This window comes from Arenibacter troitsensis (genome assembly GCF_900177645.1).
Taxonomy (GTDB): Bacteria; Bacteroidota; Bacteroidia; order Flavobacteriales; family Flavobacteriaceae; genus Arenibacter; species Arenibacter troitsensis.
The window spans coordinates 1-57,671 of record NZ_FXAO01000007.1; the positions used below are offsets into that span (position 1 = coordinate 1).

Below are 57,671 nucleotides of genomic sequence, written 5' to 3' on the forward strand. Positions count from 1 at the left end.
AACAGGTCACCGGGGTAACGGCGGTGGCCACTACTTCTATCAGGTCGTAAGGGGCTACGTTATATGGTGCCGTGGTGAAATAACATCCAGTGACGTTGTCGGTCACCCTAAAGGTATAGGCCCCTGGGGCGGTCAATGTAAAGTCGGCCGTTTGGCTCACCAAGCTCTGGGTCGGGGCACTTCCCGTTGGCAACAGCTCAAAGGTAAAGTCGCCCGAACCTCCCGTTACGGTCACCCTGGCCACCTCGTCATTGTTACAGGTAATGGTGGTCTGTTGACCAACAGTTACAGCTGTGATGGTGGGTAAAGGATTTATGGTTACGGTATCGGTATCGGTACAACCGTTGGCATCACGTACAGTTACGGTGAAATTCTGAACCGCACCAGTATCGTTAATGTTAAATGTATTGGTAGTAAAGAAGTTGGTGCCATCTATACTGTACACATATGGTGCCGTTCCCGTTGTTGGTATATCCGCTGTTATAATGGCTTGGGCTACGGAATTATCTGCGGCACAGGCAAAATCGGTGGCAGTTGCACTGGCCACTAAAGCAGTAGGCTCATTGATAGTAAATGGAATATCCGTTTTACATAATCTAGCAGATGTGATCCTTACAATATAATCGCCCTGATCCAATCCAGTAAAGACATTGGAGGATTGTGGTAACAAGGTTATTGGAATAGTTCCTGTACTATCGAATAATTGATAGGTATAAGGTGGATTATCCATGCCTGGATCCAGTGTTACTACTATAGAACCATCACTGGCACCGTTACAACTAATATCTTTTTTCTCTCTTATGGCAGCAACTACAGCCGTTGGTACTTCTAGGGTGATATCTATAAATGAGTCACAACCAGTGGCAACATTATCGTATAGGTAGATTCTATAAGCTCCTGGTGTTAGGCCGCTGAAGGTATCAGATATTTGTTTTGGTCTAATGATATTGTCTGAGGTATCCCTAAGTTCATACCTGTAGTTGAACAGGGTTCCTCCGTATGCATTTACCTTAATTGCTCCGTCATCTTGAAGTAGGGCATTACATGATGGGGTTGCCGTTACTTCAGCCGATAAAGATGTGGGGGTATAAATGTCAATGTTTTCGGTGTTTCCACAGCCATTGGCATCCCTTATTTCCACGGTATGGTTTCCTGAACTTAGTCCTGTGAAATCATAAGTTACCGGGCCACCATTAAAGGTCACTGCCTGAAATGCACCTCCGTCCAAACTTAGGAAATAGGGTTGCATACCTGGGGTGTCCAAAGTAACTTGGATGGTAAAATTACCTTCGGTTGTAGCACATTGATTCGGTACAGTAAGACTGATTGCCGGTGTTGGATCTTCTGCAACAGTAACTGCAACAGATCGTATACAATCGTTGGCGTCCTTTACATAAACAATGTAATCTTCGGCATTGGCATTGAAGAATCCAGAGGTATTGGTTCCCGTCCAGGTTCCTACTGTAGGAGCTGTTGCGGAGGCCAATTCCAACTGGAATAAATAAGGGGCCTTACCATAACGTGCATTGGCGGTTATGGTACCTGCATTGGGCACACAATTGTCATTGGTTGAAGTAGCCGTTATCTCCAACAAGGCTGGCGACTGTTCTATAACAAAAGGATCCGATGCGTTGACACATCCAGGATTGCTTCCGTCTACTTCAGTAAAGAGTATGTAATATTCACCAGGTACCAAACCGGCCAAGGAATCAGAATGTGGTGCTCCTGAAAGTCCAGTGGCGCTTCCGGTTATACCGGTGGTATTGTTGGTAATAAAGGTATATATCTCGTAATCTACCTGGGTTCCGGTGTAACTATCAAATGTAAAGTCCACAGAACCATCTACAGAGCCAAAGCAACTAACATTTGTAGTAGCGTCTACTGTTGATGATAATGTTGAACTTGTTAATACAGGAACTGTGGCTTCCTGTGTAAACTCACATCCAGTATCGGTATCATACACTACAAAAGTATAGGTAACCCCTGGGGTCAAGCCTATAAAATTATGGCTGTTAGGAGGGGCTGGAAGAGCATCTTCAGAAGACCAAAGTGGATCGGCAGCATTAAATGCTGGTGCTGGATAAATAGCAAAATAGAAATTCCCTACCCCAAGGTATCCATTGGAAGCGTCAGCTGTAACGAGCATTTCCCCGCTACCTAGTGTACAACCGGCTATACCTTGGGTTGTAATTAGGATATCTGGTCCCGTAGTTATGGTTACAGTATTTTGAATTTCACAGCCATTACTATCAATAATTCTTACGGTATAATCACCAAAAGTCAGTCCCGTAAAGGTATGATCATTTGTGCCGGTAGAAGTGTCATATGTTCCCGAATAGGAATAATTGCTATTAAAAATTTCATAGGTGTATGTGGCTAAGCCTCCTGACGCATCAACAGTAATGGTTCCCAAATCGTTACCTACTCCACTAGTACAGGAATAATCCGTTTTGGTAATATTGCCATTTATAGCAGTGGGTTCTGTTATAGTTACAGTAGTGGTAACAAAACATCCTTTGTCATCGGTCAATGTTATTTGATAATTCCCGGCCGGTAATCCTGAGGTCTGACTACCATAATTGGTGCCCGAACCAGTTTCTACTATTGTAATGGTATATGGAGCAACCCCTACACTGGTATCCACAACGATATCCAAGGATCCGGAGTTATCCCCATTACAAAGAACATGTGTTGGGGTTACACTCGTAATAGCTGGTGTGTCCGCGGCTGTAACGGTTACCGTATTGCTTTGAGCGATACAACCTTGGGAATCCGTAATCCTAAATCTATACGTACCGGCATTGGACGTAGTATAAGGGAAGGCTCCGGCATAGGCTGCATAGGCTCCACCGTTAAAGGCTACTTCGTAGGTATAGGCAGGATATCCTCCGCTAACGTTCAGGTTGATTTCCGCATCTGGACTAACTGTGCAATCCAAGTCTTTGGTTAAAACTGCATTAGCCGTAAGCTCTGGTTCTATGGTAAATTGAACGGTATCCGTACATCCGTTACTATCAGTTACATGAAAGTCATAGGTTGCAGGCGTTAAGTCCACAAACGTATTGGAAGTTTGGGTAGGACCCGCATTCAAACTGTAATAATAAGGGGCTTGTCCACCTATAGCATCTACTACAATAGTGGCCAGTCCTGTTGAGGTATAGCACAAAGTAGAGGCTGCCATGTCTATACTCGCCGTAGGATTGGTTGGAGTAACAATATCAAAGGTATCTGTTACGGTACATCCACTGGCATCGGTAACGCTAATGGTGTATGTTCCTAGTTTATTGAGGCCATTAAAAACGTTGTTAGCCAGTGGGCCCAAAATGTTTGAATCGGGCTCGGTGAGTTGAAAAACATATCCACCCCATCCGTCTGTTGCGGTAATGGTTACCGATCCATCAGCGGCACAGGTCAATGGGCTTAAATTAAAAGTAAATGCCAAAGGAGCTGTAGGTTCGTTTACGGTAACGGTTGCCGTATCGGTACAATTGGTTGTATCGTCCGTAACGGTAATGGTATAATCCCCAGCCAAAAGACCGCTAAAGTTTAATGGGTTGGTGTTTATTCCAGATTGTGGGGCAATGGCCGTTGGTCCGGATATGCTAAAGCTATAATTTCCACTAAATCCGGTTATATTGTATTGTATGGCCCCATCCGCACTTCCCTGACAGGATACGTTCTGTGTCAATGTACCCAGCACATTTATCTTGGTAACAGGGTTCAGGGTATAGTTTTCGTCATAGGAGCATCCTTTGGCGTCAGTAATTCTAAATGTATAGGTGTCGGGATCAAGTCCAGTAAAAATTCCGGTTGCATTGGAAGCCACTGCGGCCGCCGGTGCTAAAATTTCAAAAGTGATTGCACCGCTTCCTCCAGTTGGAGTCAAAGTGATATCAGAAGTCTCTGCAGGACAGTTGGCTGCGGTAGCACTAAATGCGATGTCTGTTGGAGGTGTTAACGGATCAATGGTGATGGGCCTAGTGGCAGTACATCCATTGGCATCCCTAACGGTAAGTGTATAATTACCGTCCTTTAGTCCGGTAAAACCATTGGTTCCAAAATTAATGCCGTCTATACTATACGTATATGGAGAAGTACCTCCAATTACGTTCTGGGCCTCTACACTGGCATCCTGTAGACAGGTATATTCTTGTATTATAGCGGCATCAAATGTGATAGCGGTAGGCTCTCCCACCGTAACCAAATTGGTTACGGTACATTCTTTGGCGTCCTGAACAGTATAGGAATAGGTTCCTGCGGGCAATCCAGAATAAGTAGTATTGTTGCTAAGTCCTCCTCCGTCAAAATTTACCTGATAAGGTGCTGTTCCAAAATTGGTGTCGAACACTATTTCTACAACTCCATCACTACCACCATTACAGCTTACATTGGTAACCAATTCTGAAGCCTGTGGATTGCTGATAGGATCAACAGTAATAATTGTTGTTTGTGTTGTACAACCCTCACTGTCCGTAATCTCAAACCTATAGGTTCCTGCACTGGTAGCTGTATAACTAAAGGTGGTTATTCCTGCACCCAAGGTGGTTGAGGCCCCGTATGCCGCTCCATCAACACTTACCTTATAGCTATAGTCAGCATAGCCTCCGTTTATGTTTATGTCCAAAATAGCATCTGGAGAGGCGGTACAATCCAATTCCTTTGTCAATACACTGGCAGCGGTAAGCTGTGGTTCAATGATTATGGTATTCGAAGTAATATTACAGCCATAGGCATCCCATACCTGTACGGAATAAGATCCTGGCGCTAGGTTGTTGAATACGTTGCCGTTTTGTGCCGGAGCTCCGTTCAGGCTATACGTGTAGGGAGCTATTCCCCCTGCCGCCGTGGCGGTAAGGCTAACTCCAGTAGCCGGAACGTAACAAAGGTCCGTTGTTGCGGCTAGAGTTGCGGTAGGATTTGCGGGCGCAACTATATCAAACGTATCGGTCACGGTACATCCACCAGCATCGGTAACGCTGATAATATAAGTACCATTCTGATTTAGACCAGTAAATGCATTACTTCCCTGTGGTCCCAAAATGTTGGTATCCGGTTGCTCAATTTGATAGGTGTATCCGCCCCATCCGTCTGTTGCGGTTATGGTTACCGATCCATCGTTAGCACATGTCAATGGGCTTACCACAAAGGTAAAAGCCAATGGACCTGCAGGCTCATTGACGGTCACAGTGGCCGTATCGGTACAATTGGTAGTATCGTCGGTAACGGTGATGGTATAATCCCCGGCCAATAGACCGCTAAAGTTTAATGGGTTAGTAGTTATTCCTGATTGTGGGGCAATTGCCGTTGGTCCAGTTACGGTAAAGCTATAATTGCCACTAAATCCGGATATATTGTATTGTATAGCTCCATCGGCACTACCTTGGCAGGACACATTTTGGGTTAAAGTGCCCAATGCATCTATTTTGCTTACTGGGTTTACCGTATAATTTTCATCATACACACAGCCTTTGGCATCTGTAATTCTAAAGGTATAGGTGTCCGGAACTAGATTGTTGAATACGCCTGTTGCGCTGGTTGCGACTGAGGCAACAGGTGCAATTATTTCATAGGTTATGGCTCCACTCCCTCCTATGGCCGTTAAGGTTACGTTTGATGTCTCGGACGGACAGTTGGCCGCGGTACTACTAAAAGAAATATCGGTTGGTGGATCTAATGCCGGAACATTTACTGGAACCGTCGCAAAAGTACATCCACTTGCGTCACGAACGGTGATTGTATAATCTCCATCGGTAAGACCTGTGAAGGTATCCCCTGCTACAAAATTTATTCCGTCAATACTATAGGTATATCCAGGCGTACCCCCAGTTATATTTTGAACTTGTATACTGGCAGTTTGTAAACAGGTATAAGGTTGTGTCAATACCGCATCTGCAGCAATGGCATTGGGCGCTGTCAAAGTTGCGCTACCATTGAAAATACAACCTTTACTGTCACGAACTATATAATTATATGTTCCCGCAGCAAGTCCGGAATATGTAGTCTGATTGCTAAGGCCTGCACCATTGAAGTTTACTTGGTAAGGTGCAGTTCCAAAATTTGGATCTATGATAATTTCAACACTGCCGTTAGCGGCACCATCACAATTTGGATCCGTAATATTATTGGTGGCTAAAGGATTGGTAATGGGATCCACAGCAACAGTGGTTTGTGCCGTACATCCTTCACTATCCGTAATTAAGAAGGTGAAGCTACCGTCTACGGCCGTGGTGTAAGTTATGGTATTACCTACTACAGCGGTACTTGTTCCGCCGTTTACTTGATAGCTATATGAGGCATACCCACCATTTATGGTAATATCGATTATGGCTTCTGGAGCAGCGGAACAATCCAATTCCTTGGTAATTACATTGGACACTGTCAGCTGAGGCTCAATGGTTATTGTATTGGTAGTAACACTACATCCAAAAGCATCCCTTACAACAACGGAATAGGCACCAGGGGCTAAATTGTTGAATACATTGCCATTCTGTGCAGGGGCTCCATTTAGGCTATACGTATATGGGCCAACACCACCTGCTGCTGTAGCAGTAAGGCTAACTCCAGTACCGGGAACATAACATAGGTCCGTTGTGGCATCTAAAGTTGCAGTAGGATTTGTAGGGGCTAAAAGATTGAAGGTGTCGGAAACCGTACATCCTCCAGCATCGGTAACCCTAATGGTATAGGTGCCAGTTTGACTAAGACCTGAAAACACATTGCTTCCCTGAGGGCCTAAAATGTTATTATCGGGCTGTTCAAGTTCATAGGAGTATCCTCCCCACCCATTGGTTGCAGTAATGGTAACGGATCCATTGGCGCTACAAGTTAATGGGGATGTGCTAAAGGTAATTCCTAAGGCAGTTGCCGGTTCACTTACAGTAATGGTATTGGTATCGGTGCAGTTGGTGGTTTCGTCGGTGACGACTATGGTATAGTCGCCAGCTACCAGACCGGTTAAATTAATGGTGTTGGCAGACTGTCCTGTAATGGCAGCAGCGCCGTTAACAGAATAGCTATAGGTAGTGCTAAAATCGTTTATTTCAAAGTCTATGGCTCCATCGGCACTTCCTATACAACTTACGTTATTGACCAGCGTACCAATAGCTGTAATAGGATCAACTGGAGTAATAGTGTAGGTTTCATCATAGGAACAACCCTTACTATCTGTAACCCTAAAGGTGTAGGTGTCGGGATTAAGGTTATTAAAGGTTGCCGTTTTACCAGCAATGGAATTCGCCGCAATGGCAGAAGGGGCAATGATTTCAATACTCAAAGGGTCAATACCGTTTACTGCAGTTACCGTTACATTGGAGGTTTGTATAGGGCAGTTTGGTGCTGTTGAGGTAAAGGTGAGGTCTGTTGGCTCATCAAGCGGATCAATTACTATGGTATTGGTAACAAAGGTACAAAGTGTTGCATCCCTAATCGTAATACTATAACTTCCACTCGTAAGATTGGAAAATGTTTCGGCACCTGGGCCCGAAACAAAGTTCACCCCATCTATACTATATGAATATGGAGCCGTTCCTCCAGCAACATTCTGTACTTCTATGATACCGTCTTGTAGACAGGTATAATCTTGTATTAGGAAAGCATCCCCAGAAATCCCGTTGGTAGGTCCGCTTATGGTGAAATTCTCTATATAGTCACAACTAACCGATCCTTTGGTTTGGGTCAGCGTTAAAATATAATCACCTTGTTCTAGATCGGTAAAAGTCCCGGAAGGATTTGTATCAAATGAACTATCTGGATAGGTCAACGTATAGGAAACGCTATAACCGTTACTATTGGTGACATTCACCGAAACGGATCCATCATTGGCCCCAAAACAGCTTTCATCCGTAACTGATGTTGTATATTCTACGGACGGTGCTATGGTTATGGTAGCTATGTTGGAAAAGGCGATACAGTTATTGCCATCCACAACTACGAATCCATAATCACCTTCTTCCCCTACACTAAAGGTAAAATTGGCGTCGTTTTGATAAGCAGATGGGGGAATTGCTGCAACACTTGCATATAGTGGAACACCGTTCTTGCTCCAAATGGCATAATTGTAGGCGGGATTTGGAAATCCTCCCGTAGTAGTCAGGGTAATAATTCCATCTTCACAACCAATATTGGCTGTGGTAGCCGCGGTTAATACAGGGTCTGGAATTCTTGCTACTGTTACGTTTTGGGAGTCCAAACAACCATCATCGGTTCTGGTAATTATGATATAATCTCCAGGATTTAAGTTTTCAAAAGAATAATTATTGTCCGGCTGGGCAGTTTCATTGTCCAGTAGAGTACCTTGACCCCCATTGGAACCGTCATCAATACGAATTTCGTACTCATAATTAGCTTCTGCGTTCAATGCCTGTATATTGATACTTCCCAAGTCATTGCAGTTGGCAGGGTTGGAAGTGATATCCACCTGAAAATCCCTATCCCTAATACCTATGTCCGGGGTGCTAAATTCGCAGGAACCATCTATTGGTTCCCCAGTAATATTATCCAATTGCATAATTCCAACTCTATAAGCACCATTGGTGTTAATGGTAAAGCTTGGGCCGTTATTAGCGCTATAAGGGACTACTATGGCATTATTGGCAACATCATACAGTTGATAGCCATATCCCAACCCTAGATTGGTAATGGTAATATTACCTGGAGTAGTACAAATAATATCGTTGGCATTGTATTGTACATCCAAATTGTTCTGGAAGACGTTAAAATAGAAGCGGCTAAAACAACCATTTTGATAATTGATTACCAATCTAAATTTTCCGGCGGAATTAGCTGTGAAGCTATTACCAGTGGACACTTGGTTCCAGGTACAGGTGGCATTTTTGTTACCACAGTCGTCTCCGGCATCCGTACAACTACCCTCAACCAATTGTTCCCATACCATACTCTGGGCATCTGTAATATTGACCTGTATTAGTTGTGTGTCATTTACACCACATAGGAAAATCTTTGGCAATGGACTACCGTCTACGGAACAACTTACAATTTCACCCTGTACATTATTGGTAGGGTCGGCATCATTGTTACTGTTATTGAAAAAATCAACAATAGGGTTGGTTTGCGTGGTACCAAAACGTTCCACGGTGAGTATCTCCTTAAAGCCCTTACAGGGGTCGGCTACAATTTTGTCTACAATATAGGTTCCCACGGCATTGACCATTATAGTACTAGGGTCATTATCCGAATCCCCATCGGTTATTACAGAATCGGAGGCATCCAATTCTTGGTTTCCGTTTTCATCCTTATACCATATATAATCGTCAAAGCCATTGCCGGCATCCAAAAGTACTTGATCGCCACAAAGTTGAACGGTTCTGGCAAAGTTACAATCCTCCAAATCATCCAATAAAAAATTGGTGGCACCGGGAGTAACAAATCCACAATTGTCAAAATCCGTTACACTGGGGTCATCACTAATTTGGTTGCTGTTTAAAACTCCGCGATAAGTAGAATAGGCCAGGTTTTGAATAAGATCTGAACAGGCGTCTATAAAGTCGTAACAGTTTTCTGCAACTCTAACACGCATACGAATAGCATACTGTGGATCGTTTTTCTCCACCAAGTTGTTCGGAATGGAAAATAATACGGTACGTGTAGATTCGTCATAGGTATAGGTAACACCAGCAGGTAAGGTAAAACCGGATTCGATCAATGTTACATTTACTGGTAAAATATCCTTTATAGTATAACTATCTCCATTATCATTTCCAACGTTTTGGAATTCCAATACGTAATCCAAGGTCTGTCCTAGGTTTACCCCTTGTCCGGTTATATCGTTTCCTGCAATATCTTCAACCCTCTTTACCAAATTCATTATGGGTTCAATAATTTCAACGTCAAAAGAGGTAAAGAAAATATCGTATTTATCCTGTGAGGAGCTTGCCCTTAAGGTAGCCCCCGTTTCATTGTTGGGTATAACTCCGTTAAAGGGATTATTGATGCTAAAAAAGTCAACATCCCAACCCAAGGTATTTATGGAGTTGGGGTTTCTGTCCATGACTATGGCATTGGCCCTGGTAATATTACTGTTGAAGAAATTATTGGTAGGGTTTACTGTATTCCCTAATGCGGTATAGGTTAGGTTGCTATTGGCCTTAATGGAAAGTCCGTCACCACCAATTCTATTATCTCCCTCAAGGGTACCTACCCCAAGTTGGGCGATAACTGGAAATGGAGCGGGTAAAGTGGTAAACCCGTTCACTGGTATATCAACGGTTTCTCCAGATTTAATGCCGGCATATCCGTCAAAAGTCGTAATATATTTACCAGGTAAATTAGGATCCTCAAAGACTACGACCATTTTCCATCCACCGGATACGCCCCCAGAAATACTACTTCCAGAACTTGCCCTTATGTTAGCTGCAAAATATTCCCCATTGGGGTTGGCCATACCGGCAACAATGGAAGTAACATCCTTATAACAGGCGTATGGGCTGTAATAGCCAAAATCGGCGTCTCCTGCGCCGTCAAACAATACTTCATCTGCCGTCAAGTCTTGATAAGTGCCCCCGGGAATCTTGAACTTAAGTTGGTTAAAGCCCGATCTGTTACTGGCATTGAATACTGCAGACCAGTATAGTCCAGCGTATCGTACTTTGGCGCAATCTGGATTGGGAACCGTTAAGATAGCACTACTGGAACTGAAGGTTGAGGCATCGCCATCGATATCGATATACTGCATATCGAGATCGTCGTTGTATTCTGAGGAATTACCTGTATCGTTGTAGGGTTCATTTGGTGTAATAGCAGGAATCCAAGTCTCTTGCCAGTAACCACTCCTGCGCCCTGTTCGAATCCATTCCCTTCTGGTATAGCCTTCAACATATCGGTTTACAATATTGTTCGCTATAAAGGTTATATCTCCACGTAGTTCATTTTCATAACGAACATCAAAGTTGTTTTTTACTTGAGAATAGGCAGAGAAGATGCCCAATAGTAAAAAACTGGTCAGCAATAATTTTTTAGTAATTTTTGATCCCATTCGGTAAATTAGTTTGGTATGGCATACATTATTAAGGGATTTGGGTCGCTTATAATGTCTACTTGGAAGGTTGGACTTTGGGATTATTACCGAAAATTGTTAAAAACATTCTTGATAAGTTTCCAAAAACACAACATTCATAACAAATATTAATCTTAATACTGAGGTGTGGAATTTAATGTTGTAGGGGTGTTGTATTATGTTGTGAAATGCTTTTATATGATGGTAATCCATCTTTTAAATGTCCCTTGTAAGAATTTAATTTTGAAGCAACTATCAATTATTGCTAGTTAAACCCTTGCTTAACTGATATGAAATAGAACTTATAGGATACTGGAATATAGAACATTCGGCATGGCCTTGCCCTAGGGAGTATATTTGTGATTATCGGTTTGTTGTCTAAGGCAGCATAACTAATATCAATGTTAGGACCTTAATGGGATCTGGCAAGGTTATAGTTGGGGGTAAATGTTGAGTCTCGGAATTCAATTACCTTTTTGGCTTTAGGATTGATATTGCTGTTCGCTGGGTTGCCTAAGGATTTAATTTGTTAGTGAAACTCAATTTTGAGAAGTCAGTAAAACGCACTTAAAATTGCAAATTGAACAAATCCAGCCTTTTTCGGCGGGATCTATGTTCAGTACTTCGACCCTTGGGTCGATTCCTATTATTGGATTCAGGGCTTACCCTGAAGCTGAATACCTTTTAATAATTTTCCCAATCTTAAGCCAAGTGGTTTCATATTGAGCACAACGGCTTTCCGAACATCAAATTTGAAATTTTAAGTTTGGGATGATAAGCACTTGAATAGATTGGGTATTCCAATTTATCTATATGAGGAACCCACGCGATTACGTCATTTGATTTGGCGTTACCCGCATGATCCACATTTTATCCTTGTAAGTATCGTTGATTTTGGAGTAATAGGAAACCAATGCGTTGTTCCAAGATTCATGCCTTTTAAGGTATACATAACGATAGTTGTTTTCTGGGTTAATAAAATAGCTGGCGCTAAGCCCTTGGGCATTTAACATTTTTACAAACTTGTTGGCATTGTTGGCATTGGCAAATACATTGGCAATGATGTAGTAACCTGTTCCCAAACCGTTTATCTTGTACACCTTGGCCGTTGGGTCATTGGAGGTTACATTGTCTTTTACCACAACATTTTTCTGAAGTTTGTCCAGGGCATATTGCGATGATTTTTCCTTGATTTTATTTACGTTGTCCACATAGGCCTTGTCGGCGTCCGTATAACGGGTATTATCCACATTCATGATCCACATATCTTGGGCGTAGGTACCATTAATATTGGATTTATGGGCTGCCAATGCCTCCTGCCAGGTATCGTACCTTTCCAGATATACATATTTAAGGCCATTGTTGGAATTTTCGAAATAGTCTGCCTTAACTCCCTTATTGGCAAGTTCTGTTACAAATTTATTGAGGTACTTTTCACCTTTATATACATTGGCTACAACATAGTAGCCATCCGCTACACCATCCAAATTCCTGAATTTTCTACTTTTAATATTGTTTTGTTGTGCTACCCTTGTAAACTCGTCCTCAGCTTCTTCTTCTGTCTTTACTTTAGGGGCTATTTTGGTTTCAACATTCCTAGTGGCTATAGCATCCTTTGGTTTGGTAACAGGGTTTATAACGTTCGGTTTATTTTCTTGTGGACTTGGCTTGGAATTGTTGGTCAGCCCTCCGTTTTCATTGTTAACGAGGTACATTTTCTTGGCTTTTTCCTCAATGTCCGGACGCTTGCCCTGAGTTTCTTCGCGGACCATTTTCATTACCATTTCGAACCTGCGTTCCAAATCTTTTTGACGGTTGGTTTCCGATGAATCTTGTCGGAACATTAGCTCGGCCAATATGGCATCATTTTCCGCCAAGGCTTTCTTTAGGTTTTCTATTTCCAGTTGTTGTGCAGTAAGGGTATCTTCCTCTTCTTCCTCATTTTCCGCCAATTCCTCGTAACCTTCTTCCAGCATTACGCGATCTTCTGTAAGATTCGGTGTTATGGAGTAAGCAAAGGAAATCTCATGGGTTAGTCCAAAGTTGTCAAAATTATTGGACAAACCTTTTTCCATGGTATAGCCTAAAGAAAGTCTACGGTTTATGTTAAAACCAATACCTGCGGACGCACCGTAGAAACTATCATAACCACCTTGTAGCCAACCTAATTTAGGGAGGTCCAAGATTAGACTTCCACCTAGGACTACCTCTTCGTTCCCAATTTTTCGAACCCTTGCCAACGGCATTAAACGGCCTGCTTCAAAGATACCGGCTCCATTTTCAAACTGATGGGTATATTGTAGATGTCCCGAGAAGGTTTTATCGCCAAAATCGGTAATGGTCTCACTACTCTTCAAGTTGTAATCAAATAGGTTTTCTGCGAAAACGCCAAAATCGAACTTGCCATAGGAAATATTAAAGCCAGGTTGAAAAGACAGAAGATTGGAATCCTGTAGTCCGTTTAAAGCGGGGTCATTTGGATCCAAGGCATTGGCTCGGTTCCTGTCAAATCCACTGTTGTAATAGGCCAGGTTGGCCCCAAAGGTAAAATTGCTCTTGTCACTTAACTTAATGCCATAGGCATAGTTGGCCATCACTCCGTAATTGGATATTAATCCCTCCCTTTGCGTGTATAGGCTTAGTCCCAACCCGCTACGGTCATTAACACGACCACTGTAACTTAGGAAATAATCCTGGTTGTTATCATTAAAAGATACTGATTGGTTTCTGTGTAATAGGTTTATATAGGATTTATCTTCCCTTACCGTAGAAAAGGTAGGGTTTATTAAAAATCTGTTGAACTTAAGAAGGTTCTGCGAGGGAACGTCGTAAGATACAAACGGACTCTCTTCTTGTCCAGTAACCTTGGAAAGACATAGTAAAATAAAGATGATATATAAATAACTTTTCTTAAGCATGGTGCATTAACGTATTACTGTAATAGTACCTTTCTTCAATGTTTCCTTAGCGTTTTTAATAGTATAATAAAAAACCATGTTTTGCTTCGGAAATTTCATGGTAGCTTCTGGCCAATTATTCTTATATTGGTTTTGGCTCAGCACTTCCTCCCCTTTGTCATTATAGATAATAACTGAGATATTGGGGTCTTTAGTATATGTATTGGGAATAATCCATTGATCGTTATAGCCGTCCCCGTTGGCAGTGATGACATTTGGGATACCAAAAGTGTCTTGATAGGAGGCGGTAAATGATTTGGAAACCTCGCAATTGTTTATAGTTGCTGTTACCATATAACTCCCCTCCTGAGTAATGGAAACGGTGTCCGTATCACTTAGCAAAACATTGTTTTGGTCGTACCATTTATAGCTTGTGGCCCCACTTGCTGAAATAATTTTACTTCCTCCTTCAGGAAATACCACTTCGTTGTTGGGGGTACTAAGGGCTATCAAGGAATCGTCCAAGGGAGAAATAACGATCTCATTGGATCTAAGATCACAACCGTTTTTCTGAACTACTAGCTGATAGGTTCCTGCTGCGCTAACCGACAGTGATTCGCTCAGGGTATTTAAATTCACCCCATCTTTAAACCAATCAAAGCTTTCACCAGTTAGTACAGTCGTGGTTGAAATGTCTATAGTCTCGCTGGAATTACAGATTACGGTACCAGTGGATGATATGGTTAAGGTTTCATTGGTCAATAAGCGCACGGTTAAGGTATTGGAAGTTGAAGTAAAACTGTCCAGCGTACCTTGAACCCTATATTCTCCGTTTTCACTGGTATTGGTTAAACTGATACTACTTCCATTGGCAGTTGGTATATTGGCACCGTCCTTGGTCCATTGGTAGGAGAAATTGCCTTTTAAATCTGCAGTGACATCAGTTTTGGTCCCATCCGATAATACGGCATTGATTCTACTGACCTCTATGGCCACACTTGTATTAATACAATCGGTATATTCTGTAGTATAATTGGTAATTAGTTCAAAGGAATCAGGATTTACCACCGTAGTTGTTTCCGTATTTTTGGTGGCTGAAGTACAGGCACCGCCGCTTAGGGTAACTTCCGCATAATAATTACCAATTGCATTTGCCGTATAGGTACTACTTGTTGCACCAGGAATTAAAGTGTTATCCTTATACCATTGGTAAGTTACAGAACTTGCATCTGAAGATGCCATTAAATTAGCCGTTGCTCCAGGTAAGATAACCATATTGGCCGGGTTGTCCCTAGAGACAGTAAAAAGTCCGGCATTGGTAATGCTTATGGCGTTGGAAGTTTCTGTACATATACCATCTCCCTGTATTTTTACAGAATAGTCGCCAGGAAAATTGGCATCATTGGTATCTATGTAATAGGTATAGGCGCCTAAGGTACTTGGTTGAATTATGGTGGACCCTTTGTACCAGGTGTAGGCAAGGTCCGGATAGTTCATGTTGGCCTCAAGCGGCGCATAAGTTTCTCCTGAACATAAGGCGGTTTCCGCAGGGGGATTTAAGGCCAGACCTACGCTAGTTCCAATTTCGACCTCAATGGAGAGCGATTGGGTGTTGGCCGACCCTGAACAGGTGGAGCCGTAATCCAGTTCTACAACATAATAGCCACTTTCGGAAACTTCAATGGAAGATCCGCTTCCGCTACTGGTAAATGGAGATGTGTTTTTATACCAATTAAATCGATAGGTTTCAGGGTTGGGTACATTGTAGACTTCCAAGGTGGTTGTACCTCCATTACAGAGTTGTATTTTCTGCGCAGGTGGTGCTCCAGTGTCGCCCATTTCCCTGATAGCCAGTGTAGAGTTGAAGTCGATATAATACATTTCAAAGGCATCGGAAACAGGACTTGTTTTTGCCGGACTTGTACTCCTCACCCTAAATCTGTAGCCATCTCCCCTAGTATCTGTAGGCAGTGCAAAAGAAAATTCAAAGTCAAAATCGGAATTCTTATCCGCTACCCTGGCCAATTCCTTGGGAGTGCCAAAGGAACCAGTGGCATCGGATAATTCCAACACAAATTCGTTATCACTGTTTACATTAGGTAGCCATGTGAAGTTTATGTAGTATTCGTTAAAGGTTGCAGAGGCACAGGCAGCTGTCCAAACCGAATTGCCCGCTAGATTGGGGTTGTCGGCAGGAATAGGTTTGTTCAGGGTCTGGGATAAAACTGAGTTTGTACCCAACAGCATCAAGGTAAGAACGAAAATTAGTAGGTTATTTTTTTTGTTCGGGTTCATGAGATGTTGTAGTTAGGGGTTACTACCGGCTTTTATTGTTGATAATTATCAGATAACTTTTTTCAAGTTTTGGCAATACATTGAGTTACAAAGTATTCAAATACAAATATGTTATATAATTATAATACTGGAAATTTAAAGTTGTAAGGGTATTTAAATCTGTTGTGAAACCCACTTTATTGTATGCTATGCGCATTTTATCATCGGCTTTACCCGCATTTTGCCTACATTTGCGCATCAAAAAGGAGAATATGAGTGAAGCACTAAAATCACTGAATTTCATTGAGCATATCGTTGAGGAGGATTTAAGGAACGGCTTTCCAAAGGAGAAGCTAAGATTTAGATTTCCACCTGAGCCAAATGGCTATTTACACATTGGTCATGCGAGCTCAATTTGCCTTAATTTCGGTTTGGGTTTAAGGTATGGGGCTCCTGTTAATTTACGTTTTGATGATACCAATCCGGCCAAGGAGGAACAGGAATATGTAGACGCCATTAAGGAGGATGTTGAGTGGCTTGGTTATAAATGGGATACGGAGTGTTTTGCTTCGGATTACTTTCAACAGCTTTATGACTGGGCTGTTGAGTTAATAAAAATGGGCAAGGCCTATGTGGATAGCCAAACCTCAGAGGAAATTGCCGTCCAAAAGGGAACTCCCACAGAGGCGGGAACCCCAAGTCCGTTTCGGAACCGCTCCATAGAGGATAACCAACAGTTGTTTCAGGGGATGAAGGAGGGTAAGTTTAAGGAAGGGGAGCATGTTTTAAGAGCTAAAGTGGATATGGCTTCTTCCAATATGTTGATGCGCGATCCCATAATGTACCGTATTTTGTATAGGGCTCACCACAGAACAAATACCGATTGGTGTATTTATCCTATGTATGATTGGACACATGGGGAGAGCGACTATATTGAGCAGGTTTCCCATTCCTTGTGTACACTGGAATTTGCTATGCACCGGGAGCTTTATGATTGGTTTTTGGACCAAGTGGTAGATAAGGATTTGGTACGGCCAAAACAAAGGGAGTTCGCTAGGAGAAATTTTAGCCATACCGTTGTGAGTAAGCGCAAGTTGCTTCAGTTGGTGGAACAGGGATTTGTAAAAGGTTGGGACGATCCCAGAATGCCTACGATTTCTGGATTGCGAAGAAGAGGCTATACCCCCGAGTCCATCAGGAATTTTGCGGATACTATTGGTATCGCCAAAAGGGACAACGTTGTGGATGTTTCTTTGTTGGAATTTCATGTTCGGGAACATTTAAATAAAATTGCACCTAGGGTTATGGGTGTTTTAAATCCGTTAAAGGTGGTATTAACGAATTATCCAGAAGGGGAAGAAGAATGGCTGGAAGCGGAAAACAACCCTGAGGATGAGGCGGCTGGCTATAGACAACTACCATTTTCCAGGGAATTGTATATTGAACAAGAAGATTTTAAGGAGGAGGCCAATAGAAAATTCTTTAGACTAAAACTCGGTGGTGAGGTGCGATTAAAGAATGGATATATCATAAAGGCGGATTCCTGCACTAAAGATACCGATGGGAATATTATTGAGGTGCAATGTACCTATGACCCCAAGAGCAAAAGTGGAAGCGGTTCGGAAGAAAGTCTAAGAAAGGTTAAGGGAACTTTGCACTGGGTTTCTGCTAAGCATGCCCTTAGCGCAGAAGTGAGGTTGTATGATCGCCTTTTTACGGATGAAACGCCGGATGCACATAAAGACAAGAATTTCTTGGATTTTATTAATCCCGATTCGTTACAGATTATCTCGGCCTTTGTTGAACCAAGTTTGGCAGATGCAAAAATTGGGGATCGCTTTCAATTTCAACGAATGGGTTATTTTAATTTGGACCCGGATAGCAAATCGGAAAAATTGGTTTTTAACAGAACCGTTGGTTTAAGGGATACTTGGGCCAAAATTCAGGAAAAAAATTAATATCAAATTAGCTTATACCTTTTGTTATAACAATTGGTATTTTCTATTAAAATCGAAGGCCACAGCTCGCATATGCTGTGGTTTTTTTTTGGCTGAAGGTAATTCCATAACAATTGGTATTTTGAAGTGCTATAGGGCCTTTAATTAGTTTTTGGTTTAAATTTTAGCCATTTGGGCAGTTTGAATCAAAACTTTGATGGATAGCGTCAATTAGTGGTCCCTCTTTCCCTTAATTTTGGGTTTTACGCTCTTTGAATAATTTCAGCACACAGAATTTCAATTGAGGATGATTCGGTCCATTTGAATGGAGAGGTAGTGTAAATTTATTTGGGGTACCGTAATTTATTATTAACAACAAAAAAAGATATTATTATGACAAACGATAGTGGAAATACTTTATTGGCTTTATTAACTGGTGCTGCCATAGGTGCAGGAATTGGAATTTTGTATGCACCGGATAAAGGGACCAAAACTAGAAAAAAGATCAAGAAAAGGGCTATGGAGACAACAGATGACTTAACTAGTAGAATATCCCATGCAAAAGAGGAGCTTACCAAAACGGCGGAAGCCAAGAAAGTGGACTTTGAGCAAAAGTTGGAAGATACTATTTCCAATATGAGTTACAAGGCAGACGACATTATAAGTGCCCTGGAGAAGAAATTGGCCGACCTTAAGAATAAGAATGCACAACTGCAAAAATAAGGAAGCACTATATGGCCTTAGAGGAAATTAGGGAAAATCTTTCTGAAGTTGATGGGGATATCCGATCCTATTTAGAAAATACCGGGGAGTATTACAAACTTCAGGGGTTTAAAATAGGGATGCGGAGTATGACCTCTTTTGCCAAGATGTTAATGTTGGGCAGTATTAGCTTACTTGCGTTATTCATGTTGTCCTGTGCGGCGGCATATGGTATTGGAGTTTGGATGGAAAATACTTTTTTAGGTTTTTTGTTCGTGGGACTGTTTTATAGTTTGGTTGGAATTATATTTTATTTATACAGGGATCTATTGGACAAGCCTATGCTAAAGAAATTTTCGGAATATTATTTTGATTGATAGATTATGGCAAAGCAGGTTTTTACTTCTTTTGATGAAATAGATCAAAGGTTGGCTATTTTAAAATTACAGAGGGAAATTGACAAGGAGCAGTTGAGACTGCACGTCAATAGGACAAAGGCTAATTTTTATCCCACCAATTTGTTGGGGGGGGTTAGTGGAATAGCCCAGAAATTAATCATCTCCTTTGTGGCAAATAAAATATTGAAGAGATTTAGCTAGTTCCCTTTATTAGGCTAATTAAAAAACCTTTTACGACTTGTTTTATACAAATTGTAAAAGGTTTTTTTATTGATGTGTTAATCTATTTACTCTATTTGGGGTCTTTCTTTTTGTTTTGCGTTTTCATAGATTCCCCAATCATGTTACTGGCCGTAAAGGAGGCTACCATATTGTTTAGCATGTCGCTTCCCGCCTGTGGCGAATTGGGTAACAGTATTAAATTGGTGTTGGTAGCTTCCCCAATAGATTGCAGCGTATCATAATGCTGTGTAACTACTATTAGGGCAGAGGCTTCTTGGGAGTTTATACCCACTTTGTTGAGTACTTCTACAGATTCCTCCAATCCACGTGCAATTTCCCTACGTTGATCCGCAATTCCTTGTCCTTGCAATCTTTTGCTTTCCGCTTCGGCTTTTGCCTTTTCAACGATTAGGATACGTGCCGCATCACCTTCAAACTGTGCCGCAATTTTTTCCCTTTCGGAGGCATTAATACGGTTCATGGCTTCTTTTACCTGAGCATCCGGGTCAATATCCGTTACCAAGGTCTTTATAATATCATAACCGTAATCCAACATAGCATCTTGAAGCTCTGTTTTTACAGCTATGGCAATATCGTCCTTTTTTACGAAAACATCATCCAGTTTCATTTTGGGAACTTCCGCACGCACAACATCGAAAACGTAGGAGGTTATTTGATCATGTGGATACTCCAATTGATAAAAGGCTTCATATACTTTGTTCTTAAGAACAACATATTGGACGGATATTTTAAGTTTTACAAATACATCGTCCAAAGTTTTGGTCTCAACAATCACATCCAATTGTTGAATTTTAAGCCCAACACGGGCTACAATGCGATCTACCAATGGAATCTTCATCTGTAGACCAGAAGTTCGCACGCTATTGAATTTACCAAAGCGCTCGATGATAACAGCTGTTTGTTGCTTAACTATAAAAAAGGAAGAAAATAGAATAACAAAACCGATAAGTAATAACGGTATCAGTAAAAATGAACCCATGATAAAGTGTTTAAAATTAGCTACTGAATTTACGAAAGACTTTGTAGATATGTTGTATTTTCTACAAATATGTTACATACCTGAGGTTATACTGTATATTTTGAGGTACATAAAGGTCTGTTTTTGTAAATTAATCGATAATGTCGGTGTCTATAGGAGGCTCAGGGCCGTTTTAATTCTATTGATACTATCGGTTTTACCTATTAGGGCCATAATGTCGAAAATATGGGGCCCTTTCATTTCGCCAACAATGACCAGTCTGAGTGGGGGCATTACTTTTCCAAAGGATAGTTCATTTTCTGTTATCCATTGTTTTACCTGGGTTTCAAGGTTTTGTGATCCGAAGTCGTCCAACCCTTCCAAATGGGAAACCAACTGGCCCATAATGCTTGCAGTATCTTCTTTCCACTGCTTTTTAACTGCTTTTTCATCATATTCACTTGGAGCTAAAAAGAAGTAATTTCCCAATTCCCAAAAATCTTTTACAAAAGTGGCACGCTCTTTAATTAGGTCAACCACCAGTTTTACAAATTCGGCATTATTTTTATCGTTTGGGAGGGTTATCCCTTTAGTATTCATGTGCAGCATAAAGGCATTGGCAAGTACTGTATTGTCCTGAATTTGCATGTAGTGCTGATTATACCATTTGGTTTTGTCTGGATCAAAGCGTGCTCCTGATTTGTTGACCCTCTCCAAGCTAAATGTGGAAATAAGTTCTTCTAGTGAAAATATCTCTTGTTCAGTACCTGGATTCCAGCCTAATAGGGCCAAGAAGTTCGTGACAGCTTCAGGAAAATACCCTGCTTCCCTATATCCTATGGAATCGTTCCATGTAAGGGGAAATACCGGAAATCCCATTTTCTCCCCATCCCTTTTGCTAAGTTTTCCTTTGCCCACTGGTTTCATGATTAGGGGCAAATGGGCAAATTTTGGGGCTTCCCAACCAAAGGCATCGTATAGTTGCTGGTGTAGCGCCAAAGAAGGTAACCATTCTTCTCCGCGTATAACATGTGTAATGTCCATTAAATGGTCATCCACTATATTGGCCAAATGGTAGGTGGGCATGCCGTCGCTTTTAAACAAAACCTTATCGTCCAAAGTATTGGTATCTATTTTAATATCGCCCCTTATAAGATCGGTTAAATGTAATTCCGAGTCCTGAGGTGTTTTAAATCTTATGACATATTCTTCCCCGGCTTGTAGTTTGGCTTTAGTTTCCTCTGGACTTAAAGACAATGAATTGGAAAGCTTTAACCTATTGTGATAATTGTATATGAAGGTTTTTCCCTTTTCTTCATGGTCTTTTCTATGAAAATCGAGATTCTCATTGGTATCAAAGGCGTAATAGGCATGGCCCTTTTCGATAAGGCTATCCGCATATTTTTGATATAATTCTTTTCTCTCGCTTTGCCTGTAGGGACCATATCCACCATCTTTTCCTGGGCCTTCATCGTAAGGTATATTACACCAATTTAAGGCTTCTATTATATATTGTTCTGCCCCTTCTACATACCTATTTTGATCGGTATCCTCAATTCTTAGAATGAAGTCGCCCTTATGCTTTTTGGCGTACAAATAATTGAATAAGGCGGTTCTAACACCGCCAATATGTAGAGGTCCTGTTGGACTGGGAGCAAAGCGAACTCTTACTTTCTTGGTCATGAAGTATTATTTTTGCGCAAAGATACATAAAGCGTTCTATTTTGGGATTCGGTTTTGGTTGCTTTGGGACTAGGGGGCTTTTTTGTACCTTGGTTATAAAATGATCTAATTTGGATAATTATAATAAAATATTAGATAAGCTTAATGCCTTTATTGCAAAGTTCTATACCAAGATGTTGCTTAAGGGGTTACTTCTTTTTTTGGCATTTGGATTGCTTTTCTTTTTGGTGGTAGTTGGAATAGAATATTTTTTGTGGTTGAGTTCTACTGGGAGATTGTTGCTTTTAGTGCTATTTGTTGGTGTTGAATTGTATTTGTTGTGGAAATTTATTGTTACTCCTTTATCTTTCTTATTAAGATGGAAGCGGGGCTTAAGTAATAAGGAAGCCTCCCTTCTTATAGGTAAACATTTTCCTGAGGTAGAGGATAAGCTTTTTAATCTATTGGATTTAGCCGAAAGTAATACTAAGTCGGAATTGCTGTTGGCCAGTATTCAACAAAGATCTATGGAATTGAGTGTTGTTCCTTTCGTAAAGGCTGTGAATCTTAAGGAAAATATAGGATACGCCAAATATTTATTATTACCTCTTATTATTTTCGTTTTAATTTGGGTATCTGGGGATGTAGTTTCCTATTTCAGTTCGTATAAGAGGGTCGTTAATTACGATTTGGCCTATGAGCCGCCCGCTCCTTTTACCTTTAAATTATTGACTTCTAGTTTGGATGTGCTGGAGGGCAAATCCTTAACGGTTTCGTTAACCACGGAAGGGAGGGTTAAACCGGAAAGTGTTTCCATTGTGGTAGATGGTAAGGAGTTCCTTTTGCAGTTCAAAGAGGGGCTTTACCAATACGAATTTACCCGTCCTTTGAAGAGTACTTCCTTCTATTTTATATCTAATGGGTTTAGGTCAAAAGAGTTTTTTTTAAATGTTCTTACGGCTCCTAGTATTGTAGATTTTGAAATGTTTTTGGACTATCCGGATTACACTGAAAGGGAGGATGAGGTAATTAAAAGTACTGGTAATGCTGTTTTTCCTGAAGGAACAAGTGTTTCATGGAAGATGAAGACCCGTACTACGGATGAGGTTCTTTTTAATGTAGGGGATAGTATTCAGAGGTTTCATAGGGTTGGGGACATATTTAATTTCAATAGGCGGATTTATTCTAATTTGGACTATGAATTGTCCATTTCTAATGGAAATGTTGCTAACTATGAAAAGTTGGGTTATCGCTTTACCGTTGTTAGGGATGCTTTTCCGAGTTTACGGGTAGATCAGGTTCTTGATTCCTTAAATCCTAATCTATCATATTATGTAGGGGAGGCTACAGATGATTATAGGTTGAACACGGTTAGATTGATCTATTTTAAGAATGGTCGGGAGAATAAGAATGTTTTGGTGTTGTCCAATCCAAATGTGAATTATAATAAGTTTTATTACACCTTTCCGTCTGGTTTGGATTTGGAGGAAGGTGAGGTTTATGATTTCTATTTTGAAGTTGTGGATAATGATGCCTTTCATAATGGAAAGGTGACTAAGAGTCAAGTCTTTAGTTCGGTTTTGCTCAACGATAATCAATTGAAAGACAAAGAATTAGTGTTTCAAAAGTCTATTCTCAAGAATCTGGACAAATCTTTGGAAATGTCAAAGGAACAGCAGAAAAATTTAAAGGAGATTAATAGGCAGGATAGGGAAAATAGTGGGCTTAGTTTTTCAGATCAAAATAGGATCAAGGATTTTTTAAAGCAGCAGGAGGTGCAGGAGGATTTAATGAAAAAGTTTAGTGGGCAATTGAAGGATAATCTTAAGAAGTCGGAAGAAGATAGTAAGTTAAAGAAACTTCTAGAAGAACGTTTGGAAAGGCAGGAGTTGGAGGCTAAGAAGAATGAAAGGTTGTTGGAGGAGCTGAATAGGTTGGCAGAAAAGATGGACAAGGATGAACTGGCTAAGCGGTTGGAGGAACTTGGTAAGAAGCAAAGATATGCAGATCGTAATTTGGAACAATTGTTGGAGCTGACCAAACGTTATTATATTCAACAAAAGGCGGATCAGCTTAGTATGGAATTAGAAAAGTTGGCAGGTAAACAGCTATCATTAATTTCCGAGGAATTTGAAAGGAAAAGGAAGGAATTAAAGGAGGAACAGAGTAAACTGGGTTCTGAATTTGATCGGGTTTCTAAGGAATTGGAAGAATTGAGGAAGGATGATACTAGTCTGAAGAAGCCAATGGGTTTGAAGATTGATGAGGAGAAAATTGATGCAATTAGGCGTGAACTTGATGATGCTTTGGAAGAGATTGGTAAACAAATTAATTCAGAAAATGGGTCTCAAGATGGGAATAATCTCTCCGAGAAGACTAAATCCAAACAAAGGTCGGCTGCAAAAAAAATGAGAGATTTGGCGGACGATTTGTCGGCTGCTAGTTCTGGTGGAGGAGGGGGTTCTTCTACTGCGGAAGATGCTGAGATGCTGAGGCAATTATTGGATAATTTAATCACTTTTTCTTTTAAACAGGAAGGATTGTATAAGAGTTTGGCCCAGACTGAATTGTCAGGTACGGTTAACAGTACAGGTATTAAAAGACAACAAGAATTGAGGGAATTGTTCAAACATGTAGATGATAGTTTGTTTGCCTTATCCTTGAGACAGGCTGAACTCTCAGAATTCGTAAATGAACAAATTACTGAAGTGTATTATAATTTGGATAAGGCTTTGGAGAGTATGGCGGAGAGTGAAATGTATCAAGGAGCTTCTTATCAAAAATATGTTCTTAACGCAGCTAATAATCTAAGTGATTTTTTGGCCAATGTTTTGGAGAACTTACAGCAGAGTATGAGTCCAAGTATGGGTAAGGGGGAGGGAGAAGGTTTTCAATTGCCGGATATTATTTTGGGCCAGGAAAAGTTGGGTGAGAAATTGGCAGAGATGGGAAAAAAGGGCTCTGAAGGCGGTAGTTCTGGCGAGGGAAAGAAAGGCAAAGGAGAAGAAGGTAATTCTGGGAAGAATGGAAATGATGGTAAAGATGGTGATGGAGAGGCAGGAGATAATGGTAAAGAAGGCGGTAATGGCAAGGGGAAGGGTTCTAAGGAAGGGCAAGGATCTGGAACCGGCCAGGGTGGCGGAGGTGGAAGCGAGGGTGGTTCTGGTGGAAGTCAGTGGGGGCCTAGTGAAGAGGAACTAAATGAATTATTTGAGATTTACAAAGAACAGCAACTATTGCGAGAACAACTTGAGGATCAATTAAAGAACCTTATTAATAACGATGATCGTAAGTTGGGTGAAAAATTGTTGAAGCAGATGGAGGATTTTCAAAATGATTTATTGAGAAGTGGAGTTACCCAGCAAACTATTAATAAGATGAACAACATTAATAGGGAAATGTTGAAGTTGGATAATGCCGCTATTAAACAGGGCAAGTCTAAAGAGAGGGAGAGCAAGAGTAATGTTAATTTCTTTGAGAACCCCATTCTTACTAGGCCCTCAATATTAGATAATTATCGTAATGATGTGGAGATTTTAAATAGACAAGCATTACCTTTGCAGCAAAATTTTCAAATAAGGGTGAAAGAATATTTTAGGATTGATGATTGATTTCCACTACGAAACAGATTTTAGTATTGATGATGAAGCCAAGTTTGCCGATTGGATTAGTAGGATAATTCTTTCGGAGGATAAGGTTTTTAGCCAATTGGATTTTATATTTTGTGATGATGATTATTTGTTAAAGATAAATCAGGACTATCTTGATCATGATACCTACACGGATATTATTACTTTTCCTTATGAGGATATGAGTGGCATAGCTGGAGATATTTTTATTTCTATTGAACGAGTGAAGGAAAATGCACTGGATTTCGGTGTTGAATTTTACTTGGAATTAAAGCGGGTTATGGCACATGGGGTTCTTCACCTTTTGGGATATGGCGACAAAAGTGAAGAGGAAACCATGCAAATGAGGCTAAAGGAAGATGAAAAAATTAAATTGTTCCACGTGGAACATTGAAAATTATGTTTGAAAAGGAATACGATGTTATAGTGGTTGGAGCTGGTCATGCTGGAGCGGAAGCTGCTGCTGCTGCTGCCAATTTGGGTTCTAAAACCTTATTGGTTACAATGAACTTACAGACCATTGGACAGATGTCCTGTAATCCTGCAATGGGCGGAATTGCTAAGGGACAGATTGTTCGGGAAATAGATGCTCTTGGTGGATATAGTGGTATTGTTAGTGACAAGAGTGCCATACAATTTAAGATGCTCAATAAAAGTAAAGGCCCAGCCATGTGGAGTCCTAGGACTCAAAATGATAGGATGCGGTTTGCTGAGGAATGGCGAATGGCTTTGGAGAATACTCCAAATGTGGATTTTTATCAGGAAATGGTGTCTGGTCTATTGGTAGAAAATGGTCGTGCCGTAGGGGTGAAAACTTCTCTTGGATTAGATATTAAATCAAGAGCTGTAGTGCTAACCAACGGTACCTTCTTAAATGGATTAATTCACATTGGGGACAAACAGTTTGGTGGGGGAAGGGCTGGTGAAAAGGCCGCTACTGGCATTACTGAACAATTAGTGGAATTGGGTTTTGAAAGTGGTAGAATGAAGACGGGTACACCTCCACGTGTAGATGGTCGTTCATTGGATTATTCAGTTATGATCCCACAACCTGGTGATGATATTCCCGAGAAATTTTCATATTCTGACACCAAGGCTTTGACCCATCAGAGGGATTGTTATATGACCCATACCAGTCTTTTGGTTCACGATTTGCTTAGGGAAGGTTTTGATCGCTCCCCTATGTTCAATGGTAGAATTAAGAGTTTGGGGCCTAGATATTGTCCTTCTATTGAAGATAAGATCAATAGGTTTGCTGACAAGGATAGTCATCAGCTTTTTGTTGAGCCGGAGGGGTGGAATACGGTGGAGGTCTACGTTAATGGATTTTCGACTTCCTTGCCAGAGGATGTTCAGTACAAAGCTTTGAAATCTGTCAAGGGTTTTGAAAATGTGAAGTTCTTTAGGCCGGGTTATGCCATCGAATATGACTATTTTCCGCCTACACAGTTGAAGCATACATTAGAAACCAAGCTTATAAATAATTTATATTTTGCTGGACAGATTAATGGCACAACGGGTTACGAGGAGGCAGCTTCACAAGGTTTAATGGCTGGAATAAATGCACATTTAAAAATCAACGAGAAGGAGGCTTTTATACTAAACAGGGACGAGGCTTATATTGGAGTTTTGGTTGATGATCTTATTACCAAGGGTACTGAGGAGCCTTATCGGATGTTTACTTCCAGGGCGGAATACAGGACTCTTTTACGTCAGGATAATGCCGATTTAAGACTTACGCCCAGGAGTTATGAGATGGGATTGGCTAGAATTGATAGGTTGAAAAAAATGGAGGAGAAGGAGAGAAAGTCCAATGCTTTTGTTGAATTTTTCAGGGAAACTAGTTTTAGACCAGATGATATTAATCCTATTTTAGAGAGTGTGGATTCGTCTAAAGTTAGGCAACCCGACAAGATGTTTAAGGTGTTTTCTAGACCAAGGGTTACAATGGATCATATGTTGCAATTGGAGGAGGTTTCTGCCTTTGTGGCTGAGAATAATTTGGACAGGGAGATATTGGAACAAGCGGAAATTCAGGTTAAATATTCAGGTTATATCGCCAAAGAAAAGAATAACGCAGATAAGCTACAGCGTCTCGAAAATATTAAAATTCCCAAGGGATTTGACTATAGTAAGCTTAAATCACTTTCTTATGAAGCTAGGGAAAAGTTGAAGGCAATACAGCCTGTAACTATATCCCAGGCCTCTAGAATTAGTGGGGTTTCTCCTAGCGATATTAGTGTATTGCTGGTCTATATGGGACGATAGATTTGAATGGAATACTAAATGTTCCACGTGGAACATTGGTCAATTTCATGCGTTTTAATGACTATTTAAGCAACTAAAAATTTGGTATTATAGAAAGGTGTTTGTCAAGTTAAATTGGCAATCACTTTTTTTTGTGCTTCTATGGAATATGCTGTTTGGGCTAAGAAAATTAATTAATGGCTAAAACTACTGGTAAATATTTTATCCAAAATATCTAAGTACCATCATGCTATTATTTGTATTTTTTGATTTGGGATTGTCTTGTAAAAATGACATTTAGGAGTCGCGGATGTATACGTGTAATTATTTGAATTGTACTATTGTTTTAAGAAGTTTGAAATTTATGTTTAGGTCATATTAATGTTATTTGAAGCAAGAAAGAGAGAATATGAATTTGATATTTTTTAAATCTTTTGGAAACTTATTGTAACAAGTCTATTTCAAATTTGTTTTCACTTATTGTCAATTTAATGATGAAAGTTTTGGCTATGTATTTTATTTGAAAATATGTTATTGAAGATTTCTTTGGGTTAGGGTATTGTAGTTGTAATAGCTAAAATCTTCCTGTCATTTCACTTTTATAGACTACGGTTTTGAAGTATCTTCGTAGCTTATGAAAATGATTTTTATCGGCCTTACGGAACTATGAAGCTTTATTTGGAAACCAAGGATTATACCCTCACTGGAGAGTCGTTTAAATTAATGCACGATCCTGTTTTGGACATGTTGATTACTGAACCACAACCAGAGAATCTTGGGCGGTATTATGAAAGCGAAGATTATATTTCCCATACCGATGCCAAGAAGTCCTTGGTGGATAAAATGTATCATACGGTAAAAGGTTACAATCTTAAGAGTAAGCTTTCGCTAATTAATTCCTATGCGAGTACGGATAAAACCCTTTTGGATGTAGGAGCCGGTACTGGTGATTTTTTGGTGGGAGCAAAACATGATGGCTGGAAAATTACGGGTATTGAACCCAATGGATTGGCAAGGCTTAAAGCAGGGGATAAGGGTGTTTTACTTTTGGATGATCTGAACACTTTACCAATTGGTCAAAAATTTGAGGTTATTACCCTTTGGCATGTTTTGGAACATTTACCTGATCTTGATTCGCAGATAGCCAAATTGGTCGGACTCCTAACTGAAGACGGAACCTTGGTGGTTGCGGTTCCCAATTTTAGATCTTACGATGCCGAATATTATAAAGAGTATTGGGCGGCTTTTGATGTGCCACGGCATCTTTGGCATTTTTCCCAAAAGAGTATTCAAGCTATCTTTGGAAAATATGGAATGAAATTGGTACGGACCAAGCCCATGTTTTTTGATGCCTTCTATGTTGCTCTTCTTTCCGAAAAATATAAGAATGGCAAACAAAACTTTATAAGGGCTTTTTTAATTGGTTTAATTTCCAATTTCCGCGCTTTGAGGTCTAAGGAGTATTCCTCCTTGATCTATGTGTTTAGAAGGCACTAAAACACATTTTAAAGGCCTTTAAGAGCAGTTGTGCTGCCGAAACGATAAATGACATTAGGCTCTTGAGAAGTGTTTTTTATGGCCAATTTAAGCGGGTCAAAAGAATAGTTATTTTTGATGGTTTTGGTTTTTGTAATCAATTTATTTTATTGTATACATATGCAGTGTTTTTATCTGGTGAAATGGGTGTTTGGTGGGGCATTGGAATTAAGGGGTTACTGTTATGAATAATATTATTTTTTCTCTTATTGTAAAAAAGCTTTTCTATTTTTGCCCAAATTTAAACTAAAGAGAAAATGAAAAAATTAGTTTTGGCGGTGGTATTCATTGGAGCAATATCTTGCCAGCAAGAAAAAATAGCTTTTGTGGATAATGTGAAGTTAATGGACACTTATCAGGAGAAAGTGGATATTGAGGCTAAATTCAAAACAAGGAGTGACGCTTTTGGTAAAAAGAGGGACAGTATTTCTCAGGCTTTTCAAATAGAAGCTCAGGCTTTTCAGGCAAAGGCCCAAAAAATGGCACAGGCCAAGGCTCAAGAGGAGTATGGTCAATTACAGCAACGCAGTCAGTTTATAGGGCAACAGTTACAGCAGGAGGAACAACAATTGCAAATGCAGGGACAAACGGAGATGGATAGTTTGGTATCGAAAGTAAAAAAGGAGATTAAGGCCTTTGGAGAATCAAATGGGTATTCCTTTATTTTGACCGGTGGAGACGGGGGAAGTGTACTTTACGGTAAAGAGGCACATAATGTTACTGATGCTATCGTTAAAATTTTAAACGATAAATACAAAAAGGAGTAAAGTTTTAGAGGTGCTATCCATAAGGACTTATATTTAAAAAAACCTTCGAAGATTAATTCGAAGGTTTTTTTGATTTGTGGGCTATGTTTTCCTGTTTGATTCATTTTAAGATATGCTCAGTATTGTGTAGCGCTAGATTAGTGTATATGTAGCAGGCTATAAGAGATTTGTTAATCTATTTTGTAACGCTAGATAAGTATTATATTTAAAACGCTCCACGAGTTGATTATATATTTTGGATTGTCTAATTATTTAAAAAATAAATATTCATTTTATTTTTGAGTTAATCTAAACTTGTACCACACTTAAGAAATAATTTGGACAGTTTAAGTATTTATCTTACAATTGATGTGCTGTTATGAAATATATGTTAAATTTTATCGCATTAGCTGATATTTCGGTAGGTTCATCGTATTTTTACCCCCATTCCCCCTTAACATTTTATTAAGAGCAATCTTGAGGTGAGTTTTTTGCTTTGATTTGGCTTCCAAGTACTTACTAAATCGTATACGTTTAGGTAAGATTTTTTTAACAAATTATTTATTATTAACCCCACAAACATTTATGAATTATGAAAACAAAAATTACTTTATTTTTATTAATTAACACTATTTTTTTCTATCAGGCCTATGCCCAGTGTACGGGTGCTGATTTTGAAGAAAGAAATGGGATTGCCATTTTGGAAATGGAATCAAAATTGGCGGGTAGCTGGCGGAAGGAATCCGTTTCCAATGCATCTGCCGGTTCGACTCTTGCTTACAGGGGATCGGATTCATTTGGTGCTCCAGGTAGTTCTGTAATTACCTATAGTGTTAGAATTAATTCTCCAGGTACTTACCGATTTATTTGGAGAAACAAGATTGGTGTAATAGCCAGTAGTAACCCCTCAACCGAGCATAACGACTCTTGGCTTAAAATCAATGCCTCTGATTTTTTTGGATTAAAGGGCACTCACAGGGTTTACCCTGGTGGTTCTGGAAAATCTCCGGTGGCCAATGGGGCTACATCTGGTGGTTATTTTAAAGTTTATACAAATACGATTGATTGGAGTTGGTCTACAAAGACAAGTGATAATGATGCTCATTTTGTTTATGCTACTTTCAATCAAACTGGGGTTTATTCCATACAGGTATCCGGCAGATCAAATGGGCATCTTATAGATAGAATGGTTCTGTACAAAGAGAGTAGCTATTCGGAATCCACAGCCCAAAACTTGTCAACAGCCCAGACAAATTGTAGTGGAGGTTCTACCCCTCCAACAACACCTACCCCTCCAACACCACCTCCAGCAAACAACACTCCACCAACTGTGAGTTTTTCGAACATCACTAACGGACAGAATTTTTCAGTAGGCAGTAGTTTATCTGTTGGACTATCTGCAAATGATTCTGACGGTAGTATTTCGAAACATGAACTTTTTGTTAATAATTCTTTGGTTGATACTGACGGAGCATCTTATTCACCATATCAATTGACCCAACTTAGCGCAGGCAGTTACTCACTGAAGGCTACGGTTACAGATAACAGTGGCGCAAGTACTTCGGCAACGGTTAACTTCACCGTAGGAGGTAGCACAACACCTCCTCCAGTTCCTACCCCGCCTACCGGCAATAATCCGCCAACTGTTAATTTCACCAATTTCAGTAACGGACAGAGTTTTTCAGTTGGAGGAACTTTGGCCATAGGACTAAATGCAAATGATACAGATGGCAGTATATCCAAACATGAAATTTTTGTGAACAATGTATTGGTAGATACAGACGGAGCATCTTACACGCCTCATCCGCTTGCCTTGACAAGTTCAGGAAGTTATTCAATAAAGGCTACTGTTACAGATAACAGTGGCACTAGTACTTCTACAACTGCAAATATTACAGTTGGAAGTGGTTCTCCTACCCCTCCGACTCCGCCAACAGGCGGAAGTAACAATCCAATAGTTAATTTTTCCAACTTGAGCAATGGTCAACAAGTGGCAATAGGAAGTACTGTTTCTGTTGGAGTAAACGCTAGCGATGCGGATGGAAGTATTGTTAAATATCAAATTTATGTAGATGGTATATTGGTGGATACGGATGGGTCCAATTATACGCCGCATCCAATTGTTGGTATTTCAGCCGGTAATCATGAGATAAAAGTAATTGTAACAGATAATTCCGGAGCTACAGCTTCGAGTACAATAGTTATAGTTGCGGGTTCAGGGACACCAACAAATCCAACTCCCACACCTTCCGCTATAAGTTTTAATTTAATTAATGCCTCCTCTAATGCAAGTATTGGTCCACTTTCCAATGGCACATCAATTAGTTCAAATGATGCCCAGGGGGTTAATGTAAGGGCCAATGCACCAACAAATACACAAAGTGTTGTCTTTACCCTTTCGGGTGCATTGTCTAGAAGCTGGACAGAATCTGCCGCGCCTTATGCTCTATTTGGTGATACAAATGGAGATTACATTCCTGTTAACCTGCCCAACGGTTCTTATAGTTTGAAAGCTGTTGCACATTCGGGCAGTAATGGCTCGGGAAGTATTATTGCCAATACAACAATTAATTTTTCAATAGCTGCTAGCTCTGGGCTTACAGCGAAAACCATTGCCTACCCCAACCCTGTAAAAAGTGATGGCAGAATTAGCCTTAAATTGCCTACAGGTACTTCCGGCGAATATACCTATTATGTGACCAATGCACTTGGTATTCAATTGGAAAAGGGAGATTTTACAACGTCAGAATCACAAACCGATATTGAATTACAACTTTCCAATTTGGGAAGACAAATACCTGGAGTTTATTACTTGACACTTGTTTCTTCAGTTTCAAAACAGACTATTCCCATAGTACGGGAGTAAAAGATAGAGTTAATTTAACTTATAAAATCAGCTTCCATTTGAAGCTGATTTTTTTTATATAGCAACATTAAAGTTATTAATTGAAACGGAATTATCTTAGTTTGTTACACGAGCCGAGGTAATTTCCTAAGTACATATCTATTGAGATTGATCATTAGGGTATTTCTATGGATAACCGACTTATTAGTTTAAATTTGAGTAAAAGGAAGATTCAATTTCATGCTTGCCGTAATGAAATTGTATGTTCATCGACTAAACAAAGGTGTAAGTTTTTAGCTAAGATGATGCAACTTTAGTATTAATGCAGGAACATTGTAAAATAAATAGTAACGCAATTCTCATTTTTGCCAATTCCTCCAAGGAAGAATTGAAACATAAGTGTATGCCCAAGGGTGGTGTATTATTTCAAGGGTTAACGGAACATGCAATAAATACGGCAAAAAAAACAGGACTTCCCCATTTTCTTATTACCGAAAAGGAGCAATATGGAAATTCTTTTGGGGAAAGGTTTGTAAATGCAATCAAATCCATTTTCGATAAGGGATATGATAATGTTATTACCATAGGGAACGATACCCCCCAATTAAAATCCTCCGATATCATAAAAGCTTCCAGGCTACTTCAAGCTAAGAAAGCTGTTTTGGGGCCTTCCAGGGATGGTGGTTTTTATTTAATGGGTCTCCATAAATCCCAATTTGATGTTAGGGCTTTTATGGACTTACCTTGGAAAACAAATACACTTACAAAAAAAATAACCACACTAATTGAAGCCTCCAAGGTAGATGTAATTCAACTTCGTATCTTGTTGGATTTGGATACTAGCGAGGATTTACAGAGGATTTTAAAAGGGTTAAAAGATACTTCCAAAAAGATCTTTCTACTAATCCTCTCCTTGGTTGCACCATTTAGAGAAATTATTGTTCAGGGTTTTGTTCCTTCAGTCTTTAACTTTAACAACACTTATTTTAATAAGGGTTCTCCCTTTCCACTTCATTAGCTAGTATTGGTTAAGGAAATATATTTCCGTAACATTCTTCTCCCATATCCTAAAAATCTTAGTTGCCGGATAGTACCCCGGTATAGTGGCTTTCTGCCCTCTTCAAGGTTTTACCATAAAGTTATGGGATAAAAAAATTATTAATAAAGGAAACCAACAAAACCTAGGTTTTCCAAAATAACTATTTAAAATATATATTATGGCAGATTCTTATTATGACCCGGCAGATTTACGCAAGTTTGGAAATATAACCGAATGGAGCGAGGAACTTGGTACCAAGTTCTTTGATTACTACGGAAAGGTATTTGAGGAAGGGGCCCTTAGTGCTAGGGAAAAATCCCTAATCGCTTTGGCAGTGGCCCATGTGGTTAAGTGTCCCTATTGTATTGATGCCTATACCAAAGACGGTCTGCAAAAAGGGATAACTAAGGAGGAGATGATGGAAGCGGTACATGCAGGTGCGGCCATTGAAAGCGGTGCAACCTTAGTACATGGAGTTCAAATGATGAATAAGTACAATAAGCTTTCCATGTAAAAAAGTGCTTTAATACTATGTAAGAATGGCAACAAAATCTTTAAAGGCAAGGCACAATGCCCTTGTCACAGATAATAAACAATTGGAAATCCTTGAAGGCGGTATTTTCGAAAATGGGGAATTACCATATTTTAAGGATAAAATTGCCCAAATTGGGCAGTTTCCATTGCGCCCAAAAACATTGGAAATTCTACAAATCAATGTTGGGTATATGTGCAATCAGGTTTGTGAACACTGTCATGTGGATGCAGGTCCCGATAGAAAGGAAATAATGACTAGGGAAACCATGGAGCAATGCCTGGAGGTCATCCGCAATACGGGTGCCCATACTTTAGATTTAACAGGAGGTGCCCCGGAGATGAATCCCAATTTTAGGTGGTTTGTGGAAGAGGCTTCTAGAGCAGGGGTAAAGGATTTTATTGTACGTTCCAACCTTACCATCATTAGGGCCAACAAGAAATATTATAATCTTCCGGAGTTTTTTAAAAAATATAATATCCATGTTGTTTCGTCCATGCCCCATTACACCCGTGGCAAAACGGACAAACAGCGGGGAGAAGGAGTGTTCGACAAGTCCATCAAAGCACTTCAGGAACTGAACGCCGTTGGTTATGGTATGCCGGATAGTTCGTTGCGATTGGACCTGGTCTATAATCCCTCTGGCGCTTTTTTACCAGGAGACCAATCAGCACTTGAGCGCGATTTTAAAAAGGCACTGATGGAAGATTTTGAAATTCAATTCCATAATCTCTTTGCCATAACAAACTTGCCAATAGCCCGTTTTTTGGATTATTTAATGGCTTCAGGGAATTATGAAGATTATATGTATTCCCTAGTAGAGGCGTATAACCCTTCCGCCGTGGAAAATGTTATGTGTACCAATACTATTTCGGTGAGTTGGGATGGATGGTTGTATGATTGCGACTTCAATCAGATGTTAGGGCTTAAAGTGGCCAGTAAGATCAAACATATTAAGGATTATAACGAGGAGGTTCTTACAGATAGGAACATTATAGTTTCGCAGCATTGTTTTGGGTGTACGGCAGGAGCGGGGAGTAGTTGTCAGGGGTCGGTAACCTAAAATTGTTTATTAAAATTATGCCAAAGAGGTTCTTTGCATATCGGAGGTGAAAGGACCAATTGGTTTGTTGGGTTTTAAAAAAGGGCTTAACTATAGTTTTTTTGAGCATTTTATCGATTTAAACATATTTTTAGCACTTATATTTAAATAAAAGGCCGGAATTGGAGTTAGGGTAACAGACTGAAAAGTCTGTTTACCCAAAACCAAATCTTATGGACAAACAATTGAAACGCATGGCTACCATGCAGCGCATACAAACCACCGGCTTGGAGATTTTTTACCAAAAGGGCTATTTTAATACAAGTATTGATGATATATTAAAGGAGCTCTCCCTTTCAAAAGGAGCTTTTTATTACCATTTTCAATCCAAGGAAGAGTATTTTATAAGTATTGTACAGAATCTACTTTTTAGAAAGGTCTATAGTAGTTTAATTGAACCAATAGAAGGTCAAGAAGACCCCTTGAACAAGATTGTAGCCTGTTTTGATGATGCGTTGGAAACTGCAGAGCATAACTTTCTGGATTATGGATTCGTTTTAAGTAATTTTATTACTGAATTTAATGGGAAGAACCCTGATATAATGAATTATCTACAGGACATTTTGAAGGTGTGGGAAGTTAATTTGGTAACAGCCCTTCAAAAAGGAAAAACGGATGGATATGTTGACAGGCATATAGATAGTGAAGCTGTGGCCACCTACCTAATTTCGTCCTATATCGGGATACGTACATTGATGGTTGAAGGCAATAGTAAGATGTTGCGATATAAGTATATTCAACAGCTTCGTCAATACTTCAAATTAATAGAGTACAAAGAGCCGGCATAGTTTGTTGTTTTAGGATGAAGCTAGATTCCGTTTTGGAAAGTCCACCGATTTAGAGATCTCCAGTATTACAAAGCGATTAAGAATAGAGGTGAAGTTTAAGCCTAACACGATCAACTTCCCATTATCAGTTTATTTATATGTCGCATTGAAAAGCCATTAGTGCGACTTCTTATTGTTGATCTTTCGCTCTGTAGAATTGATTACTAAGGTCATTTCGACCAAAGGGAGAAATCTCACTTGTGGCTCAATTCATTAAGGATTGAATTCCCCTGCTGCTCACGGTTTCCCTTCTTGGCGTTCTCCAACCCTTCAAAGTGCTTAGAATATTCGTGAAGCTTCGTCAGTATGTATTATCTATTTCCCATGATTGAGTGTGTATATACGTTAAGTTAAAGAGCCATTTGTTCGACTTCTTGTCGCTCATGCTTCGCTTTGAAGAAGTGTCGAGGCCAGTCAACCACGCTGCAAAAAATAACCCGAATAGTTATCGTGATAATTGTCTGTTTATCATTTCCTCAATTTTAGAAAGAACATCCTCAGGTGCTATGGTGCGCATTACATTTTCATACCCGGGAGGGTATTTGTTTCCATAGACCGATGTTGGGATCAGCGGAAATTGCTCCCTATCCGCCAACAAGGCATTTTGAGGATCTTGTTTAAACGGATAGAATCCCGCATACGGATGGGTTACACCCCATAAGGTTAGGGTAGGGATTCCAAATAATGCAGCTAAATGGGCATTACCGCTATCCATGGCCAACATTAAATTTAACTGTGAGATTAAAGCCAATTCCTCCTTGAAGGTCAATTTTCCCACCAGATTAATACTGTTCTCGAAATTACGTTCCCATTTATCCAATATAGTTTTTTCCCTTTCCCCTCCACCAAATAACAATATTTTGAAGCCACTGGTTTTGTTTAGGCTATGAACTACCTTTTCCATCAAATCCAAAGGATACATTTTGCCGTTAAATGCTGCAAAAGGAGCAATACCTATCCATTTTTGTTCCTTGCCCTTTAACAATTTCTTTGTGGAAGGGGCTATAGCCCTTTTAGGTAGTGGATTTGCTTTTTCCATATCTATTGGCATGGCCAATTTCCCAAAAATATCCGCATAGCGTTGGTGGGTAGTTTTCAAAGGTTCAAAAACTTTATGGGTCAGGGAGGTCAAAGCCTTCTTTCCTGCCCTGCCTTTATCCACTTGGACAAACGGAATTGATCCCAACTTAAAATACAGCCTAAGGATGTTGCTGCGTAGTACATTGTGCATGTCGGCAACCATATCTATATGGAGACTTTTAAGTTCCTTATAGAGCTTCCAAAGTCCAAAAACGCCCTTGTGCTTCCCTTTTACATCCGCCTCGTAAACGGTTACATTATTGAGTTCAGAAAAAAGAGGGCTAAAAAACGCTCTGGTAAGCACGGTAATTTTAACCTTGGGATATTGCTCCAATAAAGCGGCTATAATAGGAACTGTCATGGCTACGTCTCCCATGGCCGACAATCGAATTACCAGAATATGTAATCCTTCCCCAGCCGAAGATGCAGGTTCTTCAATTCCATTTTTAGCGGTCTCAGAATGGGCGATTGGAATTTTGGGCGCTATTTCCATTTATATATTCAATAATCCCTTAAATATGGGAAGGCAAATTTGACTTTAGGGGGCTTTACGGAGAACAGGATTTAATTCATTGTCATTGTACATCTTCATCTGCTTGTACACTTTCATGTATTTTTTCCCAGATTCGATATCCTCTAATAATTGATCTATAGCAGAGCAAAGGTCTTTCTTCTGTTCCAAAAGGACATTCAGTTTATTTTGGCATTTTTGGATATGATCTTGAGAGGCATCCGTTCTATTAACTTCCTCCTGCATATGATATATTTTCAGGGCCAAAATGGAAAGTCGGTCTATGGCCCAAGCCGGACTTTCCGTATTTATTGTGGCATCTGTCCTTTTTTCTACCAATTGGTATTTATTTAAAAAGTAACTGTCAATAAATTCTACCAGGTCTGTCCTATCCTGATTACTGGCATCAATCTGTCTTTTTAATTTTAACGCGGCCAATGGTTCAATATTGGGATCACGTATAATATCTTCATAATGCCATTGCACCGTATCTATCCAATTTTTGCGATATAAAAGATGGGATATATCTTCCTTTGGATAGGGGTTGTTGAACTCCTGGGATACATCATCTTTTTGATGATATTTTTCTATGCTTTCTTCAAATATTTTAAATGCAAAATCACTGAACATATAGACAATATTTTACGGTAAAGATACCCTTTATTTAAAAAATGGGTTTTAATATCGGTCATTTTCTTGCCACTCCCATGACCTAACCAATGGTGTATTGGTAGTTGTTTTATTGATTTTCGATTACAGTACCGCAAATGAGCGTTGAGAAGGACGAGTTTGGTGCCTTACTTCATTAGCGCATTGGTCAAAAAAACTATAAAGGGAACTACAACGGATACCATTAAAATAATTTCACGGACACTGTCCTTTTTAATAGACTGGACATAGGTGGTTATAAAAACTACTGCAGGGAAAAAAGTAATTAAAATAGGGTGGGTGTCTGGAGCGGATTTCAATACTTTCACGAGCAATCCTATAAAAAAGAATAGGACTATGAGTCGCATTGTTACTATTTTCCCTACTCCTACACTACCCAGTTTTAAAAAAGCCAAAAAACCGCAAAGTAAAACTATGGAAACATAAAGAAATAAAATGGTGCTATTGCTCCAGTCATAAAAATAAACAGCATTGAACTGAAAATCGAAAAAATAATGATTCCACAAAAATTCCATATTATTGCTGAGCGCCAACACCGCCAACATAATTAGTACCATAGCAATAATTGCAGCGAATGGGACCAGCCAATTTGTGAAGTTTTTTGGTTCGTAAAAGTATATGGCAACAAGTACTACTAAGAGATACAACATGGCCCAGTCATAGAATAAGCTAGCTATCAATATCCAAAAGGAGGCATCAAAAATTTTTAATTTAAGGTTTTTGAGACTACGGAAACTTAAGATTCTACGGATGGCAAGCAATAAAAAAAAACTGCAGAGAATGGCATTGGGGTCTATCAGTACTTCCGGGAAAAGTACAATTAACAGGGTATAAAATAGGATCGCCAAGGAATTGCCTCCAGTGATCTTATTTCTTAGGGCAATAAAATTGACCACAAAAATACTGAACGATAAGAAGGCCAGAATAGCTGTTTGTCCTAATAATTGCTCTGGTGAATAGGTTTTTTGGAATATGAAAAAATGGACAAACCAATAGAAAAAAAATAGGAATACCAGAAGTATTATATAATTTATTGGTTTTGTTCTTCCAAAAATGCTTGAAATCATCCTAGGTTTTTATATTTTTGCATGGTAAATATAATTAAGATGGATTCATTTTTTTACGGTATAGAGGATTTATTTGTAAATGTGCTTTTCGCTCCGTTGGACGCTTTGCGTGCTATGGAGAATTGGTGGGGAGCCAATACATTAAATTGGATTTTTATGCTTATCGGCTCTGCTGCCTTTGTATATTGGATGTTGGAGTTGAAAAAGTACAATGATAGTGGGGAAGAAAATAAAGACGCTACGGCTCATTCTTACTTATAGTAATATGAGGGTTAAGGATTAGATTAATAGTTCTCCAACTTCGAGGGTTCTAACGAAATAGAGTATTTTCAGCCTAATTGGAAAGGTATTTCACACGGGTTAAAATAACATGTTATGTATTGATCTAATAACAATTTTAGTGTTTTAACTTTTACATTCTTTGTATTTCTAATATTGTAGCCCGCATAATCATTTTAGTATTTATCTATGTAGAAATAGTAATACAGTATTACTTTCCAATAATGGCTTTTTGAGGCCTTACCCAAATGTAATTTTGAAATAATTGGAATTCATCATGAATAGGATATTTACGTAAAGATTCCAATTATATAGGATAAACTTATTTTAAAAACAATTCAGTCATTACCTTCCCAGATCTATCAGGCATTGGAAAGCCTAATAATTCTGCGATTGTGCTTGGGATGTCAATTAATTCTCGTTTTATATCTATTACTGCGTTTTGTTTGAAATCCGGACCATGAGCATAAAATAGAATATGTCTACAGCCGTCACAATCATCACCATGTGAACTGAATCCTCCCAAATCATCTAGGTGTCGACCGTGGTCATTTGTAATAAATAAGCTTGTCTTACCCTGGTAAAAGGGATTATTTTCAAGGAACTGCCAAATTTTGTATATATATTCATCAGATGCCCTTAAGCCATCTAAATAGTCGTTCCAATTACCAGTGTGACCCGAGAAATCAGGTTCTCTTAGGTTAATTAAGGTTAATTGTGGTTGGTCATTAGTTAATATTTCCAAAATCTTTTCAAATGTTACAGCATCTTCCCGGTAACCACTTCCTAGCCCATTTACACCACAATTTGTGTTAGGTTGATATTTATTTTTCCAATTAGAATCTACACAATTATTTAGGACTTCCAATTTATCCTTACTGGAAATCATCCAAGTAGAGGCTGCCTTAACATTTTTTGCTTTTCTAAAATTTTGAAATATTGATGAATATTTGGGGATTTCCTTCCCGCTATTATTAAGATCCTGGTAATGTCCAGTGGTAATAGCCGCATGACCCGATATTGTCCAAGTTGGACCATTATTGTAAAAGCTTGTATTTATTATTCCTTTCGATGCCAGTTGGCCGGAGATCTTAGGGATATATTGTTGCGTAATGTCCCCCCATGTTTCGGAGTAACGGGCCCCGTCCATTATTATTACAACAACGTTTTTTGTTTTATAGTTGTTTGGAGGGTAAATAGGAGTCGAATCATCTGTTTCAATAGAGGAATTAGAGCAAGCAGTAAAAACAATCAACAGTAATATAGTTGGCAGGAATCGATAGGCTAGATTCATTATTGGTTCGATTTTAATTGCATTTACAACGCTATAAGACAATTTACTTTTCCTCATTAACAATTCGTATACATTAATAAAATGCTATTATAAATTAAACGGTTTTACCCAATTATTATTTTTAGCATTAATGTTTAATATAAGCACTGCCTAAATTTACTTAAAATTAAGCATGAATCAACAATTAGGAATTCGAAAAGTCTTTAAAGATCGAACCCTAGGTCTTTGCGATAGTACATTTTGTTGAAATGTAGCTTCTCCATGTTTTTATAGGATTTCTTCAGTGCTTCCTTGTAGTTGTAACCATAAGCAGTAACGGCTAAAACCCTGCCCCCATTGGTCAAAACCTTACCTTCTTTTAATTCGGTTCCGGCATGGAATACCACGGCATCTTCAATATTGTCAAAACCTGTTATTTCCATTCCTCTCCTATAAGCTTCCGGATAGCCGCCTGATACTGCCATTACTGTAGTAGCGGCGCGCTCATCTATTTCCAGGTCGATGCCATCAAGGCTTTGGCTAGCAACGGCTTCAAAAACTTCGACTAGATCATTTTTTATTCTTGGTATTACCACTTCAGTTTCAGGATCGCCCATTCGCACGTTATATTCAATTACTTTTGGTTCGTTCCCAACTTTTATCAAACCAATGAACACAAATCCCTTATATGGCAGATTATCCAATTTAAAGCCCTCTACGGTAGGTTTTACGATTCGCTCAAGTACTTTGTCCATAAAAACCTTATCAGCGAAAGGAACGGGCGAAATAGCCCCCATACCCCCGGTATTCAATCCGGTATCACCTTCACCAATTCTTTTATAGTCTTTTGCGGTAGGCAGGACCTTAAAACCTTTACCATCAGTAAGCACAAAACAACTCAGTTCAATACCGTCCAAAAATTCTTCAATGACCACAGTAGTACTGGCAGCACCAAATTTGGAGTCGATCAACATGGTTTTCAGTTCGGCCTTGGCTTCTTGTAGGTCGTTCAGAATCAAAACCCCTTTTCCAGCCGCCAGTCCGTCCGCTTTCAATACAAAAGGAGGCTTAAGGGTTTCCAAAAAATCGTAGCCTTTTTCCAAGGTTTCGGCCGTAAAACTTTCATAGGCCGCGGTAGGAATGTTATGGCGCATCATAAACTCCTTGGCAAATTGCTTGCTGCCTTCGAGGGTAGCTGCTGCTTTTTGTGGACCTATGACAGGGATATTTTGTAAGTCGGTATCGTTGAGGAAAAAATCGTGCACTCCATTCACCAAGGGATCCTCTGGCCCTACAATCACCATTTCGATATTTTCTGAAAGCACACATTTTTTAATGGCCTCAAAATCGTTCACCCCAATGGGGACATTTTTAGCAATGGCGGCGGTTCCTGCATTTCCGGGAGCCACATAAAGATTTTTAAGTTTCGGACTTTGTTTTAGCTTCCAAGCCAAAGTATGTTCGCGCCCTCCGGCACCAAGGATCAAAATGTTCATTCTTAAAAAATTTCCCCAAAAATACGGTTTGAAATGGATATAGGGTATACTTCTATTAAAATATATGGCACTACCTGTAATATAAAGGCCTAAAAAAACCCACCTAAAAGGGTGGGCTTGTTCTATTTTTTATTTCGATCCGAAAAATCACGATGTTCCGTTTTCCTGAGTTCTTCGGCAGTAAGTGTCTTAAAGAAATCCCAAGTTTTCTTCATGCCTTCCTGTCTACTAACTTTAGGTTCCCAGCCCAAAATTTCTTTCGCTTTTGAAATGTCCGGTTGACGCTGCATTGGGTCATCCTGTGGCAAAGGTTTGTAGATTATTTTTTGGTCTGTTCCAGTTAAATTGATGATTTCCTCCGCAAACTCCTTGATGGTAATTTCATGTGGATTGCCAATGTTCACTGGAAGTGAATAGTCGCTCATCAATAGTCTATAAATCCCTTCAATCTCATCATCCACAAAACAGAAAGAACGGGTTTGGGAACCATCCCCAAATACAGTTAAATCTTCACCACGTAGAGCCTGTCCCATGAAAGCGGGAATAACCCTACCGTCATTCAATCTCATTCTAGGTCCATAGGTGTTGAAAATCCTAACAATTCGGGTTTCAACTCCATGAAATCTATGGTAAGCCATGGTAATCGATTCTTGAAATCGTTTGGCTTCGTCATAGACCCCACGCGGGCCAATGGTATTCACATTACCATAATATTCCTCTGTTTGAGGATGAACCAATGGGTCACCATAAATTTCGGAAGTGGAGGCAATTAAGATTCGGGCCTTTTTTTCTTTGGCCAAGCCCAGGAGATTGTGAGTGCCCAGGGCACCTACTTTTAATGTCTGTATAGGGATTTTCAAATAATCTATTGGACTCGCCGGAGAGGCAAAGTGTAATATATAATCCAGATCCCCTGGAATATGCACAAATTTTGTTACATCATGGTGCTGGAATTCAAATTGCTCCAAAGGGAATAGATGTTCAATATTCTTAAGGTCGCCCGTGATCAGGTTATCCATGGCAATTACATAGAAACCTTCTTTAATCATCCTGTCGCATAGGTGTGATCCTAAAAATCCGGCAGCGCCCGTTATAAGTACTTTTTTCATCTAAATAATTATTTTAAGGTCAAATTGATAGCAGTCAAATTTAGTAGGAAAATACTTTGTTAAAAATAAATATGGTTTAATAACCAAAATAATAGGGTAAAGTGTGGTAAACCAGTAAAGCATTAGGTATACTACCAAATATTATCGTCGTCCAAGATAAATTATAACGTATTGTTTTGCCCCTCAATACGCCTTTTTCTCTCCAGAAATTGCATTCATGACAGTTTGAACAATTATTTTAAGATCCATGAACAAGGACCAGTTTTCTATATAGAAAATATCAAATTTAGTTCGATTTAAAATATCTATATCCGTTTCAATTTCACCTCTATACCCTCTTACCTGTGCCAAACCGGTTATACCGGGCTTAACAAAATGACGTAGCATATATTTATCTACTTTATTTGCGAACTCATTGGTGTGTTTGACCATATGGGGTCTAGGGCCAACCACCGACATATTGCCAAATAGCACATTGTAGAACTGTGGAAGTTCATCAATACTTGTTCTTCGGATAAATTTGCCCACCTTGGTAGTGCGCATATCATTTTTTACGGCCATGAGGCTATCAGCATGTTCATTGGGTGCCATGGACCTGAACTTATAACAGTAAAATTCCTTGTTGTCTATTCCATTCCTTTTTTGTCTAAAATATACAGGTCCTTTTGTTTCCAGTCTAATAATTAGGGCAATAATTGGAGCTAGCCAAGATAATATTCCAATTATTACCACAAGAGAAAAAATAATATCAAAAAGTCTTTTTAAGGCGGCGTTCAGAGGATTGTGTAAAGGAATATCCCGCAAGGAAAGAACAGGGATATAATCGTAATATTCGAAAGTGAGTTTTTTGGAAAAAATATTCTTATTGTCCGGAATAAACTTTAAGGTTTTTAAATTATTATCCGCAAAGTTGATGAATTCGGTTATTTGATTGTTCTTTAGTTCTGAAACCGAGCAATAAATTTCGTCGATATTATTCTCCACTATGTAAACGAAAGTCTTATAGATATCAAAAGTGGGATCTGTAGGGCAAAATTGTTTCATAAAATGATATCCAAACTCCCTCCTTTCATTGAATACTTCGATCAACTGATCTGTTTTTTTGTTTTTCCCAATGACCACTACATTTCTCATGTTCCCCTTTACCCTCTCCCGGTATTTCATTAAAAGTACATAGTTTAAGAACTTAATCGTAAATATGGCTAGTCCCACAAAAACAAAATATTCCCCTAGAGCCAATCGGCTCATATTGGGTTGCTTAAAAAAGCCGATAAAGGCGTATAGCACCAAGAAAAAGAAAACGAACTGGTTAAATAGAAGCTTTAATATATACGATACCTTGGTGTATCTATATACTTCATAAAAATTGTTTTTAAATGAGATTATAACCCAAGCAATGGATAGATAACTATGGAAAAGGATTGGGTATTGAAAATTAATAGGTAAAAAGTATGCAAAAAGATTTATCACCAACAAATCAACCCCATATGAAATCGGGGTAATTAAACTGGAATAACGGTGTCTTTTGGAAAACATTAATTTTAAGTTGTGCTATTAAGTTAGCAACTTGGACAAAGATAAATTTAAAAATCAATAATACGAGAAAACTATATTAGTGAACAGTAACTACTAATGTTAAAACAAACAAAGGGTTTAAAAATCTGAATCAATTCTTTGATAGTACTTCCTTTATAACCAAGCCTATAAATTTACTATTCCCAATCAAATAACGTCTCCACATTCGGTTTGGCTCTTGTGCGAACCTGTAGAACCATTCCAGGCCTACTTTTTGCATCCAAATTGGAGCCCGTTTTACTTTTCCGGCTATCACATCAAAACTGCCACCTACCCCCATCACGAAATTAACTTTTTGCAACAAGCCTTTATTTTCATACAGAAAATTTTCTTTTGTAGGAGAACTGATAGCCACAAATAAAATATTGGCACCGCTTTCCCCGATTACTCGTGCGATGGATTGTTCTTCTTCCTTTTTAAAAAATCCATTTCTATAACCAGCAATAATATTAGGAGAAAATTGATCTGAATAAATATTTACTATTTTTTTGACTACCTCCTCTTGCGCCCCAAAGAAAAATATTTTATAGTTTTTTTGGTGAGCCAATTGCACTAGGTTTACCATCAGGTCTATTCCTGCAACACGCTCTTTCAAGGGTTTCCCCAGGACTTTGGAAGCCCATACCACTGCTTGGCCATCAGCATTGATTAGATCACTTTGATTCACGCTTTGACGCAATTTTAAATCGTTTTGCATGGCCACTATTTTTCCAGCATTTACTACTACGTGGTGCAATTGTTTGCCTTCAGAAATTGTATTGTCTACAATCTGTATTGTCTCTCGCATGGAAAGGTTGTGAATGGAAGTATTAAGAATGTTGATTACCTTCATCTAAGTCGAATTCTAATAAATAATAACTAAATGCGTAAAACATCCATGACTGTGCCCAACGAATGTAAGGAATCTTCGAAGTTACCCATTTCTTTTTTTGGTAGTAAAAATAACCTTTGGATGATTGCATATTCTTGGTTGTCCAAAGCAGTACCCTATCCGCCAATTCCCTATTTTCATGTAGAATGCCTAATTTGCTTAAGGTAACAATAAGTTGCGCGGGGGCATGGATATCTATGGGAAAGGTTTTATTATTGTAATATTTAGACACCCCTTCCTCTGTAAAAAAGGTATTCAAATAGTATTTTAAACCTTTTTCAATATATTTTTCAAAGGTTTGATCACCCGACACAACTTGATACCTAAATATACATTCTAAATTATAGCCGGTATGAAAATTATCAATCCACTGATGGAAAGGTAAAGTACCGTATGACCATGCTCCCTCCTTTGTCTGTCTTTTACAAACATATGATACTACTTTTTTAGCTGTATCCAATAAATTATCATCTTCGGTATAAGGATAGATCAAGGACAATAATTTAGCACCTAATAAACCGGCATTATAAACTTGAGTACTATCCAAGGGTGAATAAGAGAAAGTAAAATCTCCCTCCTCATCATAAGTTCTATTCAGATCTTTTAAAATAAATTCGGAACAGCTTAAAGCCGTATCCAATAGTTCTTTTCTATTAGTTAATTTATAGGCTTCAATAAGGGCTTCTCCTATAAATGACGTAGCGACTACCGTGGGTGTATACTTAGGTTGGAAAAATGCCCTGGCTTGCCAGTCAAAATTATATCCCCAACAGGCTCCCGCATAACCACTGGTTTTTAATTCGAGGATTTTGGTAGATAAAAAATTTATCTTTTCAAGATATTCCTCCTTCGGGTCAGTTTTATATAGATTACAGTAACCCGTTAAAAACAATCCTAGCCCTTTTGGATTATAGTCCTTTTTAATTCCAAACAAGGATCTAAAATTAATAGGGTTCCTTTTAAAAAGTTGGATCCAAGCCAATCTCAAAAAGCTGGATTTCCCAAACGGTGTCCTCTGAATTATCCAACTATTGAGACCGTCATAAGGATCCCAGCCTTGATAATTTTCAAATTCGCAGAAATCTTTCAGTTTGTTAAAACTAGATTTAAAAGCCTTATTTTTCATTTGTACTATTAATACCTATAGGGTGGGATAAAAAAACATAAAAAAAGATAAAAAACACTACCCCCTGTTGTCGTGCCAATAAATCCTCAGTAATAAAAAATATGGAACAGATAGCAAGAAAAAGAAGAAATACATAATTACGTGCTTTCTGAGTAAATGGCAAATATAAAATTAAAATTAAAAGTATAAGTCCGATTGTGCCATTTGCACTAAGGGTATACAAATACTGATTATGGGAAGAATATCGTTCTCCTGCACAATAGAAAAATTCATTTTTCACGTATTGATCATAGAGGGCATTTTTATAATCCCCATTGCTCACACCCAAGATTGGGGCATTTTTGAAAACATCTATAGAAGTCTTCCATTTGGCCAAACGTAAATTTAAGGCATTTCTTTCATCTTTTTTATCTGTTATTTTAAATTCAGTATGCTTAAATTTTTCTATTTTGGGATAATGAAAAGGATTCCTTATATAAAATATACTCATTAAGCATAACATTATGAAGGTACTGGCGATCAATGCTTTTCTGCTTCCATTTAGGATTTGAAGTATAAACAGATAAAAAATCAACAAAAAGACAATTATACCAATAAAGGAGTTTAGAAGAAAGATATTAAGGCTGGATAGGGCTGTAATTAGGCCCCATAAAATGTATCTTTTATTTTTGAAATACAAGTCATAAGCGAAAACGAGGCCTAAATTTAAAAATAAAGAAACATAGGTCGGATGCCAGTCCTTAAATACCCTGGTTAATCCGTAATAAGTAAATTTATTGTAAATCGAAGGAGTCAAGAAGATTTCCATTTCCCCTGAAGCCATATAATCTATTATGGAATATAGGTTTGCAAATAGAATGCAAGCAATTAGGGAAAAAATAAAACATTTTTTTATGTTGGAAACCATTTTGTAGGTCAACTTTACTCCAATGAAGGAAATCGGTATTAGGAGATAGGAGATATTTCGTCCAATGAATTTAAATTGGCCGTTAACATTATTGGTGTAAACCAATCCAATCAAAAAAAGCGTAAAAAAGGCAAATAACAATATGGTGCCTTTTGGGATTTCATTAAAAGCGTTATATCCCTTAACGAAAAAGAGCCAATTCACAAATAATAGTGCCACAATAATTCCTTCCAAATTATAGAATCCCGAAGGAATTATCGCAGCTAGTACTGATAGCAACACAGAGTGAATAGAGAATGCCTTTTTTTGTTTAAAGTCTATCATCAATTTTTTGTGGCAACCCAGTTTTTAAACTATCCTGAATCTTAAATGTAACCAGGGTAGTGTTATAAATAGATTCAAAGCTTATAGGACTATTCTTTTCCGAAGTCAACGCATCGATAAACGCCAGTATTTCCTGCTTATGTCCTTTGCCAGCCAACTTTAATTTTTCCACCTTATTTCCACTATGGAAAACCCCATCTCTAAAATCATTGATAATTCCAACTTTCCCAGCACAAAATACCTCTATATGTTCTTTTGGCAAGGATTTATCACCATTGGCCACATATATTAGATTTCCAATGGAACCATCACTAAACTTCACCAAAACGTTAATATTATCAGCAACCGTAATTAATGAATTTTCTGAAGTAATACAATCAGCAAAAATAGAAACAGGTTTTGCATCGGTGAAGAATTGCATTAAATCTATGAAATGGCACATTTCTCCAACTATTCTTCCTCCCCCTACTTCTTCTATCTGCGTCCAATGATCCTTTGGGATATAGCCGGCATTTACCCTAATATTCATAACCAATGGCTCATTAGCTCCTTTCAATCGATTTTTAATTTCTTGGGCAATTGGGGAGAACCTTCGGTTAAATCCAACCATTAGCTTGGAAGTATTCCCGTTATATACCTTTTTAACCTCCTCCAGCTCTGCATAATTCATGGCCAAAGGTTTTTCTACAAATATGTGCTTGTTGGCCTTAATGCCTTCTATAACATATTTCGCATGTGAATTGTGTGGGGTAGCAATGAAGACAGTATTAATTTCCGGGTTAGAATACACATCAGAAGTATTAGAAGATGCCTTGTTAAATCCAAACTTCTCGGCCACATTCTTTGCTGTAATACCTTTGGTTGTAACTACAGTATCCAGTGAGCCATGCCCCGTTTTTACGTAGGGAATCAAATAACTCTGCGCAAAACTTCCTGCCCCTATAAAGCCAGCATTAATTTTGGATATAGGTGTAGCATTTACATTATAAATTGTTTTTAATTTATCTTCATTATCACCGTATTTAAGCAGAATACCTATATGGGGTTCCTTTATTTTTCCCAATACTATATCATATGCCTTTTCAGCCTCTGCAATATCAAACACATGGGTAATTAGTGGTTTGAGATTAATAGTTTTTCTAGCCAATAATTGTAAAAATGCTTCCATGTTCCGTTGTTCGGTCCAACGTACATAGGCATAGGGATAATCGATTCCTTCTTCTTCATAACTTACGTCGTATCTTCCAGGACCGTAAGAACAAGAAAGTTTTAATTCCAGCTCTTTTCTATAGAAGTGCGGGTCTCTTGGGATATCCATTTTAACGGCACCAACAACTATTACTTTTCCTTTTTTCTTTGTAATTTCTGCTGAGAGCTCTATTGGGTCGTTTGTGGGAGCAGCGGCAGTAATAATAACACTGTCAAACCCATGTCCTTTTGTGAAATTTTCAACGGCTGCCATTAAATTTGCTTCATTCCTGAGCATAGATACTATGGCTCCATTCTCCTTGGATATTTCTACCAGTTTTGGAGATAAGTCTATCCCAAATACATTACATCCATTGGCGTTTAAAAGCTGACAGGTAATTTGCCCTAAAAGTCCTAAACCAATAACACAGATATTTTCGCCTAAGGTTGGGTTTGCTTGTCTCACCCCTTGCAACGCTATAGCCCCAAGTGTGGTAAAACTTGCCTCTTCAAAGGTTACACCATCGGGTATTTTGGCTACTAAATTTTGAGGGATTGCCACCACTTCCGCATGGGAGGCGTAATCTTGACCTGCACAGGCGACCCTATCTCCTGGTTTAAATACACCTTTTGTATCCATAGTTGCGTGTACCACACCAGATGTACTATATCCTAGAGCTTTTAAGGAGTCTAATTTGGTTTTAACCTTATCAAGTGTTGCTTTTAAACCTTCCTTTTTAATATTTTGAAGCACTTGTGCTACCAAATCTGGACGTTGTCTGGCCTTCCCTAATAAATTAGCTTTTCCAACACTCACTGTACTTCTTTCTGTTCCTGCACTTATTAGTGAAAACTTATTCTCGACCAACACGGTACCTTTAGAAAGTGATGGTACAGGTACATCATCTACAAACAGTTCTCCAGTTTTAAAATTTTGTATGACTTGTTTCATTTATTAATTGGTCTTAATTATATTCATTTAACATTTTACTTATGGCATCCTTGCAGTCAAAATGGTTGGTAGTATTCTTAAACATTTCGGACACATATAAAGTCGTTAATGCTGTTTTTATTAAATCATTTATACTATAACGGAATTCAGTTTTATTATGATAAAGTTCCATAACATGTCTGTACATTTCATCATGCCCTTTGCTACGGAGAATTTTATTAAAATTCTCCTTTCTCCCATTGTTATGGATTATATATGTTCTTAAATAATCATCAATAAAATATGATTCATCTTTTGTTCTAATTTCTATTTTTTCCTGAACTCCCCTAAGAGCATTACCTTTATCAGAAACTGTAAGATTGACCAATGAGCCATTACTGTAAAGAATTGAGGTTGTGAAGGTTTCATCTTTGGTGTTGCTTTTTAGCATTGTAATTTCGGCGGGTATTTCATCTTCTAACCAATAATTACATAAATCAATCCAATGTGTTAAATTACCCGTTATTCTTGTTCCCTGATTTTGCCAAAAATACCAATGATTTTCACTAATTAAAATTTCTTTTACAGAAATATTGATAATAGCCCTTTGTCCATTAAGCCTTTTCTTTATTATCTGATTTATTTTTATGAATCTTCTATTGTATCCTATTTCAATATTTGCTCCTTTTCTATAAAGGTTTGCCAAATTCGCAATGTCTATTAAAGTAACGCAAGGGGGCTTTTCTATAAATATTAAACTTTTTGGATTTTGATGGTATATTTCTTCTGCAATTCGTGTGTGATCAGAATGATAGGTTGCAATAATGGCCATTGGTTTGGAGACCTTCCTCAAAACATGATAGCTGTCTTGAGGTACAATGCCATTATAAATATAACCATACTTTTTTTTATAAAATGATGAAATATTTGCAATGTAATCAACGCAAAATATTTTTTCAAGTTTTTTTATGTTCGGTGCTATATATACCCTAGAATAATCCCCAAGACCATAGATGAATACCCCTTCTCCAAATATGGTCTCCCCAGAAACCAATTGTGGCAATTCTTTGATTGCTAATTGAATGGTTTTATTTGTGTTTAAGGAATCATCGTAATAGGGTAAAAATTGATTGAACAAGTTATCTGGTATATTCGATGCTTTTGGCACATCATCCCACTCTATAAAAATATTCTTAACTATGAAATCATCAATATTTTCCGACGTTTGAGTACTATAATTTATATATATTTTGTCCTTATATTTTAGTCTTATAGTTGTATGGTATTTATTGAAAACAAATTGTTTGTCTCTTTTAGAATTAATTTTGGCAAAAGTTCTCGAAATACCTTCCGCCATAACAAAAAAAACGAATTTCCTAATTTTATTTTCAACTGCTGGGCGGTCATTGGATTGATTGATTTTGAATTGTTGCACTTCAATTATTTCATCGTAGACCAAATCGCTTAACTTATGAATCTCAATCATTGATTTTTTTGTTAATTATAGTCATAAAAATTTTATGAACATTTTTGTTAAATATGGATGCTGTATATCTTTCATTAAATTGATCAACACAGTTTTTGCTTAATGTTTTTAAATGCTCTTGATCACTTAAAAGTGAAATTATTTTCAGAGCTAATTGTTCGGGGTCGTTTTTCTGTATTATAATTCCGGTTTCATCATCGATGATTTCTGGTATTGCCCCCTCATTAGTTGTTATTACTGGTAATCCATTTTGTAATGCTTCCAATATAACCAATGGGAATGCATCGTTTAATGTAGGATGAACGAATATTTTTGTATTTTCCAGGAAGATGCTTTTCTCTTTTCCCAATTTTTTTCCATGGATAATCACATTTTGTTCTAGTTTATACTTTACAATTAAGCGTTTAACTTCTCTTAAAATTTGATTATTAACCGTATCGCCTACTATGTTGACCTTTATGGTTGGGATATGGTCTTTAACCAGTTTTATAGCCTGCAATAAGATAAATATTCCTTTGGATGGAAATAAATTGGACAAAAATAGCACATCGTCTTTTTTTTCGGTAATAGGAAATGTTTGGATGGGATATTGATTTATAATACCATTGGGTAGAACATATATGATCGCATTTTTTAATTGCAAAGGGTGTAATTCACGTCTTACGAGGCCATCTGAAAGGTGTATTATTGCTGAATTATTAAATACCCATTTATATATGTTTCTAACGAATGGATTTTTTTGGACGTTATCGGATATGCCCTTACCATGCAAATGATATATAGGTTTGATTCTCAATAATTTAATTATAAAAACGAAAATTAGATCTCTGTAAAAAGTGTTATTTGCAGGTGATATGGTAAAGTAAACAAATTGTGGTTTAATTTTAATCCCTTTCAACAAAAGTTCATAGGCTATTTTTAAAGTTCTTAAAACTTTTTTCAGATTGAGTTTTGATAAGGTCGTAAGGTCTTCAGAAAATTTCAATTCTACGACATCCTTTATGTATTCCTCATCAAATATTGATAAATTAAATATATGTTTATTGATAACGGACACTCCATGAACTGGAGGTGGAAACTGTATCAAAAAAAGAATTTTAGACTTTTGATTTTCCATAAAATATATAGGTGAAATATATGAGCCAAAAGCAAATTGCGGAATGGGGAACCTCTAGGATTACGTTAAAGGAAACCCATGCAATTAATCCAAATAGTGCATAGAAAAGAAATAATTCCTCCCGGTCATTGCTTTTGGGGACTATAAAAATTTGTTTTAAAAAGTTTTTTAAAGGGATAAGTATTAAAAAAGCAGGAAGTAAACCTATGTGATGTACTATGGTTAAAAATGAATTATGAGGTGGGGTAACCCATCTTTCAAATTCGTTATTAACGCCTGTAAGCATAAAAGTAGAGTTGATCTTATCTGCTAAAGTTTGTGCAAATTCAATGGTCATGTAAGGCAACCCAAAACCATTCCCGAAAATCAACCAGTTTTTTGAAACCGAAGTTTCTAGAACATGATTCCAATACATTAATCGCCAACTTGCATTTGCATCTGTAAATTGAGGCAACTGTAATAAAAGCATCATTACAACACCCAAAACTCCAAGTGTTATAAACCGTATTTTTGGAGAAAATGAAATATAAAAATGTACTAGTACTATGGCAAATACTGCGAAAAATGATGATGAATGCCCTAACAAGGCCGATGTTAATAAGGTAAGGGAAAGTAATGTAATTTTTTTAAGTCCTTTGTAATACACTAATACATATCCACCGTATATTATAATTCCCATGACACCAACTGCGGACAAATAGGAGAATCCTTTTAATGGAGAGTAATTTGGTATTGTAATATAGAGGTAAGCAAAATATAGTAGTTGAAGAATTATGGAAATCTTAGCTAGTTTTTTGATAAAGGTTATAGCAGCGATAATGTTCTCTTTTTTTTGAAATACCTTATTAGCTATAATATAGGAACAGGTAAGGTAAAAAAAAAGAAAGAATTGTCTCATAATCATTACAAAATATACTCCTTTCCATTTTAGAAACGTTACAGAATATATTAAATAAAGTAGTGCCAATAGAATCAGTAAAAAAATGGAGGGGAATTTTGTTCGCAACGAGCTTTTATGAATAGAAAATAATGTCGCGACCACCAATAGAAAATCGTGTATAAAAATGGGCTCGATTACGGCCATTTTTGAAAATTTTCTATCAAAAAGCAAAAGTGCAATTATTAAAAAAATGAAAATTGCACTTTCAGGTTGTCTAATTATTTTTATTTTCCCTATTTCCAAACTCTATTGTCCTAAATTACGGAACATTTCATTTAGTTCCTCTCTAAATTGTTTAACCTTCCTCTTCAATTGAAATCTAATTTCAGTATCGTTTATTAAGATTGCTTCAATATTTTTCGTTAATTCTTTACTTTTTAAATGGTTAATATCGTGAACGAAATTTTCAAATCCTAGCATTTTCATGACTCCTTGGGTTTTAAAGCCCTGATACCGGATAGCGATGATTGGTGTTCCTGCATTTGCAGCCAAAATACAAGAGTGGAGCCTAGTGCCAATTAGCATTTTACACTTTGCATATACCCCGACCATTTCATTTGCATTAAAATCATCTTTTAATACCAACGAATTGACACCTTTTATATTTAATTTTTTCTGTACAAGATAAATAAGATCTAAATCACTTTTACCATGATGTTTTACTGTAACTTGAGGTACAAAAACAGGAAATAAGTTGAATTTTTTAAAGGCTATTTCAATTGAGAGAACAAGGTTATTAATATATTTTTCTTTGGCATTTTTAGGATTCTTGTTTTCGGGAAACGTCCAATTTACAACCGTAACCCCCAATATCTCTTTCTCTTTTGTAATACTCAAATCAATATGAACATCCTTTTTCTCGATAAAGAAGGCACAATCCGGTACCAACGTAATATTTTTTAGTCTATACTTGTTAAGCAGCTTTAGGGACAATTCTTCCCTTACAACAACCTGATTGCATAAGGCAATATACTTCATGGCATATTTTTCACTTTTTCTACTGGCAAAACTACCTATGCTTTGGCCCAAGACCACAATTGGTTTTCCTAATTTGTAGGCAACACTTATAGGTTGTAGTGTACGCCATAAAAAAAGATTGCCTCTTAAATCTTCTTTATCATTAAATATAAACTGCCCACCTTTAACAATTACCAAATCTGCACATTTAAGTAAACTGTATGCTTTATACTGCCTTCCTCCAAAAATTTTTCCTATAATTCCATATTTGGAAATTAGGAGTTGAAAATAATCTTTGCACAACCTTATGGCTGCAATGGCATTTACCATGATAGACGTTTCTCCACCTATATACGGTGTTGGCAAAATCCCTTGAATTATCTCAATATCATTTGTTTTCATTTTTCTATTATGATGCCAAAAGTGAGAATCTTTTTCTCTAAAGGTTGATAAAAGAGTAATTCGTGCATTAGGATAAAATTCTTTTAAACCATCAACTGTAGCCTGGGTAATTGCCAAGTCACCTTTATTGGAATCGGAATAACCATGTGTAATTACAATATTTTTTTTGCTCATAATCCTGTTTTTGGTCAAAAAAACAGAAACATCAATGTAATCAAGTTACCTCATAGTTATATTTGATTTTATAATGTAATTATATAATTAACTAATTTACATGGGCATAACCTTAATTTAACATATAAAGACATGACAAATTTTTTTAATTTCAATGGCCTACTTTAATAAGTTAGCGGCATTCTTTAAAGCTTCATTAATTATATACCCAACCTTATTTTTGACTTTAAAAACGCCAGCCTGTTCAAGCATTATTTGATAATCCTTAAAATAAATTTGTTCAAAAAGCATTATGTTTTTTGCGTCTTTAGCTAATTTTTTACTTGTTCTATCGTTCAAATAAATAAATTCGTTTAATGGGGCACTTTTAACGCCTGTTTCCGTTGATAATGGAAGGTAATGAACTGGTTGCCATGGCGGAGTAATTCTCCTTTTGAATTTTAGTTTATGCTTGGAAATATATTCAGGATCCAAAAGTGGAATATTATAAGAATAGATTCTGATGGGTCTAAGGTATGGATATACATAACCATGATTATCAATAATGGCAAGATCATCGGACCAAATATTGTTTTTAGACATATCCTTTAATATGGCATTCGTTTTTCCTGTTCCTCTCCACCCCATAAGGACATCAACTTTTCCATCTTTATAGATTGAAGAGGCATGGACAAATGTTGCGTTACAATTCAAAAGTAATAGTTGAAGAAGTGGTTCTATAATTTCATCCGTTATGTGTCTTCCTGGAGTTGTTCTTTTAAAGGGTATTCTACCTCTTTTAACTTTTGTAGGTATACCCACCGTTAAAGATTTTTCCGAATCCCGAATAAAATAATGCCCACTTTTTAAAACCAAAGTATTCTCGTCATAAAAGGCGTCTTTACCTAATTCTACAGTTTTTTTAATTTTGGGAATTACATCACTAACATTAATTTTTAAATGGTATTTTGGAGCTTCAATGGTATTGTCGAAGTTATGGTATATCATTTTTAAAAATGACTCACAGGAACTATTTACGGTTCCATAAACGGAAACATTTATTCTTTGAGCTACTGAAAATTCTTTTATTAACTTCATGCCAATTTTTTTAATTGATTAATTGCTATATCTACATTTTCTATTCCCTCGGCAATACTCAAGGTGAAAAACTTCAATTTATCACTTAGATTAAGATTTTGCTTTTCAAGCCAAATAGGATCTGTTTCCGTAATGTAGTTGATTCCCTCTTTTTCATGCTCGTTTATTTCGTTAATTATCATCTGCATATTTATGGCGTTAAGATTATTTAAGGAATTTTCGACACCTCTTTTAAGATGAATTATAAAATCGGCCTTACCCTCGTATATATCCGGTCTTCCGCTAATGGATCTATTGTAAAAAGTTGTCTTAAACCTTTTTGGTCTGCCGCTGCGAAATGGTTCTTCTATTGTTCGAATAATATTTCCATTTATAAAACAGTAATTGTCGGATAGTACATTAACATTATTTTTTCTTGTCAAATTTAGTATTAATGTGGATTTCCCAATTTTGCTTCCTGCTACAATAACAAAAGTTTTCTTATTATACATAAATGAACTTGCGTGTATTAAGGAGAATCCATCCTT

The 57,671-nt window shown here is 38.0% G+C and carries 37 protein-coding genes (1 of these 37 running past the window's edge); 15 read left to right on the top strand and 22 right to left on the bottom strand.

Translation table 11 applies throughout. From position 1 onward, the window contains the following. The 3 genes from B9Y87_RS15515 to B9Y87_RS15525 form a co-directional block, all read right to left on the bottom strand. Positions 1-10,990, bottom strand: a 10,990-nt coding sequence (locus B9Y87_RS15515) for a hypothetical protein (protein WP_085499900.1), incomplete at its 3' end; no start/stop codon positions are given. A gap of 851 nt (positions 10,991-11,841) precedes the next feature. Further along, positions 11,842-13,929, bottom strand: a complete 2,088-nt coding sequence (locus B9Y87_RS15520) for a PorP/SprF family type IX secretion system membrane protein (protein ID WP_085499901.1) — start codon at positions 13,927-13,929, stop codon at positions 11,842-11,844. 6 nt (positions 13,930-13,935) lie between these two features. Beyond that, positions 13,936-16,203, bottom strand: a complete 2,268-nt coding sequence (locus tag B9Y87_RS15525; RefSeq protein ID WP_085499902.1) for a T9SS type B sorting domain-containing protein — start codon at positions 16,201-16,203, stop codon at positions 13,936-13,938. Between the two features lie 251 nt (positions 16,204-16,454). Between B9Y87_RS15525 and B9Y87_RS15530 the strand changes: the two genes are divergently transcribed. The 4 genes from B9Y87_RS15530 to B9Y87_RS15545 all read left to right on the top strand — a co-directional run bounded on the left by B9Y87_RS15530 (position 16,455) and on the right by B9Y87_RS15545 (position 19,420). Continuing rightward, positions 16,455-18,140 carry a glutamine--tRNA ligase/YqeY domain fusion protein gene (locus tag B9Y87_RS15530; protein ID WP_085499903.1) on the top strand — a complete coding sequence of 562 codons (1,686 nt, stop codon included), beginning with the start codon at positions 16,455-16,457 and terminating at the stop codon, positions 18,138-18,140. Positions 18,141-18,512: 372 nt separating this feature from the next. Next, positions 18,513-18,842, top strand: a complete 330-nt coding sequence (locus tag B9Y87_RS15535; protein ID WP_085499904.1) for a YtxH domain-containing protein — start codon at positions 18,513-18,515, stop codon at positions 18,840-18,842. 11 nt (positions 18,843-18,853) lie between these two features. Further along, complete coding sequence (locus B9Y87_RS15540; protein ID WP_085499905.1) at positions 18,854-19,198, top strand: hypothetical protein; 345 nt, start codon at positions 18,854-18,856, stop codon at positions 19,196-19,198. A 6-nt stretch (positions 19,199-19,204) separates the two neighbouring features. Beyond that, entirely contained in the window at positions 19,205-19,420 is a 216-nt protein-coding gene (locus B9Y87_RS15545) for a DUF6327 family protein (RefSeq protein WP_085499906.1), read from the top strand. A 91-nt stretch (positions 19,421-19,511) separates the two neighbouring features. Here the strand turns inward: B9Y87_RS15545 and B9Y87_RS15550 are convergent, their stop codons facing one another. Together B9Y87_RS15550 and gltX are read right to left on the bottom strand one after the other, a co-directional pair. Beyond that, positions 19,512-20,441, bottom strand: coding sequence for an SPFH domain-containing protein (locus B9Y87_RS15550; RefSeq protein ID WP_085499907.1), 930 nt, complete (start codon positions 20,439-20,441; stop codon positions 19,512-19,514). A gap of 150 nt (positions 20,442-20,591) precedes the next feature. Beyond that, on the bottom strand, positions 20,592-22,103 hold the full coding sequence (gene gltX, locus B9Y87_RS15555) for a glutamate--tRNA ligase (protein ID WP_085499908.1): 1,512 nt from the start codon (positions 22,101-22,103) through the stop codon (positions 20,592-20,594). Positions 22,104-22,213: 110 nt separating this feature from the next. Between gltX and B9Y87_RS15560 the strand changes: the two genes are divergently transcribed. The 10 genes from B9Y87_RS15560 to B9Y87_RS15605 all read left to right on the top strand — a co-directional run bounded on the left by B9Y87_RS15560 (position 22,214) and on the right by B9Y87_RS15605 (position 36,546). After that, complete coding sequence (locus B9Y87_RS15560) at positions 22,214-25,693, top strand: coiled-coil domain-containing protein (protein WP_085499909.1); 3,480 nt, start codon at positions 22,214-22,216, stop codon at positions 25,691-25,693. Beyond that, on the top strand, positions 25,686-26,105 hold the full coding sequence (gene ybeY / locus B9Y87_RS15565; protein ID WP_085499910.1) for an rRNA maturation RNase YbeY: 420 nt from the start codon (positions 25,686-25,688) through the stop codon (positions 26,103-26,105). The genes B9Y87_RS15560 and ybeY overlap by 8 nt, the downstream gene beginning before the upstream one ends. Positions 26,106-26,110: 5 nt before the next feature. Next, on the top strand, positions 26,111-27,979 hold the full coding sequence (mnmG, locus tag B9Y87_RS15570) for a tRNA uridine-5-carboxymethylaminomethyl(34) synthesis enzyme MnmG (protein WP_085499911.1): 1,869 nt from the start codon (positions 26,111-26,113) through the stop codon (positions 27,977-27,979). A 645-nt stretch (positions 27,980-28,624) separates the two neighbouring features. Further along, entirely contained in the window at positions 28,625-29,455 is an 831-nt protein-coding gene (locus tag B9Y87_RS15575; RefSeq protein WP_085499912.1) for a class I SAM-dependent methyltransferase, read from the top strand. Between the two features lie 296 nt (positions 29,456-29,751). Next, a complete protein-coding gene (locus tag B9Y87_RS15580) occupies positions 29,752-30,261 on the top strand; it encodes an OmpH/Skp family outer membrane protein (RefSeq protein WP_085499913.1) in 510 nt (169 codons plus the stop codon). A 571-nt stretch (positions 30,262-30,832) separates the two neighbouring features. Further along, entirely contained in the window at positions 30,833-33,106 is a 2,274-nt protein-coding gene (locus tag B9Y87_RS15585) for an Ig-like domain-containing protein (RefSeq protein WP_085499914.1), read from the top strand. Positions 33,107-33,407: 301 nt separating this feature from the next. Continuing rightward, positions 33,408-34,103 (top strand): TIGR04282 family arsenosugar biosynthesis glycosyltransferase, encoded by a 696-nt coding sequence (locus B9Y87_RS15590; RefSeq protein WP_085499915.1) that lies wholly within the window; start codon positions 33,408-33,410, stop codon positions 34,101-34,103. Positions 34,104-34,302: 199 nt separating this feature from the next. Then, positions 34,303-34,638 (top strand): arsenosugar biosynthesis-associated peroxidase-like protein, encoded by a 336-nt coding sequence (locus B9Y87_RS15595; protein WP_072860116.1) that lies wholly within the window; start codon positions 34,303-34,305, stop codon positions 34,636-34,638. 25 nt (positions 34,639-34,663) lie between these two features. Next, positions 34,664-35,719, top strand: coding sequence for an arsenosugar biosynthesis radical SAM (seleno)protein ArsS (arsS, locus tag B9Y87_RS15600; protein WP_085499916.1), 1,056 nt, complete (start codon positions 34,664-34,666; stop codon positions 35,717-35,719). Positions 35,720-35,931: 212 nt separating this feature from the next. Next, a complete protein-coding gene (locus tag B9Y87_RS15605) occupies positions 35,932-36,546 on the top strand; it encodes a TetR/AcrR family transcriptional regulator (protein ID WP_072860114.1) in 615 nt (204 codons plus the stop codon). A 484-nt stretch (positions 36,547-37,030) separates the two neighbouring features. Here the strand turns inward: B9Y87_RS15605 and B9Y87_RS15610 are convergent, their stop codons facing one another. The 3 genes from B9Y87_RS15610 to B9Y87_RS15620 form a co-directional block, all read right to left on the bottom strand. Further along, on the bottom strand, positions 37,031-38,158 hold the full coding sequence (locus B9Y87_RS15610) for a glycosyltransferase family 9 protein (RefSeq protein WP_317045135.1): 1,128 nt from the start codon (positions 38,156-38,158) through the stop codon (positions 37,031-37,033). 45 nt (positions 38,159-38,203) lie between these two features. Continuing rightward, the gene (locus B9Y87_RS15615) at positions 38,204-38,806 is read right to left on the bottom strand and encodes a DUF4254 domain-containing protein (RefSeq protein WP_085499917.1); all 603 of its coding nucleotides are present in this window, start codon (positions 38,804-38,806) and stop codon (positions 38,204-38,206) included. Between the two features lie 167 nt (positions 38,807-38,973). Then, positions 38,974-39,912, bottom strand: a complete 939-nt coding sequence (locus tag B9Y87_RS15620; RefSeq protein ID WP_085499918.1) for a hypothetical protein — start codon at positions 39,910-39,912, stop codon at positions 38,974-38,976. 39 nt (positions 39,913-39,951) lie between these two features. On the opposite strand from B9Y87_RS15620, the gene B9Y87_RS15625 reads away from it, so the two are divergent. Further along, positions 39,952-40,173, top strand: coding sequence for a DUF6341 family protein (locus tag B9Y87_RS15625; RefSeq protein WP_085500162.1), 222 nt, complete (start codon positions 39,952-39,954; stop codon positions 40,171-40,173). A gap of 340 nt (positions 40,174-40,513) precedes the next feature. Here the strand turns inward: B9Y87_RS15625 and B9Y87_RS15630 are convergent, their stop codons facing one another. From B9Y87_RS15630 to B9Y87_RS15695, 14 genes are all read right to left on the bottom strand, one after another. Beyond that, the gene (locus B9Y87_RS15630) at positions 40,514-41,485 is read right to left on the bottom strand and encodes an alkaline phosphatase family protein (RefSeq protein ID WP_176225647.1); all 972 of its coding nucleotides are present in this window, start codon (positions 41,483-41,485) and stop codon (positions 40,514-40,516) included. Positions 41,486-41,688: 203 nt separating this feature from the next. Continuing rightward, positions 41,689-42,960, bottom strand: coding sequence for a phosphoribosylamine--glycine ligase (gene purD / locus B9Y87_RS15635; protein ID WP_085499920.1), 1,272 nt, complete (start codon positions 42,958-42,960; stop codon positions 41,689-41,691). 122 nt (positions 42,961-43,082) lie between these two features. Further along, complete coding sequence (locus B9Y87_RS15640; RefSeq protein ID WP_085499921.1) at positions 43,083-44,069, bottom strand: UDP-glucuronic acid decarboxylase family protein; 987 nt, start codon at positions 44,067-44,069, stop codon at positions 43,083-43,085. 183 nt (positions 44,070-44,252) lie between these two features. After that, positions 44,253-45,605 (bottom strand): exopolysaccharide biosynthesis polyprenyl glycosylphosphotransferase, encoded by a 1,353-nt coding sequence (locus B9Y87_RS15645; RefSeq protein ID WP_085499922.1) that lies wholly within the window; start codon positions 45,603-45,605, stop codon positions 44,253-44,255. A 130-nt stretch (positions 45,606-45,735) separates the two neighbouring features. Next, on the bottom strand, positions 45,736-46,476 hold the full coding sequence (locus B9Y87_RS15650) for a WecB/TagA/CpsF family glycosyltransferase (RefSeq protein WP_085499923.1): 741 nt from the start codon (positions 46,474-46,476) through the stop codon (positions 45,736-45,738). Next, positions 46,454-47,641 (bottom strand): delta-aminolevulinic acid dehydratase, encoded by a 1,188-nt coding sequence (locus tag B9Y87_RS15655; RefSeq protein WP_085499924.1) that lies wholly within the window; start codon positions 47,639-47,641, stop codon positions 46,454-46,456. Before B9Y87_RS15655 ends, B9Y87_RS15650 begins: the two co-directional genes overlap by 23 nt. Continuing rightward, positions 47,631-48,872: an O-antigen ligase family protein gene (locus B9Y87_RS15660; RefSeq protein ID WP_085499925.1), complete on the bottom strand. Its 1,242-nt coding sequence runs from the start codon at positions 48,870-48,872 to the stop codon at positions 47,631-47,633. The genes B9Y87_RS15655 and B9Y87_RS15660 overlap by 11 nt, the downstream gene beginning before the upstream one ends. After that, positions 48,859-51,012, bottom strand: coding sequence for a bi-domain-containing oxidoreductase (locus B9Y87_RS15665; RefSeq protein WP_085499926.1), 2,154 nt, complete (start codon positions 51,010-51,012; stop codon positions 48,859-48,861). The genes B9Y87_RS15660 and B9Y87_RS15665 overlap by 14 nt, the downstream gene beginning before the upstream one ends. 13 nt (positions 51,013-51,025) lie before the next feature. Then, positions 51,026-52,477, bottom strand: a complete 1,452-nt coding sequence (locus B9Y87_RS15670) for a Gfo/Idh/MocA family oxidoreductase (RefSeq protein WP_085499927.1) — start codon at positions 52,475-52,477, stop codon at positions 51,026-51,028. After that, positions 52,470-53,564, bottom strand: coding sequence for a glycosyltransferase family 4 protein (locus tag B9Y87_RS15675; protein WP_176225648.1), 1,095 nt, complete (start codon positions 53,562-53,564; stop codon positions 52,470-52,472). The genes B9Y87_RS15670 and B9Y87_RS15675 overlap by 8 nt, the downstream gene beginning before the upstream one ends. 10 nt (positions 53,565-53,574) lie before the next feature. Continuing rightward, entirely contained in the window at positions 53,575-54,492 is a 918-nt protein-coding gene (locus B9Y87_RS15680) for a hypothetical protein (RefSeq protein ID WP_139827258.1), read from the bottom strand. Between the two features lie 288 nt (positions 54,493-54,780). Next, a complete protein-coding gene (locus B9Y87_RS15685; RefSeq protein WP_085499930.1) occupies positions 54,781-56,067 on the bottom strand; it encodes a polysaccharide pyruvyl transferase family protein in 1,287 nt (428 codons plus the stop codon). Between the two features lie 159 nt (positions 56,068-56,226). Beyond that, on the bottom strand, positions 56,227-57,144 hold the full coding sequence (locus B9Y87_RS15690) for a hypothetical protein (protein WP_085499931.1): 918 nt from the start codon (positions 57,142-57,144) through the stop codon (positions 56,227-56,229). Next, positions 57,141-57,671: the 3' portion of a hypothetical protein gene (locus B9Y87_RS15695; RefSeq protein WP_085499932.1), read on the bottom strand. Its footprint extends 393 nt past the window's final position; only the last 531 of its 924 coding nucleotides appear in the window; the start codon falls outside the window, past its right edge; it ends in the stop codon at positions 57,141-57,143. The genes B9Y87_RS15690 and B9Y87_RS15695 overlap by 4 nt, the downstream gene beginning before the upstream one ends.

What these genes read in the sequence shown, in the direction of transcription:
- B9Y87_RS15540 (WP_085499905.1), top strand. Translation starts at nt 18,854, where the DNA reads ATGGCCTTAGAGGAAATTAGGGAAAATCTTTCTGAAGTTGATGGGGAT.
- B9Y87_RS15645 (WP_085499922.1), bottom strand. Translation starts at nt 45,605, where the DNA reads ATGTTTTCCAAAAGACACCGTTATTCCAGTTTAATTACCCCGATTTCA.
- B9Y87_RS15545 (WP_085499906.1), top strand. Translation starts at nt 19,205, where the DNA reads ATGGCAAAGCAGGTTTTTACTTCTTTTGATGAAATAGATCAAAGGTTG.
- B9Y87_RS15585 (WP_085499914.1), top strand. Translation starts at nt 30,833, where the DNA reads ATGAAAACAAAAATTACTTTATTTTTATTAATTAACACTATTTTTTTC.
- B9Y87_RS15670 (WP_085499927.1), bottom strand. Translation starts at nt 52,477, where the DNA reads ATGATTGAGATTCATAAGTTAAGCGATTTGGTCTACGATGAAATAATT.
- B9Y87_RS15665 (WP_085499926.1), bottom strand. Translation starts at nt 51,012, where the DNA reads ATGAAACAAGTCATACAAAATTTTAAAACTGGAGAACTGTTTGTAGAT.
- B9Y87_RS15530 (WP_085499903.1), top strand. Translation starts at nt 16,455, where the DNA reads ATGAGTGAAGCACTAAAATCACTGAATTTCATTGAGCATATCGTTGAG.
- mnmG (WP_085499911.1), top strand. Translation starts at nt 26,111, where the DNA reads ATGTTTGAAAAGGAATACGATGTTATAGTGGTTGGAGCTGGTCATGCT.
- ybeY (WP_085499910.1), top strand. Translation starts at nt 25,686, where the DNA reads ATGATTGATTTCCACTACGAAACAGATTTTAGTATTGATGATGAAGCC.
- B9Y87_RS15690 (WP_085499931.1), bottom strand. Translation starts at nt 57,144, where the DNA reads ATGAAGTTAATAAAAGAATTTTCAGTAGCTCAAAGAATAAATGTTTCC.
- B9Y87_RS15590 (WP_085499915.1), top strand. Translation starts at nt 33,408, where the DNA reads ATGCAGGAACATTGTAAAATAAATAGTAACGCAATTCTCATTTTTGCC.
- B9Y87_RS15525 (WP_085499902.1), bottom strand. Translation starts at nt 16,203, where the DNA reads ATGAACCCGAACAAAAAAAATAACCTACTAATTTTCGTTCTTACCTTG.
- B9Y87_RS15605 (WP_072860114.1), top strand. Translation starts at nt 35,932, where the DNA reads ATGGACAAACAATTGAAACGCATGGCTACCATGCAGCGCATACAAACC.
- B9Y87_RS15620 (WP_085499918.1), bottom strand. Translation starts at nt 39,912, where the DNA reads ATGATTTCAAGCATTTTTGGAAGAACAAAACCAATAAATTATATAATA.
- B9Y87_RS15595 (WP_072860116.1), top strand. Translation starts at nt 34,303, where the DNA reads ATGGCAGATTCTTATTATGACCCGGCAGATTTACGCAAGTTTGGAAAT.
- B9Y87_RS15610 (WP_317045135.1), bottom strand. Translation starts at nt 38,158, where the DNA reads ATGGAAATAGCGCCCAAAATTCCAATCGCCCATTCTGAGACCGCTAAA.
- B9Y87_RS15575 (WP_085499912.1), top strand. Translation starts at nt 28,625, where the DNA reads ATGAAGCTTTATTTGGAAACCAAGGATTATACCCTCACTGGAGAGTCG.
- purD (WP_085499920.1), bottom strand. Translation starts at nt 42,960, where the DNA reads ATGAACATTTTGATCCTTGGTGCCGGAGGGCGCGAACATACTTTGGCT.
- B9Y87_RS15625 (WP_085500162.1), top strand. Translation starts at nt 39,952, where the DNA reads ATGGATTCATTTTTTTACGGTATAGAGGATTTATTTGTAAATGTGCTT.
- B9Y87_RS15640 (WP_085499921.1), bottom strand. Translation starts at nt 44,069, where the DNA reads ATGAAAAAAGTACTTATAACGGGCGCTGCCGGATTTTTAGGATCACAC.
- B9Y87_RS15630 (WP_176225647.1), bottom strand. Translation starts at nt 41,485, where the DNA reads ATGAATCTAGCCTATCGATTCCTGCCAACTATATTACTGTTGATTGTT.
- B9Y87_RS15520 (WP_085499901.1), bottom strand. Translation starts at nt 13,929, where the DNA reads ATGCTTAAGAAAAGTTATTTATATATCATCTTTATTTTACTATGTCTT.
- B9Y87_RS15650 (WP_085499923.1), bottom strand. Translation starts at nt 46,476, where the DNA reads ATGAAGGTAATCAACATTCTTAATACTTCCATTCACAACCTTTCCATG.
- B9Y87_RS15535 (WP_085499904.1), top strand. Translation starts at nt 18,513, where the DNA reads ATGACAAACGATAGTGGAAATACTTTATTGGCTTTATTAACTGGTGCT.
- gltX (WP_085499908.1), bottom strand. Translation starts at nt 22,103, where the DNA reads ATGACCAAGAAAGTAAGAGTTCGCTTTGCTCCCAGTCCAACAGGACCT.
- B9Y87_RS15680 (WP_139827258.1), bottom strand. Translation starts at nt 54,492, where the DNA reads ATGAGACAATTCTTTCTTTTTTTTTACCTTACCTGTTCCTATATTATA.
- B9Y87_RS15685 (WP_085499930.1), bottom strand. Translation starts at nt 56,067, where the DNA reads ATGAGCAAAAAAAATATTGTAATTACACATGGTTATTCCGATTCCAAT.
- B9Y87_RS15615 (WP_085499917.1), bottom strand. Translation starts at nt 38,806, where the DNA reads ATGTTCAGTGATTTTGCATTTAAAATATTTGAAGAAAGCATAGAAAAA.
- arsS (WP_085499916.1), top strand. Translation starts at nt 34,664, where the DNA reads ATGGCAACAAAATCTTTAAAGGCAAGGCACAATGCCCTTGTCACAGAT.
- B9Y87_RS15580 (WP_085499913.1), top strand. Translation starts at nt 29,752, where the DNA reads ATGAAAAAATTAGTTTTGGCGGTGGTATTCATTGGAGCAATATCTTGC.
- B9Y87_RS15655 (WP_085499924.1), bottom strand. Translation starts at nt 47,641, where the DNA reads ATGAAAAATAAGGCTTTTAAATCTAGTTTTAACAAACTGAAAGATTTC.
- B9Y87_RS15660 (WP_085499925.1), bottom strand. Translation starts at nt 48,872, where the DNA reads ATGATAGACTTTAAACAAAAAAAGGCATTCTCTATTCACTCTGTGTTG.
- B9Y87_RS15550 (WP_085499907.1), bottom strand. Translation starts at nt 20,441, where the DNA reads ATGGGTTCATTTTTACTGATACCGTTATTACTTATCGGTTTTGTTATT.